Raw genomic sequence first — 55,170 nt, forward strand, 5'->3', positions numbered from 1 at the left:
GCGCCTCGGCCAGCACATACAGCAACCCGGCCGCCACACCCAGCACAAAGCCCGCCACCACGGCGCGCTTGGCGCCACGGCGATCGACCAGCGCGCCGGAATACGCCCGCGACAACAAGGCGGCGGCGAACTGCAGGCCCGCCACCACGCCCACCACCAGCGCACTCATGCCCAGCGTGCCATTCACATACAACGGCAATACCGGCATCGGCAGGCCGACCATGAAAAATCCGATGAACACCGCCAGGACCAAGGGCAGCAACTGCGCAAACACGGAGCGCACGGGTCCGTGGGCCGCGGGCAATGCCGCGGCCGTCGAAACGTTCGACATGAAAAATCCTTGAAAGGGTCATGACAATCCGAAACCATCGCGGAGAATTCGTCGATGGCATAATCCGCGCTTGCGGGTGACAAATCGGATTGCCTGCTGCAAATTTTATGAGCCGAAGCTCAGGTTTGATACTCGCCTTTCCACGCATCCATGACCGACATCCCACAGCCCCGAAAATCGCCGCGCCAGCTTAGATCGCAGCACACCGTCGACACGATCCTGCAGGCGACGGCTCGCGTTTTGGCCGCCAACGGCTATGCGGGCACCAACACCAACCTGATCGCCGAAACCGCGGGCGTCAGCGTCGGGTCGCTGTACCAGTACTTTCCGAACAAGAACGCGTTGATCGCCGCGCTGCATCAGCGCCACGACAACGAGATGCTGGATGTCATCGACAACGTGCTGAACAGCAACCCCGCGGCCACGCTCGAAGAGCGCGTGGCTGCCATCGTCCAGGCGATGCTGCACGCGCACCTGCTGGAGCCCGCGCTGCACCGCGTGCTGGAACGCGAGTTCCCGCTGTTCGACACGCCGCGCGAACACAGCCTGGCCGATCAGGACATCCATCGCCGCATGCGGCACTTGCTGGAACTGCACCGCGCAGAAATCGCGCAACAAGACCGCGACCTGGCGACCTATGTGGTGCTGCGCATCATGGAATCGCTGGTGCATGCGGCAGCGCTGGAGCCGCCCGCCGGGTTTTCCCCTGCGCAGCTTGAACGGGCCGTAGTGGATGCGGTGATGGGGTATCTGGCGACGCCGGGCGGCGCCGCGCCGCGCAAGAAGGCAAGTGCTGCCAAGGCCGGCAAACCCGCGGCGGCGGCCAAGAAAGCCACGCGCCGGAAAACCGCGGCGTAAACGGCCGGCCCGCAGTTAGCGGTTAGCGATCAGCGGCTGGCGTCTTCGGCCATGCGGGCCAGGCAATCCGATGCCTTGCCCACCACGATGCGGGCGCTGCACGCCAGCATCAGATTCAGGTTCAGGCCGAAGTCTTCCACGGTGTAGCCCTCGGCATCCACCATGCGCGACACGCCGTCGTCGGCCGCCGCTCCCACCGCCACCTGGTCGACCAGCGAGCCGGCCTGGCTGGTATAGCCCCACACGGGCTTGCCGCAGGCAATGGCGTAGCCCACTTCAAAGGCGGTACCCGAATCGGGTTCGGCGCCGCGGAAGGCATTCAGGTTGGCCATCACCATGTCGGCGCGCCGGATCAGCGCCACGTTCTCGCGGTAGATCCACTGCGCCAGCGCGGGGCCCGACAAGTCCTTGGGCGCCATGTTGTCCAACGGAAACAGGCCGTCGAAACCGTAAGTGGCGCAAAGCGCCTTGAGCCGCTGGCCATGCGCCACGGCATCGGGCAGGAATACGTCGAAACCCGCGAGATACACGCTGCGCATAAGGGCTTACTCCGGTTCTGAAACGTTGAAGGCTTCGCCGGTGGCGAAAAACGAGCCGCCGGCCAGGTAGTGGACCGAACGCCGGTCGTCGTGCGGGAAGTGCCAGCGGTTGTCCGAAAATACGTCCGGCGCCGCCCACGCGGCGACGACCTCGCCGATGAACAGATCATAAGCCTGTTGGTTGTGCGGTTCGGGCACGACCTTGCATTCCAGCCAGCCCAGGCAGCCGGCCACCAGCGGCGCGCCGATCTTGCTGGCGGGAAACGTCGACAGGCCGCTTGCCTGGAACTTGTCTTCACCGCGCCCCGATTCCGAGCCCACCTTCAACGTGGCGGCCGCCTGCGCGCGCGACGGGATGCACAGCGCGAATTCCCCCGACGCTTCGATCAATTCTCGCGTGTAGGTGTTCTTGTCCACCACCACCAGCATCTTGGCCGGGTTGAAGTCCAAGGGCATCGCCCAGGCGGCCGCCATGACGTTGCGCGCCTCGCCGTGGGCGCTGGTCACCAGCACCGTGGGCCCGTGGTTCAGCAACAGGTAAGAGCGGGGCAGGTCGACGGCTTGGATGTTGGACATGGCAGGGGGGCTTAAAACATGCCGTTCTGATTGGCGGGGTTTTCGGGGATTTCCTGGCTGACGTCCCAGTGCTCGACGATCTTGCCCTTATCCACACGGAAGATATCCACAACCGCCTGGCCGCGGTCTTCCGGCGAATCGCGCCACTGGTTGTGGATCACCACCAGGTCGCCCTCGGCGATCACGCGCTTGATCTCGACGATGGCTTGCGGATGCTGGTCGAAATAGGGCGGGAAGAAATCCACCATCGGCCCGACGCCGTCGCGCATGTAGGGGTTGTGCTGCACGTAGTTGGGGCTGACGTACAGGCGTACCGCCTCGTCGATCTCGCGGTCCTGGAACATCATCCGGAAGAACGCCGTGACGATCTCCTTGTTCGACTGGGGCGCAGCCGCAAGCGCTGGCGCGGCTGCCAGGCAGTGGGAGGCGACCAGCGCACAGGCGGCCAACGATTTCAACTTCATACGCATACAGGACAACTCAGGATGACGCCGGCTGGCGGCCTGCCAGTTTACAAATAAAAACGCAGGTTCCGACCCTGCCGCACAATGAAAAAAGGAGCCCTTGACGGGCTCCTTTTTCCTTGCCTGGCGGGCGGATCAGTATCCGACGGTGAAGCGGCGGCGCGAATGCTTGGGCGTCTCGATCTCGTCGGCCAGCGCAATCGCATAGTCTTCCATCGAGATCCAGCTCTTGCCGTCGTCGTCGGCCAGCAGATAGTCGTCGCCGACGCGGAACGTGCCCGTGCGCTCGCCCGGCTCGAACAGCGCGGAGGGCGACAGGAAGGTCCAGTTCAGCACCTTTTCCTGGCGCAGCGTATCCAGGAACACGACGCCGGCGCGGGCCTCAGGCTTGTAGGCGTCGGGGAATTCCGGGGTGTCGATCAACAGCTTGCCGGGCGCCACCAACAGGCTGCCCGCGCCGCCCACGACCAGCAGGCGCGGCACGCCGGCGTTCTTCACGGCGGCCAGCAAGGGGCGCGCGTCGGTCGACACGAAACGCGTGGCACTGACGACGGCGTCGTGGCCGGTCAACAACGGCGTCAGGGTTTCGGGATCAGTGGCGTCGCCCTGCTGGATAGTCAGGCCGGGCTGCGCGTTCACGTCGGCCGGATTGCGGGCAATGCCCGTCACCTGGTGGCCGCGTTTGATCAATTCGTCGGCCACGCGGGAACCCACGCGGCCGGTAATTCCGATCAATGCGATTTTCATGGTCTTGCTCCTTGGGAGGGAAGCCGGAGCGGGCGGCGCACGATGCGCCGCAACACGCTCCGGTTCAGGCGAATCCATACTATTCGGTCAAATCCGAACAAAAAACCCAATAAACTGGAAGAGTTTTTTGCAATTCATGCATCAATCGGCCGAATTCAACCTGCGTTGCGCTGCGCCTGATAGACCTGCAAGTGCGAATACGCCACCCGCAGATAAGTCGCGTCCACGCCCAGCGTGCGGGCGCGCCGCACCATGTCGCCCACGATGTGGTCGGCCTCGACCGGCAGGCCCTGGCGCAGGTCGCGGAACATGGACGCCGTCATGGGTTGCGTGCGGTCGCTCATCAGCTTTTGCGCGAAGGCATCGGCTTCGGGGCGGACCGCATGGCCGGAAGCGGCCGCCACGGCTTGCGATTCCTGCAGCAGGTTCTTCAGGATGTCGATGCCGTCGTCGGTGGACGCGATCTGTCCGATCGCGCCGCGCATCAGGCAGGTGCCGGCGGCCAGCGTCGTCAGCATGACGTACTTTTCCCAGATGTCCTGGTGGATGTCTTCGCTCAGGCGGCTGACGTATTCGCCGCCGGCCAGCGCTTGCTCCAGCGCCACGCAGCGTTCGCTGCGGGCCGGGCCCGCGCGTTCGCCGAAGACGATGCTGGCATGCTTGCCCAGGTGCACCACTTCGCCCTCCGGGCCGAGCGTGGCGTTGATCTGGCACAGCCCGCCCAAGACGCGGTGCGGCTCGAATTCGCGGTCCAGCACGTCGTATTGCAGCACGCCGTTCATGATGGGCAGCACCGCCGTATCCGGGCCGACCGCGGGGCGGATGGCGTCGATGGCGCTGGCCAGGTCATAGGCCTTGCAGCTGAGCACGACCACGTCGTACTGGCCTTGCAGGGTCTGCTGCGTGGCAAGCTTGGGGTGCAGCGTGGCGTCGCCGAACGGGCTCTGGATGCGCAAGCCCTGTTCGCGGATCCGGGCCGCGCGCGGTTCGCGCACCAGGAAGGTCACGTCCGCGCCCGCCTGGGCGGCGCGTCCGCCGAAATAACCGCCGGTGCCGCCGGCACCCAAGAACAACAACCGCATTTGTCTCTCCTGTAGCTGCCCGCCTGTTTCGCGGGCTGATACGGAATTATGCGCTTGGCACGGCGGCCGGCGCATCCTGCAAGCGCCCGCTGCCCACACGCCGGACAGGCGCTTTCGGGAGGCGGCCGGCTCAGACTGCGTGGTTGTGTTCCGCCCAGGCTTCGTAGCCGCCGCGCAGCGCCCAGGTCTTGGGATAGCCGGCCGCGCGCAGGCGCGAGGCCAGCAGCGCAGCCGACACTTCGTTGGGGCAGGCGCAATACACCACGATGTCGGACTCCAGCGCGCCCGGGTCCAGCGCCGGCAGCGGCGCCTTCAGGTCCACGGCGATGGCGCCCGGAATGCGTTCGGCATCGCGCTGCGCTTCGGGACGCACGTCGAAGACCACCGTGTTGCGGCCGTCCTGGCGCCATTGCATCAGTTCGTCGACGGACACGCGGGGGATGACGCGCAGGCTGCGCAGCAGGATCCGGCGGCGCAGGAAACGCGTGAGGATGTACAGCGCCAGCACCGCCGCCAGCACGCCCAGGCCCATGGCGCCGTAGGTGCCCAGGATTTCCAGCACGTCGTTGACCACGCTGTGGAACAGGCCGCCCAGCAGCAAGGCCGAACCCGCCCAGATCATGGCGCCCACCAGGTCATAGAGCAGGAAGCGCCGGTAGGCGGTGCCCGTCAGGCCCGCCATGACGGTCGACAGCGCGCCCGCGCCAGGCAGGAACTTGCACACCAGCAGCGCCCGCACGCCAATGCGCAGGTACAGGCGCTGCGTCTGGCGGATGCAGGAATCCTGCGACAGCGACATCTTGCAGATCACGCCCAGCAGGCGCGCGCCGTAACGGCGGCCGGCAACATACCAGAGGGAGTCGGCCAAGAGGCAGGCCACGGTGGCCGCCAGCCAGGGGGTCAGCCATCCCGCCGCGCCGCCCAAGGCGCCCGCCGCGATCAGCATGGGATAGGCGGGCACGGGCAGGCCCGCCTGTTCGACCAGGACGTTCGCGAACACCAGCCACCCGCCGTACTGCTCGAGCAGCAATTGAATGTCTTGCATGGACCTTCCAGCTTGCCGCGCGGAGCGCAGCTTATCTCTCGATTTTAGGCGCGCCGCGGCCCGTCAGGCGCGTTGCCGGCGCTTCATGCACCGCAACACGGCGTTTCACGCGCGGCACGTCCATCCCGTGGGACACGGCGCACCATCTTGGTGCCACGTTTCCCCGCCGAGGTGCCTATAATCCTGCCCGTTCATCAGGTTTCCCCGACTTGTCGCAGGAATGCCTCATGGCATACAACTTGCTTCGCCTGGACTGGCTGCGCACCGACCATTCGGATGGGACGCGCCCCCGGCGCCCCCATCCCCATGACTGATCCCACGCCTACGTTTTCGTCCGCTTGCGCCGACCCTGCCTGCCGGCGGCCGCAGCCAGGCATCCGCATCGTCGCCCCATCGGTTCCCCCTTTCCATCCCCGCGAAGGAGTCTCCCGCATGAAATCCCTGTCCACCCCGTCCGTCGGCGGCATCGCCCGCCGCGGCCTGCTCAAGCTGGCGGCCGCTGCCGCCGCTGGCGCCTTGCTGTTCTCGGGCGCGGCGCAAGCCCAGGCCCCGGCCAAGACGAAAGTCGCCGCCATCTACACGGTGCCGGTCGAGCAGCAATGGGTGTCGCGCATCCACAAGGCGCTGACGGCCGCCCGCGACCGTGGCGAGATCGAATACACCTTCTCGGAAAACGTCACCAACGCCGACTACGAGCGCGTCATGCGCCAGTACGCCGAGCAGGGCAACAAGCTGGTGGTGGGCGAAGCCTTCGCGGTGGAAGCCGCCGCCCGTAAGGTGGCCAAGGACTATCCGCAGACCGCCTTCCTGATGGGGTCCTCGGGCAAGCCGCAGCAACCCAACTTCTCGGTGTTCGACAACTACATCCAGGAACCCGCCTACCTGACCGGCATGATTGCCGGCGGCATGAGCAAGACCGGCAAGATCGGCCTGGTCGGCGGCTACCCCATCCCGGAAGTGAACCGCCTGATGCAAGCCTTCATCGAAGGCGCCAAGGAAGTGAACCCGAAGGCGGAGTTCACCGTGACCTTCATCGGTTCCTGGTTCGATCCCCCGAAGGCCAAGGAAGCGGCCTTCGCCATGATCGACAAGGGTGCGGACGTGCTGTACGCCGAACGTTTCGGCGTGTCGGACGCGGCAAAGGAACGCGGCAAGCTGGCCATCGGCAACGTGATCGACACGCAGCCGCAGTACCCGGAGACGGTGGTGGCATCGGCGTTGTGGAGCATGGAGCCCACGATCGACGAAGCGCTCAAGCAAGTGAAGGCCGGCACGTTCAAGGCGGCCGACTTCGGCCAATACTCGCTGATGAAGCACAACGGTTCGTCGCTGGCGCCGCTGGGCACCTTTGCGTCGAAGATCCCGGCCGAGCTGATCGCCCGCGTGCAGGCCAAGCAAAAGGCCATCCTGGACGGCAGCTTCACGGTGCAAGTCGTCGACAAAGAACCCAAGTCCTCGGCACGATGAACCAAGCGCCTCTCGCCCTGCAACTGACGGGGATCACCAAGCGCTTCGGCAGCCTGACGGCCAATGACGATATCTCGCTGACGCTTCGGCAAGGCGAAGTCTTGGCCCTGCTGGGCGAGAACGGCGCCGGCAAATCGACCCTGGTGTCGATCCTGTTCGGCCACTATGTGGCCGACGCCGGCAGTATCGACGTCTTCGGCAAGCCCTTGCCGCCCGGCCGGCCCGACGCCGCGCTGGCGGCGGGCGTGGGGATGGTGCATCAGCACTTCACCCTGGCCGACAACCTGACCGTGCTGGACAACATCATGGTCGGCACCGAGTCGCTGTGGAAGCTGGCCTCCGGCCGCGGCGCGGCGCGCCGCCGGCTGGTCGAGCTGGGCCAGCGCTTCGGCCTGGGCGTGGACCCCGACGCGCGCGTGGGCGGGCTTTCCGTCGGCGAAAAGCAGCGCGTCGAGATCCTGAAAGCGCTGTACCGCGGCGCCCGCGTGCTGATCCTGGATGAACCCACCGCGGTGCTCACGCCGCAGGAAGTGCAAGACCTGTTCGCGACGCTGCGCGGCTTTGTCGACGAAGGCTTGGCCGTCATCTTCATTTCGCACAAGCTGGACGAAGTGATGGCCGTGTCGCGCCGCGTGGCGGTGCTGCGCCAGGGCAAACTGGTGGCCGAACGCGACACCGCCGGCACCAGCCCCGCCGAACTGGCGGAATTGATGGTGGGCCGCAAGGTCGTCATGCCGCGCGCCGAAGCGGTCGCCGCCGCTGAACAAGCCGCGCCGGTCGTGACCTTGTCGCAGGTCACCGTGCGCGACGGCCGGGATGGCGCGCCGCGCCTGGACAGCCTGGACCTGGTGGTCCACAAGCACGAGATCGTCGCGATCGCGGGAGTGGCCGGCAACGGCCAGCAGGCGCTGGTGTCGGTCCTGACCGGCCTGCGCCAGCCGTCCGACGGCACGATCCGGCTGGGCGCCGAACACGCAGCCGCGCCGACCACACCGGCCGGCTGGACCGCGGCCCGCGTCGGCCGCATTCCGGAAGACCGCCACGGCGAAGGCATGATCGGCGACAGCCCGCTCTGGGAAAACGCCATCGTCGAAGACCTGAAGGACAAGCGCTTCGCGCGCTACGGCCTGATCCGCGCCCGCGCCGGCAAGGCGTATGCGGCCTCGCTGGCCAAGCAGTTCGACGTGCGCGCGGCCTCGCTGGACGTGCGCACGCGCAGCCTGTCCGGCGGCAATATGCAAAAGCTGATCCTGGGCCGCACCTTGGCGCGCGAACCGCGCTTCATCGTGGCCGACCAGCCCACCTGGGGCCTGGACATCGGCGCCGTCGCCTACGTGCGTGAGCAGTTGCTGGCCGCCCGCGCGCGCGGCGCCGGCGTGCTGCTGGTGTCCGAAGACCTGGAAGAAATCTTTGCCCTGGCCGACCGCATCGCCGTGCTGTGCGGCGGCAAGCTGGTGGCCGTCAAGCCGGTGGCCGACTGGACGCCCGCCACCGTCGGCCTGGCCATGACGGGCACCCGCGCATGACGGCCCAGTCTGCCGCTTGCCGACGCCCCCTCTATTGAGCATCACTCGCATGAAACTGATCCTGGAACGCCGCCCCGAGCCCAGCCGCATGGCGCTGGCCTTGGCCCCCATCGCGGCCATCCTCTTTACGCTGGCGGTCTGCACCTTGCTGGTGGCCTGGGCCGGCGCCCCCGTGGGCCGCACCTACGCGCTGCTGTTCGAAGGCGCGTTCGGGTCGCGCTTCGCCCTGTCCGAAACGCTGACCCGCGCCACCCCGCTGATGTTGACGGGCCTGGCCTGTGCCGTGGCGTTCCGCGCCCGCTTCTACAACATCGGCGCCGAAGGCCAGCTGTATCTTGGGGCGCTGGCGGCAGTCGCCATCGGCGGCCTGCATGACGGCACCGGCTTCGACCTGCCGGTCCCGGTGCTGTTCGGCGGCATGATGCTGGCGGCGGCCCTGGCGGGCGCCTTGCTGCTGCTGATCCCGGCCTTGCTGAAGACCCGGCTGGGCGTGGACGAAGTCGTGACCACGCTGCTGGGCAACTTCATTGTGCTGCTGTTCGTGTCCATGATGCTGGACGGCCCGATGAAGGACCCGATGGCGATGGGCTGGCCGCAATCCGTAGCGCTCAACGGCGATCTGGAACTGGGCAAGCTGATCGAACGCACGCGCGCCCACACCGGCCTCTTGTGGGCGGGGGGCCTGGCGCTAGGCCTGTGGCTCTTGAACCGCTACACCGTGTTCGGCTTCCAGATGCGCGCCGTTGGCGCCAACGCGCATGCCTCGCGCTTCCTGGGCCTGCCGGTGAACCGCGTGATGCTGGGCACCGCCATGCTGTCGGGCGCGCTGGCGGGTCTTGCCGGCGCCATCGAAGTGGCGGGCCGCACGGGCTACGTCACGCTGGACATGTCGCCGGGCTACGGCTACACGGGCGTCGTCGTCGCCATGCTGGCCGGCCTGCACCCGCTGGGCGTGATCCTGGCCAGCATCTTCGTGGCCGGCATGCTGGTCGGAGCGGACAGCATGAGCCGCGCCATCGCGGTGCCGAACTACATCGCCGACGTCATCGTCGCCACCTCGTTGCTTGCCATGCTGGTCGCGACGCTATTTGCGCAGTACCGCCTGCGCCGCAACCGGGCTTGAGGAGCACGACATGGAATGGATGGATCTGATCAGTTCCTCGGCCTTCTGGGTTGCCGTACTGCGCCTGGCCACGCCGCTGATTCTAGGCACCTTGGGCGTGTTGCTGTGCGAACGCGCCGGCGTCTTGAACCTGGGCATCGAAGGCATCATGGCCGCCGGGGCCTTCACGGGCTGGCTCGTCGTCTACCTGGGCGCGCCGCTGTACGTGGGCGTGCTGGCGGCGGCGTTGGCCGGCGCGGTCTTCGGCCTGCTGCATGCGGTGCTGACCGTGCCGCTGGGCTTGTCGCAACACGTCTCGGGCCTGGGGGTGACCTTGCTGGCCACCAGCCTCAGCTACTTCGCCTACCGGGTGACCTTCCCCAGCGTGAACACGCCGCCCACCATCACGCCGTTTGCCGAAATGAAATTCCTGGACGGCATTCCGCTGATCGGGCCGGTGCTGGCGGGCCAGACGCCCATGACGCTGATCGCGCTGGCCGCGGTGCCGATCCTTGCCTGGGTGCTGAACCGCACACCCGTGGGCCTGGCGATCCGCATGGTGGGCGAGAACCCGGCGGCAGCCGAAGGGCAGGGCCTGTCCGTCACGCGCCTGCGCATGGGCGCCATCGTGGCGGGCTCCGCGCTGATGGGCGTGGCCGGCAGCTTCCTGACGCTGGCGGCGTTCAACGCGTTCTTCTTCAACATGGTCAACGGCCGTGGCTGGGTGTGCGTGGCGCTGGTGGTGTTCGCCTCGTGGCGGCCCGGCAAGGCGCTGCTGGGCGCGCTGATCTTCGCCTTTTTCGACGCGCTGCAACTGCGCCTGCAACAGGGTGGGGCCGCCTTGCCAGGCCTGCCGGAGCTGCCATACCAGGTCTACCTGATGCTGCCCTACATCCTGTCCATCCTGGCCCTGGTGGTGATGGCGCGCCGCGCCGCCTACCCGCAGGCCTTGATGAAGCCCTATCGCAAAGGCGAAAGGTAAAAGGGGTGACCCACCCCCGAAGCGCTGCGCGCTCCCCCCTCAAGGGGGCGTCGCTACGGACCGGCAAAGCCGGATCCGTGCGACCCGGATTGGGGGCGCTTGCTTCATGCGGCGACGGGGCGCGCAGTACCATGGATAACTGAAATCTTCCGCAAGGAAATCGTATGCTCGATTTGATTCTTAGACACTGCACGCTGCCCGATGGCCGCAAGGACATCGACATCGGCATCGCCGGCGGCCGCATCGTGGCGCTGGAGCCGGGCCTGAAGGCCGAGGCCGCGCAGACCGTGGACGCGGCCGGCCAGCTGGTGTCCTCGCCGTTCGTGGACGCGCACTTCCACATGGACTCGACGCTGTCGTTCGGCCTGCCGCGCGTGAACCAGTCGGGCACGCTGCTGGAAGGCATCGCGCTGTGGGGCGAACTCAAGCCGCTCTTGACGCAGGAAGCGCTGGTGGAACGCGCGCTGGCGTATTGCGACTGGGCGGTGGCGCGCGGCCTGCTGGCCATTCGCTCACATGTGGACGTCTGCGACCCGCGCCTGTTGGCGACCGAAGCGCTGCTGCACGTGCGCGAAAAGGTCAAACCCTATCTGGACCTGCAGCTGGTGGCCTTCCCGCAGGACGGCGTGCTGCGCGCGCCGGGCGCGCTGGACAACCTGAAGCGCGCGCTCGACATGGGCGTGGACGTGGTGGGCGGCATTCCGCACTTTGAACGCACCATGCAGGACGGCGCGGAATCCGTGCGCATCCTGTGCGAACTCGCGGCCGAACGCGGCTTGCGCGTGGACATGCACTGCGACGAGAGCGACGACCCGCTGTCGCGCCATATCGAAACGCTGGCCTATCACACGCAACGCCTGGGCTTGCAAGGCCGCGTCACGGGTTCGCACCTGACGTCCATGCACTCCATGGACAACTACTACGTGTCCAAGCTGATCCCGCTGATGCGCGAAGCTGGCGTTGCCGCCATCGCCAACCCGCTGATCAACATCACCCTGCAGGGCCGCCACGACACGTACCCGAAGCGCCGCGGCATGACGCGCGTGCCGGAACTGCTGGCCGCTGGCGTGCCGGTGGCCTTCGGCCATGACTGCGTGATGGACCCCTGGTACAGCCTGGGCTCCGGCGACATGCTGGAAGTGGCGCACATGGGCCTGCACGTGGCCCAGATGACGGGCCAGGACGCCATGCGCGCCTGTTTCGAAGCCGTGACGACCACGCCCGCGAAGATCCTGGGGCTGGACGACACGGGCATCGCGGTCGGCAAGCGCGCCGACCTGGTGCTGCTGCAGGCGCGCGATGCGGTCGAAGCACTACGCTTGCGCGCCACCCGCCTGATGGTGCTGCGCGGCGGCAACGTGATCGCGACCACGCCGCCCGCCACCGCCACCTTGAACCTGCCGGGCCGCCCGGGCCAGGTCAGCTTTCAGACACCGGCCCGCTGACGTACCCCGACCACCGCTTCGCGGCCGTCACGATGATCTCCACCAGCAACTCGGGCGCGGCCAGCTTGGCCTCGCAGGTGGCGCGGGTGGGCATCGCATCCGGCAGCGCCCATTCTGCCCACACGCCGTTCATGCCGGCGAAGTCGCGGTCGATGTCTGCCAGCCAGATCTGCACGGTCAACAGCCGCGACTTGTCCGTGCCCGCCTGGGCCAGATAGCCGTCGATCTTCGCCAACGCGTCGCGGGTCTGCGCGGCGATGCCGCCGGCCGCCGATGACGTCACGCCCGCCACGTACACTGTGTCTCCGTGAATCACGATGCGGCTCAAGCGCTGGTTGGTTTCCTTGCGCACGATATCGTCGTTCATTCGTCTTGCTCCTTTTTCGATGGGGGGGACGCCAGTGCGGCGTCCGAAAAACGCTCAATCCGGAACGGCGCGATCGGCATGTCCGTCGCGCCGGTGGTGATCAGGTCGGCCATGATGCGGCCGACGATCGGCCCCAGCTCGAAGCCGTGCGCCGAAAAGCCGAATGCGTGAAAAGCGGTCTCGTGGCGGCTGCTGCGCCCGATCACCGGGATCTCGTCCGGCATGGCCGCTTCGATGCCCGCCCATCCCCGGTTCACCACGGCGTCCCGCATGTGCGGGAACAGGTCGCATACCGTGCGGGCGCCTTCGGCCAACGAACGGAAATCCAGTTCGGTCCATTCCGCGTCGCGGTCGACCCAGGCGCGGCGCCCGCCGCCGATCAGCACCGTGCCGTTCGTGCGCTGCTTGAACGATAGCGCGCGCCCGGTGCCCAGCACCACGGGATCCAGGAAATGGTCCATGCGCAACGTCACCAGCATCATGGGGCTGATCGCGGTCAGCGGCACAGGCTCGCCCCATTGCGCGGCGATGCGGTCGGCCCACGCGCCCGCGCAGTTCAGCACCTGCGGCGCGGTGTACGTGCCGGCATCGGTGTCCACGCGCCATTGGCCATCTGCGCGTGTGACGCCGTCCACCCGGACGCCCTCCAGGAAACGCGCGCCCAGGCTGGCAGCCTTCAGGCGGAACGCCAACGTCGTGCGATACGGGTCGGCGGCCGCATCCTCGCGCGCAATCAAGCCGCCCTGGATGGTGGGCGCCAGCGCCGGGATCATGTCCAGCAAGTCCTCGGGGCTGATCCACTGCTCGTGCGTGTAGCCGTGGCCGGTCATCGTCTGCAGGCGCTGTTGCAGGGTCTGGGCATCCGCGGCGTTCTCCGCCACCCGTACCTGCCCATGCTGTTCGAAGCCGCAATCGTCATCTACCAGGTCGCCGATGCGGTACCAGAGTTCGCGCGAGGCCAAGGCCAGCGGCACCTCGGCCAGATGCCGTGCCAGGGTGCGCACGCCGCCCGCATTCACGCCGGAGGCGTGCCGCCCCACGTAGTTCTTTTCGATCACCAGGGCGCGCACGCCCGCGCGCGCCAGATGCAGCGCCGCCGAACTGCCGTGCAGGCCCCCGCCGATGATGATGACCTCTGCCGACCGCGTTGCACCGGTCATGGCGTCACTTTTTCAGTCGGACGACGGCTTGACGGGAATCGTCGGTCTGCGGCAGCGACGCAAGCTCTCCCAAGGTCAGCGGCTTGGTCGGGAAGCGCAGCCGGTAATAGCCCACCTCCTGCGTCGGCACGCCGCGCTCTTCAGCGATGATCTCGGCCACGGTCAGCCCGCAGAAGCGGCCCTGGCAGGGCCCCATGCCGCAACGCAGGAAAGCCTTCATCTGGTTCGGCCCGCTGCAGCCCAGCTTGACGGTCTCGCGCACCTGCGCGGCCGTGACTTCCTCGCAGCGGCAGACGATGGTGTCACCGACGGGGCGCCGGAAGGCGTCAGGCGCCTTGTAGAGCGCGTCGAAGAACTCGCGGCCCCTCACGGCACGGGCCAAGGCGTCGCGCGGCGCCACGGCCTCGCTGTCGCGTTTACGGGCATCGATGCGGCCCAGCAGATGCGCCGCCTGCAACGCGGCCAGACGCCCGCGGTGCTCGGCCGCCAATGCGCCCGCGATGCCGGCGCCATCGCCCGCCATGCCGATGCCGTCGACCGAGGTCAGCCCCCATTCGTCGACCTGCGGCTCCCAACAGTCCAGCGCGTCGTTCCAGCGGTGCTCCACGCCCACCGCGCGCGACAGGTTCACGTTGGGGACCACGCCCTGGTGCAGCATCAGCTGATCGGCAGGCAGCGTCTTCGTGACCCCGCCGGCGGTGTAGCGCACGCTAAGCAGCTTGTCTTCGCCCAGCGCTTCCAGCGACGTCACGCCCTTGACGATGGGCACGGCGGCCTTGACGGCGCGCAGCAGCTTCAGCCCTTTACCCAGATAGGGCGACCGCAGGAAACCCCAGACCTTGGACAGCGCCTGGCCCATGCGTCCGGGCGGCGTGGTTTCCAGCAGCGCGTCGATCTTCACGCCGGCGTTCAGGTATTGCCAGGCCACCAGATACAGCAGCGGGCCGCTGCCGGCCAGCACAGTGCGGTCGGCCGGCACCACGCCCGCGGATTTCAGCAGGATCTGCGCCGCGCCCGCCGTAATGACGCCGGGCAGCGTCCAGCCCGGGATGGGAAAGGGACGCTCCTGGGCGCCCGTGGCCAGCAGCAGCCGGCGCGCGTGCACGATGCGCGCCTCGCCCGCCACCGAATACGCCACCTCGAAGCCTTTCTCCGGATGCGGGGCCGTATGTTCCGCCACGGCCCAGACAGTGGCGCCCGGCACATAGCGCGCGCCGGACTGCTGGAAGGGAGCGACCAGCGACGCCCCATGCCAATAGTCTTCGCCCAGGATGCTGCGGTCGGTCACGGGCGTGGTGGTGATGGCCCGATAGATCTGTCCGCCCGGCGCCGGCTGTTCATCCAGCAGCACCGTGTCCACTCCCAGGCCGGCGGCCAGCGTCGCCGCCGCCAGTCCCGCCGGGCCTGCACCCACCACCAGCAAATCGCATTGCGTCGTATCGATCATGCCTGCACCTTGCGCGCGCCCAGTTGGCGCTCGATCTTCATGCCTTCGCGCACGGCCGTCATGCAGCCCTGCTGGTTCGCCTGCCCGTCGATGGTGACCAGGCAGTCGTAGCACACGCCCATCATGCAATACGGCCCGCGCGGCACCTCGTTCACGGCCGTATCGCGACAGGCCGACACGCCGCCGGCGAAGAGGGCCGCCGCTACGCTGTCACCCTGCCGGCATTGCAGTTCGGCCCCGTTGACCGTCACGCGCACCGGCGCGCCTTGCGTCTGGCGCTGCGCCTCGTCAAGCCTCTTGAACATGGAACCTCCGGGTCGAGAAGGGCGCCATGTCGTCGGCAAGCTTGCCGGCCACGATCATGGGCGCCAGATTGAGGGCGTGCGCGGCGGCCAGCGTCACGCCGCTGTGACAGGTGGCGACGAAGGCGCCGGGGCACGTTTCGGATTGCTGATAGATCGGGAAGCCGTCCTTGGACATCACGCGCAGCGCCGCCCAACTGCGCACCACGCGGACGTCCCGCAAGGCGGGCAGGGTGCGCACGGCGCGATCGGCCAGCGTGCCCAGGATCGGCAGGCCCACCAGGTTGTCCACATAGCCCGCTTCCTCTTGCGAGTCGCCGATCAGCCACGTGCCCTCGTCGGTTTGGCGCAGGGTGGACAGCGGCGTCTCCAGCATGCGGCGCGTGCGTTCCAGCACCACGATCTGGCCGCGCTGCGGGCGCACCGGCACATCCAGGCCCACCTGCACGCCCAGGTCCTTGTTCGACAGGCCCGAGGCCAGCACGACCTTGCGCGCACGCACGGTGCCGGCAGGCGTGTCGATCTCGAACACGCCGTCGCGCTGCTTGATGCTGCGCGCCGGACGGCGCGGCAGGTAATCCACAACCCGCTGTGCAAAACTCATGTGCAGCGCGCGCAGCAGCTTCAGCGGATTGGCGATGCCATCCACCGGCGTCCACGTCGCGCCCCGCACCTCGGGGCCGATGCCGGGCACCAGGTCCGCGACCTCCGCGCGGTCCAGCAGCTTCCAGTCGTATTGCGCCATGCCGGGCTGCGCCAGCAGGGTCTGCATGAACTTGGCGCGGGCCTCCATCTCTTCATCGCTCAAGAGCGCATGCAGGCCGCCGCGCTGCTCAAGATGCACGTCCACGCCGGTTTCCTCCAGCAGCTGCGCGGCAAGCCGCGGCCAGCCCGAGGCCGACGTCATCGTCCACACGCCGTAGCGCGGCAGGCCCATGCCCTTGCTCTGCACCCACACCAGCCCGAAGTTGCCGCGCGACGCGCGATACGCCACATCGCCCTCGTCCAGCACCGCCACATGCTCCAGCTCGCGCCGCAAGCCGTAGGCGATCGCGGAGCCCACCAGCCCGCCGCCGATCACCGCGGCGTCGTAGATGCCGCGATGCACGGGCGCGCGGGGCGCCAATTCTTTCTCGTCCGTCATTAGCGTCCCTTTCCTACAAACAGCTTTTCCAGGCCGACCACGCGGTCCAGAATGAATATGGCGATGATCGTGACATAGATCAGCACAGCCGACACGGCGGTCACCAGCGGGTCGATGGTGTCTTCGATATGCAGGAAGATGCGTACCGGCAGCGTGGTCGTGGAGGGCGATGCGATGAAGATCGACATCGTCAGCTCATCGAAACTGGTGATGAAGGCGATGACCCAGCCGCTGACCACCCCGGGCAGCAGCAAGGGCAGCACCACGCGGCGAAAGGCCGTCCAGTTCGAGGCGCCCAGCGACTGCGCCGCACGCTCCAGCGCCGGGTCGATGCCGGTGGCCGACGCCAGCACCAGGCGCAGTGCATACGGCATGACCAGGATGACGTGCGCGATCACGAGGCCCACGTAGGTACCTGCCAGGTCCACCGTCGTGAAGAACTTCAGAAAGGCCAGGCCCAGCACCACGTGCGGGATCATCAGCGGCGACAGGAAGAAGGCCACCAGCGCCTCACGGCCACGGAAGCGATTGCGGGCCAGCGCCAGCGCGCTGGGCACCGCCAGTGCGATCGCCAGCGTGGCCGACAAGGTGCCCAACCCCAAGCTGAACCAGAACGCCTCGATAAAGCGCGGGTTGTCCAGGATGGCTCGGAACCAGCGCAGTGACAGCCCCCCCGTGGGCAGCGAGATGAAGCCCTCGGAGGTGAACGCCACCGCGCACACCATGACGATGGGCGCCAGGATGAACAGGATGAATACCGCATGGAAGATCAGGCCGATGGGGCCGTTTCGAAATTGCATCTCAGGCTCCCGACTGGTTGAAGACGGCGCCGTACCTGCGCTCGATGATCCGATTGGCCGATAGCAGCACAACCACCGTCGCCAACAGCAGCACCACCGCCAACGCCGCGCCCAACGGCCAGTTCAGCGTGTTCAGGAATTCGTCGTAGGCAGCCGTGGCCACGTTCTTCAACCGGCGTCCGCCAATGATGGCCGGCGTGGCAAAGGAGCTGGCCGCCATCGCGAACACCATGATCGCGCCCGACAGAATGCCCGGCATGACTTGCGGCACGATGACGCGGCGGATCACGGTGAACTGGGTCGCGCCCAAGGACAACGCGGCCGCTTCCGTCGCCGGGTTGATCCGCTGCAGCGACGCCCACACCGAGATCACCATGAACGGCACCAGCACGTGCGTCAGCGCAATGGCCACGCCCAGGTTGCTGTACATCAGGTCCACGGGCGTCGAGATCAGCCCGATACCCATCAAGGCCTTGTTGATCAGGCCGGTGGAACCGAACAGCAGCGCCCAGCCTAGAGTGCGCACCACCACCGAAATCAAGAGCGGCCCAAGCACCACCATCAGGAACAGCCCCTTCCACGGGTTGGCCATGCGCGACAACACGTAGGCCTCGGCCGTGCCCAGCACCAGACAGGCCAGCGTGACGGCGGCCGCCACGCCGAAGGTGCGCGCGTAGATCTCGTAGTAGTAGCCGTCGGTCAGAATCTCGATGTAGTTCTTCCACGTGAACGTGGCCTGCATGCCGCCGTAGAACTGGAAGTCGAAGAAGCTGATCAGGAACACCAGCGCCATCGGCACCACCAGGAAGGTGGCGTACACCACCAGCGCCGGCGCGCTCAGCACCCAGGGGTTGGCGCGCGCGCTCATGACGGGCGGCCTTGCGGCGCAGACGCCACCGTGCACATGTCCTGCGCGCGCCAGCGCAGGTGCACGGTCTCGCCTTCTGCGGGCACCGGCACGCCGTCGTTCTGCCGGATCACCATCACTTCGCCCACCGACGTCTCTACCTGGCACAACCAATGGTTGCCCTGGAACACGCGCGTCTTCATGCGGCCGGGCAACGCACAGGCGGCCGGTTCGGAAAACAGGATCTTCTCGGGCCGCACGATCACCGCGCCCTGCGGCACCGGCGCGCCGGCCATCGGAATGTGCGCCTCGCCCACGCGGGCGCGCGTCTCGTCGCCATACTGCTCGGACAGCGGCGTGAACACATTGGCCTTGCCCAGGAAGCCGCCCACGAAATGGCTGGCCGGCCCTTCATACGCCTGGAAGGGGTCCGCCACCTGTTCCACGCGGCCCTGGTTCATCACCACGATGCGGTCCGACAGCGCCAGCGCTTCGGACTGGTCGTGCGTCACCAGAATGGTGGTGGTGCCGATCGTGCGCTGGATGCTGCGCAGTTCCAGCTGCATTTCCTCGCGCAGCTTGGCATCCAGGTTGGACAGCGGTTCGTCCAGCAATAGCACGCTGGGCCGGATGACCAGCGCGCGCGCCAGCGCCACGCGTTGCTGCTGCCCACCGGACATGCGCGCCGGATGGCGGTCCGCCAGATGCGACAGGCCCACCAGCTTCAGCGCGTCAGCCACGCGCGACTCGCGTTCGTCTTTCTTCACCCGCTGCATCTCCAGGCCGAACGACACGTTCTCGGCGGCGGTCATGTGCGGGAACAGCGCGTAGTTCTGGAACACCAGGCCCAGGCCGCGCTTGTTCGCCGGCACGCGGCTGACGTCGCGGCCATCCAGCAAGATGCTGCCACCGGAGGGTTCGACAAAACCCGCGATCATCTGCAGGGTGGTCGTCTTGCCGCAGCCCGACGGCCCTAGCAAGGAAATGAACTCGCCCCGGTTCACCGACAGGCTCAGCGCTTCGACGGCGGTCGTGTCGCCGTAGCGTTTGGAGAGGCGGTCCAACACTAGATAGGTCATGAAAGCTCCCGTGGGCGGCGCGCGGCGCCGCCCCGTATTCACTGCCGGCTGCGCGTCAGCGCTCGATTTCCCGCGTCCAGCGCTTGTTCCAGTCGTCGCGGTTCTGGTTGACCGTGTCCCAATCGATCACGATCAGGTCAGCGGCGCGCTTGCCGATCGGCAGCGGCACGCGGGGGTCGTCTTCCACCTTGGCCTTTTTGTTGACGGGGCCGTAGCCGTAGGCGGACGCCAGCTTTTCCTGCACCTCGGGCGTGACCAGGTACTGCACGAAGGCCTGGGCCAGGGGGTTGGTAGCAGACTTGGCCACCGGGCAGACGGACGACAGCAGGGCATAGGCGCCTTCCTGCGGATAGACGAAGCCCACCGGGAAGCCGGTGTCGGCAAACGACTTGGCGCGGCCGCTGCCCCAGACCGAGATCACGGCCTGGCCGCTGGAGAAAAGTTCCGTCATCTTGCCGGGAGACGGCTCGTAGACCAGGACGTTGGGGCCGACCTCGTTCTTGAACGTGGTGAAGCCGGCGTCGATCTTCTTTTCGCTGCCGCCACCTTCGCGCGCGTATTCCACCAGCGCGTGCAGGCCGTAGGTATTGTTCAGCGGCGGGATGACCAGCTGCTTCTTGTATTTGGGGTCCTTCAAGTCCTTCCACGACGTGGGCGGCGCCCACTTCTTTTCGTCGAAGACCTTCTTGTTGTACATGATGCCGGTAGCCACGATACCGATGGCGACGGCCTTGTCGTCCTTGTAGCGGGCAGTGCCGTAGATGTCGTCGGCGGGCAGGCCCTTGATGGGCTCGCAGAACCCCAGCGCGATGGCCTGGTACATGGGGCCGTCGTCGATGATGGCCACGTCGATCTGCTGGTTGCTTTTCTGCGCCTGCAGCCGCGCCACCGTGTTGGTGGAATTACCGGCCACATAGTCCAGCTCCACGCCGTGCTGCTTGGCAAACGGCGGAAAGATGTCCTTGCGCATGATGTCTTCGAATGAACCGCCGTAACCGGCCACCACCAACTTCTGCTGCGCCGCCACGTTGGCGCTGAGCCCGGCGGCCACCGTTGCCGCCGCGATCACTGCAAGTACCTTGCCCATGAGAACCCCCGATTGTTGGTACACTTTGTCCGTACATGAATGTCCGGACAAATAATGGATCCGACTAGACATCGTTGTCAATCGGTTATTGTCCGTACAAACCCCATATAACAATGCAAGGAGCCCTCCCCATGACCCGATCTTCCGAGCGCGCGGCCGGCCCTGGCGGAGCACGGCAAGCACGCGGCAAACCGGAATCGCAGGCGCCGGACGCCGACGCGGGCGGCCCTCGTTACAAGAGCATCTTTCAAACGCTTTCTCAGGACATCAGCACGGGCCGCTACCCTGTCATGACGCTGCTGCCCACCGAACACGAGCTCTGCGACCAGTTCAACGCCAGCCGCCACACCATCCGCGAAGCCATCCGCATGCTGACGGTGGCCGGCATGGTCTCGCGCCGGCCCGGCGTCGGCACCCGCGTCGAAACCGCCCGCGCCAGCACCCGGTTCACGCAGCGCATCTCGCAATTCCCCGACCTGCTGCAGTACGCGCGCAATGCGGCGCTGCTGGTGCAGGACGTGCGCACCCTCAAGCTGCCCAAGCGGCTGGCGGAAGCGCTGGGCTGCGCGGCCGACAAATCCTGGCTGCATATCAACTCCATCAAGACCCTGGACGACCAGGACACCGCCGCGGCCAGCACGCTGATCTACGCCGACCCCGAACACTCGGACGTGCGCGTCGAGGTCAAGTCGCGCATCTCGCTGCTGCGCCTGATCGAAGACCACTTCGGCGACCGCATTACCGAGGTCAACCAGGAGTTCTCGGCCACGCCCATCAACGCCACGATCGCCAAGCAGCTCAAGGTCGAACCCAAGACGGCGGGCTTCGTCATCACCCGCCGCTACTACGGCGACGGTGGCCTGCTGCTGCTGGCCACCATCACCACCTTCCCGCACGACAAGATGAAGTATTCGATGACGCTCAACGTGGGGTAGCGGGCGCGAAACCGTAGGCGGCAAGCGCGGCCTCCCCGCTGACCTTGCCGTCCGCCAGGTCCCGCTCGATGCGCGCCCGGCTCCGCTCGGCGGGCGCGCCATACCCGCCACCACCCGGCGTTTCGATGCGCACGCTGTCGCCTGGCGCCAGGGCGATATTGGCCGTCTTGGAAAACAGTTCTTCCGCCTGCGGCGTGCCGAAGTTGCGGATGAGCCGCGCACGGCGTCCGTCGCCACCGCCATCCACGCCCGCCGCCACCCCCACCGTGTGGCTGTCCGACCGCGCCGAAAACACGATGCCCGGTCCCACCGCGCGGATCTGTTTCGCAATCGCCAGGCCGCCGCGCGTGCGCCCCACGCCGCCCGAATCCGGAATCATCGCGTACTCGTCCATCAGCAGCGGATACTCGTTCTCCAGCGCTTCGACGGGAAGGTTGGACGTGTTGGTCATGTGCACATGCACCGCGTCCATGCCATCTGTGTCAAAGCGTGCGCCTGCGCCGCCGCCCAGCGTTTCCAGGTACACGAAATGCCCGGCGCGTTCGCGCCAGCGTCCCGAAAACACGATGGCGGGGCAGCAATCGTTGCTGGACGCCATGGTCTTTTCCGGCGGCAGCAAGCCGCGGAACGCGCCGAAGATCGCGCCGGCCACCTTCTGCGCCGTGATGGACCGCGCCCCGACCGCCGCCGGGTGTTCCGGGTTGGTGATGGTGCCTATCGGCGCCGACACGGTGATGGGGTCGAACAGCCCCGCGTTGGGCGCCAGGTCCGGATCCAGCATGGCTTTCACGGCGTAATACACGCAGGCGCGCAGGGCGTTGAACGGCAGGTTCATCGCGCCGCGCGCCTGTTTGCCCGAGCCGTCGAAATCGAAATGCAGGTTGTCGCGGCGCACGGTCAGCGTCACTTGTATCGGCACCGGATCGCCGCCCATGCCGTCGTCGTCCAGATCGCTGCGGAACGTATAGCTGCCTTGCTGCAGCTCCGCGATGCGGTTGAGCAGGCGGCGGCGCGTGTAGGCGATCACGTCGTCCACCGAGCGCAGCACCGCCTCCAGCCCCATCTGCCGGATCAAGCCTTGCACCGCCGCCGCGCCGCGGCGGTTGGTGGCCATCTGCACGCGCAGGTCCAGCACGCGCTCCTCAGGGTCGCGGGTGTTGGCGCAGATCAGGCGCAGCATGTCCTCGTCCGTTTCGCCGCGGCGGGCGATGCGGCACGCAGGAATGCGGATGCCTTCCTCAAAAATGGATTTCAGCCCGCCCGCGATCGATCCCGGCACCGCGCCGCCCACATCGGAATGGTGCGCGATATTGGCCGCGAAAAAGCGCAGCACGCCTTCCCAGAACACGGGCGTGACGATGTTGATGTCCGGCAGATGGCTGCCGTCGGCCAGATAGGGGTCATTGCAGATGAAGACGTCGCCGTCGCGGATGTCATCGGTCTTGAACGTGCGCAGGATCGCGCCCATCGCGCCGTCCAGCGAACCCAGATGCAGCGGGATCTGCGTGCCCTGCGCCACCAGCCGGCCGGCCGCGTCGAACAGGGCCACCGAGCAGTCCTTGCGCTCTTTGATATTGGTCGAGAACGAGGCGCGCACCAGCGTGTTGTTCATGTCCTCGGTGATGGACAGCAGGCGGTTGCAGAACACCTCCATGCCGATCGGGTCGGCCAGCGCGATGCTGGAGCCGGAATGGTCGGGCGTAGTCATGCGTCGCCTCCTTGCAAACGGATGATCAGGTTGCCGTAGTCGTCCACGCTTGCGTGCTGGCCGACGCCGACAACGGTCGTGGAACTCATTTCCTCAAGCAGGGCAGGGCCAGTAAACCGCGCGCCCGTGGGCACGCGGTCGCGGTCGTACACGGGCGTCTCCCGCCAGCCGTGCACCGGACCGAAGTAGGCCTTGCGCTGGCCCAGCCGGGCGTCTTCCAGCGCGCCGCCGATATGGCGGGGCGCAAGCGGCGCCTTCACCACCTGGCCCACGGCCTGCATGCGGCAGTTGATGATCTGCACCTTGCGGTCATCCACCGTGTAGCCGTATTCGCGTTCGTGCGCGTCGGCGAAGCGGCGCGCGAATTCCGCGTGGCCGCCGGCGCCGGTGTCGTCCAGGCTGACCTGCACTTCAAAGTTCTGGCCTTCGTAACGCGCGTCGATGGCGCTATGGCACACGCGCAGCGCGGGGTCCACGCGCTCCTCGGCCAGCCAGCTTTCGGCCTGCGCGCGCAGCCCCTCGAAGATGGCCGCGATCGCAGGCCACGTGTCTTCGCCCGCCAGCGAGATCTCGCTACGCACGAAGTCGAACGAGATGTCGCTAAGCAGGATGCCGCGCGCGCACATGGTGCCCGGTTCCTGCGGCACGATCACGATCGGGATGCCGCATTCCTCCGCCACTTCCACCGCGTGCAAGGGCCCTGCGCCGCCGTAGGCATACAGCGCGAAGTTCGACAGGTCGTAGCCGCGCTCGGTGGACACCGCACGAATCGCGCGGCTCATGTTCGCCGCCGCGATGCGCAATATTCCTTCGGCCGCGGATTCCAGATCCAGGCCCAGCGGCTTGGCCACGCGCTGCTCGATCACCTGCCGCGCCGCCTCCGCATGCACCGGCATGCGACCGTTCAGCAGCGCCACCGGGTTCAGCCGCTGCAAGGCAATCTCGGCGTCGGTGATGGTTGGCTCCTGGCCGCCGCGGCCATAGCCCACTGGCCCCGGAACCGCGCCCGCGCTGTGCGGGCCCACTTTCAGCGCGCCGGCATCGTCCAGCCACGCAATGCTGCCGCCGCCCGCGCCGATCACATGGATGTCCACCATCGGCGTCTTCACGGGATAGCCCGCCACGTGGCGATGCGAGGTGAACAGCGGGCGGCCATCACACACCAGCGACACGTCCGTGCTGGTGCCGCCTACGTCGAAAGTAACCAGATTCAGGCTGCCGATGGCGCGCCCCACAGCCGCCGCGCCCACCACGCCCGCAGCCGGCCCGGACAGGCAGGTCCGTACCGGATACTGGCGCACGGTGGCGATCGACATCAGGCCGCCGTTGGAGTGAATGGTGTGCGGTTCGTGGCCGATGTCCAGATCGCGCACCCGCTGCAGGAAGCGTTCCAGATAACGCGCCATCTTCGGTCCCACCGCGGCGTTTAGCACCGTGGTGGACAGGCGCTCGTATTCGCGGAATTCGGGCAGCACGTCGGATGACTGGCTGATGTAGACGCCGGGCATGGCGTCGGCCACGATCTGCGCAGCGCGACGCTCGTGTGTAGGATTACGGTATGCATGCAGGAAGCAGATCGTCACGGCCTCGATGCCGGCCGCAGCGAACTGGCGCGCCGCCGCCAGCACCTGCGCATCGTCCAGTGGCGTAAGCACTTCCCCCGCCGCGTTGACTCGCTCGTCGACTTCGATGCGGAATTCGCGCGGCACGGCCACGGGCGGCTTGCCCACGCTGTAGTCGTACAAATGCGGCCGGGTCTGACGGCCGATCTCCAGCACGTCGCGAAAGCCACGCGTGGTGATCAGCCCGACGCGTGCGCCCTTGCGTTCGATGATGAGGTTGGTGGCAACCGTCGTGCCGTGCCCCACGTGCGACACCTGCGACGGCGGCACGCCGTGTTCGGCGAGCATCTGCCCGATGCCCGTGGCGATGGCTTCCGAGGGATCGTGCGGCGTGGACGGCACCTTGTGAAAGTGCACCACGCCAGCGTCCTCGTCGATCATCGTGAAATCGGTAAACGTGCCTCCGACGTCTATCCCTATGCGATACATATCGTTCATTCCAAAAAGAGTCTTGCCATGCCACCCGGACAAACCGTGCGGCAAGAGAAGTCCCGACCGCCGCGCGTGCCAGCGGGTCTGATGCCCCGGCGCGTGTTGACTACCGGCGGCGCAAACGGGTCGGGAAGGGTCAGTCCAGGCGGATGTCAGCCTTCTTCACCACCTGGCACCACTTGCTGATTTCGTCCTTGATCATCGTGCCGAAAGCCGGTCCCGCCACGTCCGAGACCTGGGCGCCTTGCTGCTCCAGATAAGTCTTCATGGCGGGCGCGTGCAGGGTCTGCACCAGGCCGTCGGTAAGCTTTGCGCGCAGCGGTTCGGGCAGGCCGGCTGGCGCCAGCATGCCGAACCACACCATGGCCTCGTAGCCCGGATAGCCGGATTCCGCCACGGTCGGCACATCGGGCAACATCGGCGAACGCTGCGGCGAGGTCACCGCCAGCGCCTTGATCTTGCCGTCCTTGATGTACGGGTAGGACGTCATCACCACGTCCACCATCATGTTGATCTGGCCGCCGACCAGATCGATCAGCGCCGGACCCGAACCGCGGTAGGGCACGTGCACCATGGACACGCCGGCGGTGGTCTTGAAGAGTTCGGCCGCAAGGTGGTTGGACGTGCCCTGGCCGTTGGACGCGAAGGAGTACTTCTCGGGGTCCTTCTTCAACAGCGCCACGAACTCCGGCAAGGTGTTGGCAGGCACCGACTGGTTGACCGACATCACGTTGGGAATCGTGGCCACCACGGTCAGCGGCGTGAAGTCCTTCACCGCGTCGTAAGGCAGCTTGGAATACACGCACGGCGCGCTGCCGTGCGTGCTGACCGAGCCCATCAGGATGGTGTAGCCGTCGGCCGGCTGCCGGGCGACGTACTCGGTGCCCACGGTGCCGCCTGCGCCGGGTCGGTTTTCGACGATGACGTTGGCGGACAGGCGCTGGCCCAGTCCTTCGGCCACCTTGCGCGCGATCAGGTCGGTGGACCCGCCGGCCGCGAACGGCACCACGATGCGAATCACTTTATCCGGCCAGGCGGCGCTGGCCGATCCGGCTGCCGCAAACAACGCGACCCCGGCGGCAATGCGACAGCAACTGCGTATCAGCCCTTGGTTCATGGCTTGGTTTCCCCTTGTTGATAGAACTTCCTTGTGGCCGGATCATGCGTGTCCGGCCTTGGTTCGCTGCAACAACAAGGCCATGCTAGGCCTGCGGGTTCAATGACAGCAGCCCTACAGGTTTATATTTGTATAACTGCCATTTATAGGTGTGCGGCCGTGAAGAATCCGGACTTGAATCTGCTTCTGCATTTCGATGCCCTGATGGCGTGCCGCAACGTGTCACGGGCGGCCGAGCAACTGAACATCAGCCAGCCGGCGATGAGCGCGGCGATGAACCGGCTGCGCCAGCTGTTCGGCGACCCCTTGCTGGTGCGCGAGGGCGGCGCGTGGCAGCCCACGTTGCGGGCGATGGAGCTGCATCAGAATTTCAAGCCGTTCCTGGAAAGCTGGCACCGCGCCACGCGCACCCGCGAGGCTTTCGACCCGGCGCATTCGTCGCGCACGCTGACGTTCTATGCCACGGACTATGTGCAGTTCACGCTGTTGCCCAAGCTGATCCCGCGGCTGTCGGTGGACGCACCGCACTTCCAGTTGCAGATCGTGCCGGCGCGCCCGCAGCACGGCCTGAGCATGCTGGACACGAATCACGTGGAATTGATCGCAGGCTATTTTCCGGATCCGGCCCCGGATCTGCGCACGCGTTTCCTGTACCAGGAGCCGGCGGTCTGCATCGTGCGCGAAGGGCATCCGTGCCTGCGAAAGCGTTGGAACCTGGATGCTTATCTGCGCTATGGCCACCTGGACCTGGCGGCGCACACGCGCTATTTCAGTACCGCGATCGACCGCATCCTGATGGGACAGAACCGCAGCCGCAAGATCGTGGCGACGTTGTCCAGCTATCTGGTCTGCCCGTTCATCGTGGAAGGTTCGGACCTGATTGCGACGATGCCGGTCAGCATCGCGCGTGCGATGACGGGCGCGGCACGCATCGTCACGTTGAAGGTACCGCTGACACTGCCGCCGATCGCCGTGTCGCTGTACTGGCACGAGCGCTATCAGGACGATCCCGCGCACGCCTGGCTCAGGCAGTACCTGGCCGGCGTGCTGGGGTAGGCGCGGCGCTTATTTCAGCGGCAGGCAGATGCGCGTCTGCAACTGCGCGGGCGGGGTGGTACGGGGGTCGTTCATGTATTGCTCGAACATGGGGAAGTCGGCCGGCACCATGCCGCTGGCGGGCAGCCATTCCGAGAACAGCCAGTTATAGGGCTTGCCCATTTCGTTGTAGGGGCCGGTGTAGGTAAGAATCGCGCAGCGGCCGGCCGGGATCTCGAAGCGTTCCAGCTCACTGCCCAATTCCGCATCGGGTGCGACCGGCATGCCGGCCAGCGAACGCAGCTGGCTTTCCGGCACTTGTTCGGGGTCGTCGAAGTACACGCCGAAGCCGACGGTCGCCGGGTTGGCGATGCCCCGGCCGATGGCCAGCATGAAGGCGCGGCTGAAGACGGTACCAATTTCTTGATAGCTGCCGCGGTGCGGCAGCGCGGCCAGCGTGACGCCGGGGAAGTGTTCGATGGCAACGGGGTACATGGCAAGCTCCTGGGAGTCGAGGGGTTGGGAGCGCGCCGCCCGGTACCGGCCCGGCGAAATGCCGAATACGGCGCCGAACGCCCGGTTGAACGCGGCGTCGGATTCGTAGCCGGCGCGTTGCGCAACGTCCCTCAACGGTGCCTGGGACCCCGCCAGCGCAACCGCGGCGCGATGCATGCGGATGCGCTGGACGGTGGCGTTGACGGTTTCCCCCATCATAGCGCGGTAGACGCGATGGAAGTGATAGGGGGACAGGCAGGCCAGGTCAGCCAGACGGTGCAGGTCAGGGTCGGCGTCCGGGTGAGAGGCCAGCCAGCGCAGGACGGGGTCGAGGCGTTGGGAGTAGAGGGTTCGGGTTTCGGGCTTCATGCTTGCTCCTTGGAGGGCAATGTAGCTTTGGGGGGTTTGCAGATTTTGCGGTTTTTCTTGGGGGAATTGTTGTAGTTGTCGGGGAGGGGCGTGTTCTTTTGACGCCTGGTGTGGCAATAGCAATCTCGCGTCAGCTGGGGCGGATTTCTTGCTTGGGGTTCTCACCACGAACGGGGGATGGTGGAGGATCTTGCGGTGCCCGCCCCAGGCCGGCCGCGCAGGCGGCTTTTTGGGGCTTACGCGGTGTCTTGCGTCGGAGGGATGCGGGTACGTGCCCTCGAAGGCCGTTGGGTGTCTTGGGTCGTTGAGTTGTTGGACCGTTGAATCGTTGATTCGTCGCTGCGTTGAGCCGTTGACCTGCCGCTGCGTTGATCCGTTGACCCATCGCGGCGACGATCCGTTGCTCGGTCGATCCGTTCACCCGTAGGATGGGTGGAGCGCGTTCCGGTCGGGTTATTGCGACGATGCGGAACGCGCGTAACCCATCATGCTTGCGGGATCAATATCCGCCGCGCAATCAATACCCGCGCTGCGGGTCGTAGATGTTCGGCAATGCTTCGCCGCGTTCGTTGGCCTCGATCAGCAATGCAGTGTGTCTCGCGCGTTCCTTGCGGTCGGGGATCGCGGCGCAATGCGGCGTGATGATGATGCCGGGGTGGGTCCACAACGGGGAGTCTTCGGCCAGCGGTTCTTGTTCGAAGACGTCGAGCACGGCTTGGTGCAGTTGGCCGCTGTCCAGGGCGTCGATGACGTCTTGGGTGACCATGTGCGATCCGCGGCCGGCGTTGATCAGGCTGGCGCCGCGGGGCAATTGCGATAGCGTGGCGGTGTTGAGGATGCCCTTGGTGGCGTCCGTGGCGGGCAGCAGGCAGACGAGGAGGTCGGTGCCTGCCAGGAATTCTCCGAACTGCTCCTGGCCGGCGTAGGAGGGCAGGCCTTCCAGCGTGCTGGCCCCGCGTGACCAGCCGGTGACGGGGAAGCCGACGCGGGTCAGGAGTTGGGCGGCGGCGACGCCCAGGTGGCCCAGGCCCATGATGCCCACGCGCATGTCGGCTGCAACGCGCAGGGAGTCGAACAGCTCCCAGTGGCGGCGCGCCTGGTTGTCCACAACCCGCTTGATGTCGCGCGTCAGCATCAGCGCGGAGGTCAGCACGAACTCGGCCATTTCGGTGCGGGTGCGGGCCGTGACCATGCGGGCGATGGACAGGTGGCGCGGCAGGTGCGGGTCGGCCAGGATGTGGTCGACGCCAGCGCCGGCGCTGATGATGAGTTTCAGGCGCGTGAAGGTGGCCAGACGGCCGGCGTCGGGGGCCCAGACCAGCGCGTAGTCGACGGTGGCGGGGTCGATGTCTTCATGCCAGCCCACCACGTCCAGGTCGGGTGCAAACGCGCGGAACTGCTCGCGCCACGCGTCGATCGCGGATGGGCCGCCGGAATTGATGATGAGCCGCATGCGGATCTTTCCCCTGTCTGCGGGCGCGCCAGGCGCCCAGGCTGTGCGCGGTGCGCGCCTGCGGTTTATCCACAGGCGGCGCGCCGCAAGATCTTATCAACGTTCGACAGTGCGGTTCCAGCGCGCGTTGAATGCGGGCCGAGTCGTGTTGATCTGATCCCAGTCCAGGATCTTGGCATTTTCCATGTAGCCCTGGAAGCGCTTGAGCGCGTCGGCGTTATCCGCCTGCGCCTGGACGTTCTTATTGGACGGGAAGTGTCCGCCCATTTCCAGCGCCTTCGCCTGGGCGCTGGCCGACAACAGGTACAGCGCCAGTTTCTGCGACAGTTCGGGCTCGCTGTTCTTGGCGATGACGCATTCGCCCACCATCAGGATCACCGAGCCTTCCTTGGGCTGCGCGTATTCCACCGGGATGTCGCGCTTCTTCAAGCGGGCGATCGCCGTGGGCGTCAGCGGGAAGATGGCGGCTTCGTTGGACTGGATCATCTCGGCCAGCTTGGCCGAATTGGGGATGTATTCCAGCACGTTGGGGCCGATGGTCTCGGGCCACTTCTTGAAGCCCGGCTCGTAGTTCTTGTCGTCGCCGCCCTGGATGCGGTTGAACATCAGGAAGCCGTGCAGGCCGAAAGTGCTGCCGGAGGCGGACTGGAACACGACCTTGCCCTTGTACTTCGGGTCAGCCAGGTCCATCCACGACGTGGGCGGCGCCCAGCCGCGGTCGGCGAACATCTTGGTGTTGTAGCCCAGGCCCGTCATGCCGATGTCGATGCCGGCCGCCATGCGATCCTTCATCACGGCGGTGGGGTACAGCTCTTTCAGCACGGGGTCGTCGTTCAGCTGTTCGCACAGGCCCATCGAGATCGCGCGCGCCATGATGCCGTCATCCAGGAACATGACGTGCATCTGCGGCTTGTCCTTGTAGGCCTGCGCTTTCGCCAGCACGTCCGTCGAGGTGCCCGGCACCACGACGATCTTCACGTTGTTGGCTTTCTCGAAATCCGGGAACACGTACTGCGTGAAGGCGCGCTCCATGTCGCCGCCGTTCATGCCGACGTACAGCGTCTTCTGCTGCGCCATGGCGCCCGCGGACAGCAACGTCATCATCGCCGCGCCCAGCAGCCACTTCCCCTTGCTCAGGCGCGATGCGCCCTGTTTCTTATCCATCATGGTGACTCCAGCGTTTGCTCACGAACACTCTCAGGCCGGCCCGCGGCGCCGTGAGCGGCGGCCGTGTACCGTTCAATGCGGAAGGCATCGATAGGAATGGAGGACTGGCCGCGCACGACCAGTTCGGACAGCACTTCGCCCACGGCGGGGCCGATCTGGAAACCCGCCCCCGACAGCCCGAAGGCATGGAACAGGCCGGGCACGGTGGCGCTCGGCCCCAGCACCGGGTTGTGGTCGGGCATGTTTCCCTCCACGCCCGTCCAGAATCGGATGACTTGCGCACCGCGCAACACCGGCAGCAGCTTCGTGGCGTTGGCCATCAGCGTGCCCAGCCCGGCGCGGCCCGGCCGCGCGAAATCGGGATCGGACGACACGCCGCGGCCCCCGCCGATGACGCAGTTGCCGCGCGCTACCTGGCGCGCATAGATGCCGCCGCCCTGTATGCCCAGGCTGACGCTCATGAACACCGGCAACGGTTCGGTCACCATCATCAGCGGATGAATGGAGGTTTCGGGCACGGGCTCGCCGAAGCCTTCGGCAAAGCGTCCGGCCCACGCCCCCGCGCAATTGAGCAAGTAGCGCGACCGCACTTCCAGCCCGTCGTCCGTGCGCAGGATGAAACGTGCGCCATCATGTTCCGCGGACGCTACGCGTACGCCTTCGCGCACGTCCGCACCCAAGGCCCCGGCCGCGCGCCCGAAGGCGGGCGACACCAGACGCGGATTCGCATGACCGTCGTCGGGGCAGAACGACCCGCCCGCAACATGCTCGCCCAGCCAGCCGAAGCGGCGCGCCAGGGCGCGGCGGTCCAGCATTTCCAGATGCATGCCAAAGCCCCGCGTGCGTTCGCGGTAGGCCTCCAGCAATGCCATGTCGGCCTCCGACGCCGCAAGCTTCAAATGGCCCGAACGCACGTACTCGCCGTCGATGCCGATCAGCGCCGGCAACTGGCCCCAGAGTTCGTGCGCGCGCTGCGTCAGCGGCATCTGCTCGATCCCGCGGCCCTGGCGGCGCACGCCGCCGTAGTTCACGCCGCTGGCGCGTGCGCCGCACAGCCCGGCTTCCAGCAGCACGACGGGCACGCCCTGACGGCGCAGGAACAGCGCCGCGCTGCCGCCGACGATGCCCCCGCCGATGATGGCGACTTCGGTGTCGATACGCTGCGTCATGACGGCACCTTTTCCCGGCGTTCCAGGCACACCACGCGCACCGGCACGGGTTTGACGGGCGGCTGGTTGCGCAGGCGCCCGACCTCGGCAGGCGAGCGGCCGCATGCATGGGCCAGCACCTCGGCCGCGGCCGCGCCACACATGCGGCCCTGGCAGCGGCCCATGCCCACGCGCGTCAGCGCCTTCAAGCGGTTCAGTTCCTGCGCGGCCGTGTCGTTGACGGCCTGGCGCAACGTGCCGGCTGTGACTTCCTCGCAGCGGCAAACGACGGTGTCGTCGGCGATGCCTTGGGCCCAATCTTCGGGAAAGGGGAACGCGCGCTCCAGCGCCGTGCGCAGGCGGCTGTTGGCAGCCAGTTGCGCTTCCAGAGTACGGGCGCGCTGCGCATCATGCGGGCGATCGATATCTTCCAGCAGCGCCAGCGCGGCGCGTTCGCCCGCCAGTTCCGCGGCATCCGCCCCGGCGATCGCGGCGCCGTCGCCCGCCACGTACACGCCCGGCACGCTGCTGCGACCGGCGGCGTCGCGGCGCGGTGTCCAGTTCCGGTCACGCGTATTGAATTCGAATTCGCAGCCGGCAAGGCTGGCCAGCTGGGTTTCGGAACGCAATGCCAGCCCATAGGCCAGGGCATCGCATTCGACCGTGTGCGTGCGTGCGCCCTGGCGATAGGTCAGCCCCGTCACGCGTTCCTTGCCTTGCACCGCTACCGGCCGCACGCCGCTACGCAACGGCACGCCATGCGCACGCAGCCACGCCATGTAATACAGCCCCTTGGCCAGCAGGCCGGGTGCGCGCAGCATGCCCGGCACGGCCGCACGGCGGCCGGCCGCGCGCGACGTGTCCAGCACCGCGGCCACCTGCGCACCGGCCTTGGCATATTGATACGCCACCAGATACAGCAAAGGGCCCGTGCCAAGGAAGACGACTCGCGCGCCGATGGCGCAGCCCTGGTACTTCAAGGCTACCTGCGATCCGCCCAGGGTGTAGACGCCTGGGGTCAGCCAACCGGGAAAGGGCAGCACGCGGTCGGTGGCGCCCGTGGCCAGGATCAGGTGCGTGTACGGCACGGCCGTGCTGACCCCGTCCTGCAGGACGTCCAGCGTCTTGCCGTCCACGTTCCACACCAGGCTGCCGGGGCGGTAGTCCACCTGCGGCAGCAAGGCGGCCATGGCGCGGTGCACGGCGTCGGCCTTGCGGTGCTCGAAACCGTACAGTTCCTGCTTGGAGCGTTGGAATCCCTGGGGCGGCTGCCGGTAGATCTGGCCGCCTGCGCGCGGCGCTTCGTCCAGGACCACGGGCCGCAGGCCCTGCGCAACCAGCGCTTCGGCCGCACGCACGCCTGCCGGTCCGGCGCCGACGATAACGGGCATCACCATGCTCATGGCGCGTCATCCTCCGGCCACGCTGCGGCGGCCAGCGTGCCGGGCGCCGCAGCGGGCGCGAGCGGCGTGGTCTGCAAGCGCATGCCCGGCTCGATCAGCGTGGAACACGCGCGCACGCGCGACCCGTCTTCCAGCTGCATCCAGCAGTCCTGGCAGGCGCCCATCATGCAGAAGCCCGCGCGCGGGGCACCGCCAAATTCCGAGTGGCGTACGCGGTCGGCTTGCGTCAGCACGGCGGTCAGCACCGTGTCACCGGCCAGGGCCGTACAGGCCTGGCCGTCCAGCGTGAACGGAACGGGGGGCCGGGCTGTTTCGGCCAGGCGTTTCAGTATTGCCATGATGCCGGCGCCTCTCTCTTCGCCGTAAGCGCACGCTTCATTTCTGCCCCACCAGCACACGGTCCAGGCCATACACGCGGTCCAGCAGCAGCATGGTGACCGCGGTCAGCCCGATGACCAGCGCGGATACGGCCGCCATCATCGGGTCGATGGATTCGGTGGCGTACATGTACATGCGCACGGGCAGCGTGATGGTCGACGGCGCGGTAATGAACACCGACATCGTCAGTTCATCGAAACTGTTGATGAAGGCCAGCAGCCAGCCGCCCGACACGCCCGGAATGATCAGCGGCAGCGTCACCTGGAAGAACACCGTGGCGCGGCTGGCGCCCAGCGACAGCGCGGCGTGTTCGATGGACCGGTCAAAGCCCACCAGCGCGCCGATCACCAGCCGCATGACGTACGGCGTGATGACCACCACGTGCGCGGCCACCAGCCACGGGAAGCTGCCCGCCATGCCCATCAGCGCAAAAAAGCGCAGCAGGGCTACGCCCAGCACCAGGTGAGGAATCATCAACGGCGACAGGAACAGGCCGTTCAGCACGTCGCGCCCCGGAAAGCGGTAGCGCGTGATGGCAATCGCCGCGGGCACCGCCAGGCACACCGCGATGGTGGCCGACAGGAACGCCAGCCACAGGCTGTTCTGGAAGGCCTGCATGAAATTGGGGTGGTCGAACACCGCGCGGAACCAGCGCAGCGAAAAGCTCGTGGTCGGCACCGTGAGCGTGGTGTCCGGCGTGAACGCCACCAGGCACACGATGACGAGCGGCGCCAGCACGAACGCCACCACCAGGAAGTTGAACGCCAGCGCGATAGGACCGTTCTTCTGCATGTCGATTCCTTTGCGTTAGCCCAGGCTGCGGCGGTAGGAGCGTTCCACGACGCGGTTGTACGCCATCATGATGATCACGTTCACCACCAGCAGCACGATCGCGATGGCCGCGCCCAGCGGCCAGTTCAGCTCGGTCAGGAATTCGTCGTACACGACGGTTGCCACCATCTTCAGGCGGCGTCCGCCCAGCAACGCAGGAATCGCGAATGAGCTTGCCGACAGGCCGAACACGATCAGGCTGCCCGACAGGATGCCCGGCATCGCCTGGGGCAGCACGATGCGCGTCAGCGTCTGGAAGCGCGACGCGTTCAGCGACAGCGCGGCGTGTTCCACCGTGGGGTCCAACTTCTGCAGGGACGTCCAGATGGGGATGACCATGAAGGGCAGCATCACGTGCACCAGGCCGATGATGACGGCGGTGGGCGTGTACAGCAGCGGCCCCAGCCCCAACGCGGCGGCCGCGCGGCCGATGGCCCCGCTCGGGCCCAGCAGCATGCTCCAGCCGAAGGCGCGCACCACCAGCGAAATCAACAGCGGCGACAGCACCACCAACAGGAAGATTGAGCGCCAGGGCTTGCCCATGCGCGACAGGATGTAGGCCTCGGGTGCACCGATCAGCACGCAGATCAGCGTGGTGACGCCCGCGATCCAAAACGTGCGCCAGAAGATTTCCAGGAAATAGCTGTCGGTGACGACCGCCAGATAGTGTTCGATGGTCAGGCCGGGCAGAACGCCCGCGCCATAATCGAACGGGCGGAAAGACAGCACGAAGGTCAGCGCCAGCGGCGTCAGCACCAGCGTCAAAAAGACGATGGCCAGCGGGATGGAGCCCAGGATGGCAAGCAGCCCTTCATTGCGCGGCTTGGGCCCGGTGGCGGCGCCCGGTTGCGTCAGCGTCGCCATGTCAGGCCTCTTTCTGCGCGGGCGCGCGCAGCACGCGCAAGACGCCTTCGGCCCAGTCCAGGCCGATGGCCTCGCCGTCGTCGTGCGGACGGCGGCCGTCGTTAGGCGTGAGCACGGTCAGTGCGCCCACCGGCGAATCCAGGTCGTACATCCACTGGCTGCCCAGGAAATAGCGCGTGTTGACGACACAGGACAGCTTGCCTTGGCCCGCCGGCACCGGCACCAGCTTTTCGGGGCGCAGCGACAGCTGCACGTTATCCCCATGGCGCAGGCCTTCGCCGTCCACCACGACGCTCAGGGCGCCGGTCTCGATTTCGGCCTGCGCGCCGCAGCGCGTGACACGGCCAGCCAGCAGATTGGTCTTGCCCACGAAACGCGAAATGAATTCGGTCTGCGGATGCTCGTACATGCGGAAGGGCGCATCCACCTGGGTCGCGCGGCCGTCCTGCATGACCACGACGCGGTCGCTGATCGACAGCGCTTCGGCCTGGTCGTGCGTGACCATCACCGTCGTCGTGCCGATCTTCTTCTGGATGCTGCGCAGTTCGAACTGCATCTCTTCGCGCAGCTTGGCGTCCAGGTTGGACAACGGTTCGTCCAGCAGCAGCACGGGCGGCCGGATGACCAGCGCGCGCGCCAGCGCCACGCGTTGGCGCTGCCCGCCGGAGAGCTCGCGCGGAAAGCGGTCGGCATGCTTGTCCAGCTTCACCAGCGCCAGCGCCTCGCGCACGCGCGCCTGGCGCTCGCTGCGTTCGACGTTGCGCATCTTCAGGCCAAAGGCCACGTTGTCGGTGACGGTCAGGTGCGGGAACAGCGCGTAGCTCTGGAACACGATCCCCAGGCCGCGCGTGTTCGGCTTGGCGTGGGTGATGTCGCGCCCGTCCAGCGTGATGGTGCCCCGGGTCACGTCGGCAAAGCCGGCGATCATCTGCAACGTCGTCGTCTTGCCGCAACCGGAGGGCCCCAGCAGCGAGACGAACTCGCCTTGTTCAACCGCCAGGCTCAAGTCGGAAACGACGCGCAGGTCGCCATAGTTCTTGGAGACGTTGTCCAGCCGCAGAAATGACATATTCCAAACCCCGTAGCCCGTCGCAGGCCGTGCGCCCCAGCGTGGCCCCTTCACAGGCGCCCTGGCGGCTTATTCGATGAGGCAGTCTAGGTTTGGCCAAAACCCGGGGTCAATTAGGGTTTTCCGAAGAATCGAATTTTTTATCTAACAATTCCATTCAATCGAATTTTTTGATAAAAACATGTCTAGTAATTTTGATTATCGGAACCCAAGAATGAAGAAATCAGAAACCAGCGACGAATCTGCCGCCCAGGGCGTCTTGCAGCGGGCCTTTGCCGTCTTGCGCGTGCTGGCCGACGCCAAAGGGGAAAAGCTGCGCCTGACCGACATCGCCGCCCGCACCGGCCAGGCGCAGGCAACGGTGCATCGCGTGCTGCAAGGGTTGATGCAGGAGGGCGTGGTGGAGCAGCCCGCCCAAAGCAAGGGTTACCAGCTCAGCGTGGCGTTCTTCTCGCTGGCGGCAGCTGCCGGCACGCACCAGTCCAGCCTGCGCTCGTTGTACCGGCCTGCCTTGCTGCGCTTGTCGGGCATGCTGAACGACACGATCTTCCTGTTGGTGCGCAGCGGTTTCGACGCGGTCTGCGTGGACCGCGTCGACGGCGCCTTCCCGGTGCGCTCGCACACGGGCGACATCGGTGGTCGCGTGCCGCTGGGCATGGGCCAGGGCGGCCTGGTGCTGCTGGCCGGCCTGCCGGAAGCCGAACGCGAAGAGGTCATCCGCTTCAACATCCCGCGGCTGCACCACCTGGGTTTCGTGGACGAGATCTCGATGCGCGTGCGCATCCGCGAATGCCTGGAGCTTCGATACGCGCGCAGCCAGGGGCAGGGCGTGTTCCCCAACATCGCCGGGCTGGCGGTGCCGGTCTACGACGCCAATGGCGTGACCGTGGCGGCGCTGAGCGTGGCCGCCCCCATCGAACGCATCAATGACGAACGCCTGCCGCTGATCGTGGAAATGCTGCGCCGCGAGGCCGACGCCATCGGCGCGCAGATCAACCCGTTCGACCCGGCGCTACGGCGCCCGAGCCAGTTCCTGGGTGCGGGAAACGCCGGGTGAGGGGGGTGGTCGCGAAGGCCCCAACGCTGGCCGGTAGGATGGGTGAAGCGCGAGACTCTTTAAGCAAGAATACCGCTGCCCCGCGCGCGTAACCCATCATGCGGAATCCGGAATCCGGCACGCCGCGCGCAGGCCCCCGGTTCAGGTCGGATACGTGCCCGGCAACAGGATGCTGCGGTCGCCCGGTGCAATATTGCGACGGCCGCACAGCGCCATCGTCGTATCCATTTCCTTGTACAGCAGCTCCAGCACGCGGGTCACGCCCGCCTGGCCGTAAGCGCCCAGGCCGTACAGGAAGGCCCGGCCGATCATTGCGCCACGCGCGCCCAGCGCCACGGCCTTCAGGATGTCCTGGCCAGAACGGATGCCGCCGTCCATCCAGACTTCGATCTTCGAGCCCACCGCGTCGGCAATCGAGGGCAGCGCCGCGATCGACGACATCGCGCCGTCAAGCTGGCGCCCGCCGTGATTGCTGACGATCAGCGCGTCGGCGCCGCTATTGGCCGCCATCTGCGCATCTTCCACATCCAGGATGCCCTTGATGATCAGCTTGCCACCCCAGCGCTGCTTGATCCATTCCACGTCGTCCCAGCTCAGGCGCGGGTCGAATTGTTCGGCCGTCCACGCCGACAGCGACGACAGGTCGCTCACGCCCTTGGCATGGCCCACGATGTTGCCGAAGGTGCGGCGCTTGGTGCCCAGCATGCCCATGCACCAGCGCGGCTTGGTCGCCAGGTTGATCAGGTTGCGTAGCGTGGGCTTGGGCGGCGTCGACAGGCCGTTCTTGATGTCCTTGTGGCGCTGGCCCAGGATCTGCAGGTCCAGCGTCAGCACCAGCGCGGTGCAGCCTGCGGCCTTGGCGCGGTCGATCAGGTTGGCCACGAATTCGCGGTCGCGCATCACGTAGAGCTGGAACCAGAACGGCTTTTTGGTGGCTTCGGCCACGTCTTCCAGCGAGCAGATGCTCATCGTGGACAAGGTGAAGGGCACGCCGAAGTCGGCGGCGGCCTTGGCCGCCAGGATCTCTCCGTCAGCATGCTGCATGCCGGTCAGGCCGGTGGGCGAAATCGCCAGCGGCATCACGACGTCATGGCCCACCAGGTTGGTGCGCAGCGACCGGCCTTCCATGTTCACCGCCACGCGCTGGCGCAGCTTGATCTTCTGGAAGTCGCTTTCATTGGCGCGGTACGTGCCTTCGGTCCAGGCGCCGGAATCGGCGTAGTCGTAGAACATGCGCGGCACGCGCTTTTGCGCAATGGCGCGCAAATCTTCGATGCAGGTGATCGTAGAAAGGTTAGCGGTCATGGGAGGTCTGAGGAGTGATAGAGGTGCGCCAGCTGCGTTTCGTTTTTCTAGAGTCTGGTGCCGCCGGCTGCGGCGGCTTCGCCACTGCGCAGGGGCGGCTTCGCCCCGCGGCGCCGCCCAGTATACGCGCCGAGGCCGGCAAGCGTCGCTTGCCGGCCCCGTTCGCCCCCCTCGGACCGGAGCTCTGCGGCCCCTGTCCACCCAAGCTATCTCGGCCAGACCTTGCTGACCGCCCGGATCGTCGCCCACGCCACCCAGCGCGGGCTGGTCAGCCGCGCGCCCGGCAGGCGCCGCATCACATCCACGGCCAGCCCGCCGCGCTTATGCCATTGCTTCTTGCGGGTCTGGCTGTCGGTCCAGCGGCCTTCCAGCCACGGGAATTCGCGCCGTCCCGGCTTGTAGACGGGCGGGGTGTTGTAGATGAGGATGTACGCCAGCCGCGGCGACGGCGACGTATTCGGGCCGGTGAAATGCAACGTGCGGGCGTCGTGCACGGTGATGCCGCCGGGGTCCAGCGGTTCCGCCACGGCCTGGTCGCGCGCAAAGTCGCCGCAGCACTCCAGCGGATGCAGCGTCTTGTCGCCGCCGGGCGAACGGTGCTCCAGCACGTCCCATTTGTTCGAGCCCGGGATGAACTGCATGCACCCGTTCTCGATCGTCGCCGGCTGCAGGGCCAGCCAGATGCTCAGCTCGTTGTAGATGAAGTCCGGCGACCGGAACGCCTCATCCTGGTGCCAGGGCGTTTCCGGGCCGTGCGGGCCAGGCTTGAGCAGCGCGTGTTCGCCGTACAGCGCGGCGTCCTCGCCCAGCAGCTGGCGCGCCAGGTCCAGCGTGCGTTCGTGATAGGCCGTCTTCAGCAGACCAGGGGCATAATGGCGCGGATCGTGCAGGCTGGGAAACTTGGCCGGCTTGGACGGATCGTCCCGGCTGACGAAGTCGTACTGCGCCCCTTCGTTGTATCCGGTCTTGTTCGCAAACAGGTCCAGCAGTGTCCGGCGGATGTACCCGACCTCGTCCTGCGGGCACATATCCTTCAGGGCCAGGTAGCCCTGATCCCTGTAACGCGCTGTCTCTGCTTCCGACAACAAACTGGTCTCTTCCATAATGGCTTCTCCAAGCTCTGGTAGCGGGTGTTCCCGTTGGCACGTTTTGACATGAGCTCTAACGTATCGCTTCGGTGCCCACCGGGCCTATAGACCATCTGCCGTAGCCACAACCGCCTACGTTCATTGCGTCGGCGGCGCATCATCCGAAGGAAATATCCATGCAAGACCCTCGATCCGACACCCATATCGAAACCGTCCTCGTCACCGTCAGCGGCACGGTGCAAGGCGTGGGCTACCGCCACGCGACCGTGCGCCGCGCCCACATGCTGGGCGTGACGGGATGGGTACAGAATCTGCTGGACGGCACGGTCGAAGCCCTGGTGCAGGGCTCGCCCGACCAGGTGGACCACATGCTGGAATGGTTGCGGCGCGGCCCGCCGGGCGCTTCCGTGCAGGAAATCACGACGCGCCGGGAGTACACCGACAAGCGTTACATCCGTTTCGAGCAGGTGTAAGCCCAGGGGCAAACGCCTATCGCCGCCTAGGAGCGATGGCGTAATCCGATCAGCCGAGGGCCAACCGGAAGGTCAGCGGGTGCGCATCCAGCGCCCGCCCACCTGATTGATGACCAGGCCGGCCAGCACGCAGCCCGCCCCGACCCATTGCAGCGGCTGCAGCCGTTCGCCAAAGGCCATGGACGCCGCCCACAGGCCCACCACCGGCACCAGCAGGGAAAACGGGGCGATCTTGGCGGCCGGATGGCGCGTCAGCAACTGCGTCCACAAGGTGTAGGCCACCAGCGTCGCCAGCACCGCCAGGTACAGCACGGACAGCGCCTCGCCCCAGCCCATGCCCGTCACCATGCCCACTACGGGGTCCCAGCCGTCGATCAGCACGGCCAGCCCCAGGAAGGGCAGCACCGGCGCGGCGCTGCTCCAGGCGATGAAAGCGAAGGGGTCGTAACCGGGCGCCTTGCGGCTGGCCAGGCGCACGATCAGGTTGGAGACCGCCCACATGAACGCGCCGCCCAGCGTCAGCGCAAAGCCCAGCATCGTCATCTGGCCGGGGCCTTCGCCGCGGCCGCCGGCAATCACCGCCAGCCCCACCGCGGCAACACCCAGTCCGATCCAGTGATGGCGGCGGGCGCGTTCGCCCAACACGGGCGCGGCCAGCAGCAAGGTGAAGAACGCCTGGGTCTGGATGACCAGCGAGGCCATCCCTGCCGGCATGCCGAATTTCAGCGCGGTGAACAACAGGCCGAATTGCCCCAGCCCCTGCACCAGCCCGTAGGCCGCGATCCAGTACCACGGCAGCTGCGGCCGGCGCACGAAGAGGATCAGGGGAAAGGCCGCCAGCGCAAACCGCAGCGCGCCGAGCATCATGGGGGACAAGCCCCGCATGCCGACCTTCATGACAACAAAATTCAGCCCCCAGATGACCACGACCGCCAATGCGCAGAAATAGTCTTTTCGGGTTAGGTGAGTCGTGGACATCCCTGCATTATCGCATCGCCGGCCCCCTCGGCGGCCCGATCTCAGTGCTTTTTCAACACCGCCGCAAAGGCCTGCACGGCGATGTCGATGTCCTCGTCGTCGATGTGGCGGTGGGTCACGCAGCGCAGGCGCGTGCGGCCCCATGGCCGGGTCAGCAGGCCTTGCGCCTGCAGCGCGGCGACCCATTCGGCGTTCGTCATGCCGGTACCGGCGGTCTCGACCTGCACGATGTTGGTCTGCGGCACGGTGGCCGACAGCGCGGGCGCCAGGCCGTTGATGCCGTCGCTCAGCCGGCGGGCACGGACATGGTCCTCGACCAGCCGTTCGGTCATCGACTGCACGCCTTCCAGGCCGGCCGCCGCCATGATGCCCGACTGGCGCTGCGTGCCGCCCAGCATGCGGCGCAAGGTGCGCGCGCGCGACATCACCGCCTTGCTGCCCGCCAGCACCGCGCCCACGGGTGCGCTCAGCCCCTTGGACAGGCACAGCGACACCGTGTCGGCGTACTGCGTGATCTCGGCCGCCGGCACGCCCAGCGCCACGGCGGCATTGAAGAGGCGCGCGCCGTCCAGGTGCACCGGGATGCCGGCGGCATTCGCCATGCCATACACCGCCTGCATGTGGTCCAGCGGCAGCACCGCGCCCCCGGCGTTGTTGTGCGAGGTCTCCATCGCCACCAGCGAGGTCTTCAGCCGATGGCCGCCGGACAGCAACGCGTCGTCCAGCCGGTTCAGGTCCATGGCGCCGTCGGTGCCGGACACGCCCTGGTAGAACAGGCCCGTGAAGGTGGCGGCGCCGCGCTCGGACGTGTACATGTGGGCGGACGACTCCAGCACGACCTGCTCGTTGCGCTGCGTCTGCGCCAGCACGGCCAACAGGTTGGCCATGGTGCAACTGGGCACGAACAGGCCGGCTTCCTTGCCCAGGCGGGCCGCCACATGCGCTTCCAGCGCACGCACGGACGGGTCGCCGTCCAGGCCGTCATCGCCGATCGGCGCGGTGCGCATGCGTTCGTACATGGCCGCGGTGGGGTGGGTGACCGTATCGCTGCGCAGGTCGACAGGGGCGCTGGGAAGGTCGGCGGGGGTCCGCTGGGTCATGGCTTTCAGTGCTGCAGAATTTTGGAAAGAAACTGGCGCGTGCGCGGGGCACGCTCCTCCACATTGCCGAAGAACGCGTCTTTCACGCAGTCTTCGACGATCTTGCCGCCGTCCATGAAAATCACACGGTCGGCGACGCGGCGGGCGAATCCCATTTCATGGGTCACCACCATCATCGTCATGCCTTCGCTGGCCAGGTCGGTCATCACGTCCAGCACCTCGTTGACCATCTCGGGGTCAAGCGCCGAGGTCGGCTCGTCAAACAGCATCACCACCGGGTCCATCGACAGCGCGCGCGCGATCGCCACACGCTGCTGCTGGCCGCCCGACAGTTCGCCGGGATGCTTGTCCTTGTGCGCCGACAGGCCCACGCGCTCAAGCAGCGACAGCGCCCGAACGCGGGCCTCGTCCTTGCTCCGGCGCAGCACCTTGACCTGGCCCAGGCACAGGTTCTCGGTCACCGACAGGTGCGGGAACAGTTCGAAGTGCTGGAACACCATGCCCGCCACGGACCGCAGCTTGGGCAGGTTGGTGCGGGGATCGCCCACGGAAATGCCGTTGACCACGATGTCGCCCTTCTGGAAAGGCTCCAGCGCGTTCACGGTCTTGATCAGGGTCGACTTGCCGGAGCCCGACGGCCCGCAGACCACCACGACCTCGCCTTTGCCGACCTTCGTCGTGCATTCATCCAGCACCTGGAAGGTGCCGTACCACTTGCTGACCTGGTTGATCTCGATCATCGGAGGCGTCGAAGAGAGTTGCATCGTAGAACCTGTGGATAACGGGTAGGAGCGGGGCCGGGGCGCTTAGCGCAACACCCGGGTGCGCTTTTCCAGCAGCTTGACCAGACGGGATGCCGTGAAGCAGATCACGAAATACACCACCGCCACGAAGAGATAAAGTTCCACCAGCCGGCCGTCGCGCTGGCCGATCTTGGAGGCCGCTCCCAGGAAGTCCGTCAACGACAGCACGTAGACCAGCGACGTGTCCTGGAACAGGATGATCACGCGCGTCAGCAGCGCCGGCACCATGTTGCGGAAGGCCTGCGGCAGCACCACGTAGCGCATGCCCTGCCAGGGCGACAGGCCGATCGCCATGCTGGCCGACACCTGGCCACGCGCAATCGACTGGATGCCCGCGCGCATGATTTCGCAGAAGTACGCGGCCTCGAACATGGTGAAGGTGATCACCGCCGAATTGAACGCCCCCACGCGCAACGGCGTGGGCGACCCGACCACCCAGGCGGCGATGTACGGCACCAGGAAGTAGAACCAGAAGATCACCAGCAACAGCGGGATCGACCGCATCACGTTCACGTAGATGCCTGCCGGCACCGACAGGATCTTGAAGCGCGACAGCCGCATCATGGCCAGCAGCGTGCCCAGCGCCAGCCCCATCACCGCGGCCAGCACGGTCAACGTCAGGGTGAACGTCATGCCCGTCTGGAACAGATAGGGCAGGGCGGTCCAGATCACATCGAAATCGAATTTACCCATGGCGATCCCCTAGCGACTCTTGCCGGCCGAACCGATCAGCCCGGGAACCGCGACATGGCGTTCAAGCAGGCGCATGCCCAGCACGACAATGCCGTTGATGATCAGGTAGATCACCGTCGCGGCGGAGAACGCCTCGAAGATGTGGAAGCTGAATTCCTGCATGGAGCGCGCCTGGCCGGTCAGCTCCAGCAAGCCGATGGTCAGCGCCACCGACGAATACTTGATGGTGCCCATGAACTCCGACGTCAGAGGCGGCAGCACGATGCGGAACGCCTCGGGTAGGATGATGTAGCGGTACACCTGCACCTCGGTCAGCCCCAACGCGGTGCCCGCCTGGAACTGGCCGCGCGGCAACGACTGGATGCCCGCACGCAATTGTTCGGCCACGCGTGCCGACCCGTAGAAACCCAGGCACAGCACCGCGGGCACGAACTGCCCCCAGGGCTGCGGCATCTGCTTCATCGCCAGGCCCCACGCATGCGGCAGCAATTCGGGCAGCACGAAATACCAGAGAAACATCTGCACCAGCAGCGGCACGTTGCGGAAGATCTCCACGTACGTCGCGCCCAGCACGTTCATCAGCCGGGACTGCGCCGTGCGCATCACGCCCAGCCAAGATCCCAGCACCAGCGAAAAGACCCATGCCGTCAGCGCCAGCGCCAGCGTCCAGCCCACGCCGATCAGGATCGTTTCCAGGAAGGTATGCACGCCGTCAGGCGACATCTCCAGGAAAACGCTCCAACTCCAGTTGTAATTCATGCCTGTGCCCTAGATCGGCGCCGGCCGCGGCGCCTTGCCCCAAAACCGCCGCGGGACGCGCCTGGCGTCCCGCGGACAACCTGCTTACTCGTATGCCTTGGGGTCGCCCGAATCCGTCGGGTTGGCCAGCGCACGCTTCAAGGCGTCGCTCATCGGATACTTCAGGTTGATCTGCTTGGGCGGGATCGGCGAATTGAAGTACTTGTCATAGATCGCGGCGACTTTGCCGGTCTTGATCAGGTCCAGCACGGCGTCGTCCACCACCTTCTTGAAGGCGGGGTCGTCCTTGGGCTCCATGATGCCGTAGGGCGCCATTTCCAGGCCCTTCTTGCCGATCACGAACGCGTCCGGGTTCTTCGACGAGGCCACGGCGCCGTAGGCGATGCCGTCATCGTTGGCCGAACCCGCGGCGCGGCCAGATTCCACCATCAGGATGGTCTCGGCGGTGTCCTTCGTGGGCGCCATGGTGATGCCCAGGTTGCCCTTGGCGTTCAGGCCGGAAATCAGGCGGAAGGTCTGGCCGCCCGCCTGGGCCGCAATGGTCTTGCCGCGGAACGATTCCAGGTTGTTGGGATCCACGCCGCCGTCCTTGCGCGCCACCAGCACCACCTGCGCCACGAAGGTCGTGGGCGCGAACGACACCAGCTTGTGGCGGTCCAGGTTATTGGTGGTGTTGCCGCATTCCAGGTCGATGGTGCCGTTGGCCAGCAGCGGGATACGCGTGGCGGAAGTCGTCGGGTTGTAGCGCACGTCCAGCTTGGGCAGCTTCAGCGCGGCTTTCACGTACTGGGCGACTTCCTGGCAGATCTCCACCGTGTAACCGACCGGCTTCTGGTTGCCGTCGAGGTAGGCGAAGGGGACCGAGGTTTCAGGATGGCCGATGGTGATCACGCCGGTTTCCCGGATCTTGTCCAGGCGGCTGGGGCCCTCGGCGTGAACGGTGGCGGCGCTGCCCAGCAGGGCGGCGGCGACGGAGATCGCGGCAAATGCTTTCATCTGATTCCCTTGGCGCCGTGCGTGCGGCGCGTGTTTGTATTCACGATCGGCGGCGCCAGACTGTTTGGCGGCCGCCGCGTCCCGCGATGAGCCCCGCGGCTGGCAAAAAGTATCAACTAGCAGTATGGTTTTATCCAGTTCCAATCAGGTATTCCTCTATACGGATTTGATATGGCCATTCCACGGATGGGCTTAAGACACATCGAGGCCTTCCGAGCCGTCATGATGACCGGTTCGATGACGGCCGCCGCGCGGCGCGTGCATACCTCGCAGCCGCACGTTAGCCGCTTAATAGCGCAATTGGAAGCGATCACCCAGTTTCCCTTGTTCGACCGCAACGGCAGCCGCCTGAGCCCCACGCAGGACGGGTCGCGCTTCTTCCAGGAGGTCGAAAAGACCTTCATCGGCCTGGCTGGCCTGGAGTCGGCGGCGGCCAGCATCCGCTCGTTCAGCGCCAGCCGGCTGAGCGTGGCCGCCATGCCCCGGCTGGCCGGCGGCATCCTGGCGCGCATCGTCGCGGCCTTCAAGACGGAATACCCGGACGTGATGGTCTCCATCCATTCCGGCAACGCCAGCGCGGTGCACAACTGGATCAGTTCAGGCTTCTGCGACACGGGGCTGGCCATGCTGTCGGGCGACAGCCCCGGCATCCAGGTCGAACCGGTGCTCACGATGAGCTGCGTGGCGGTCCTGCCGAAAGGGCACCGGCTGACCAAGCTGAAAAAACTGAAGCCCGCCGACTTCGCGGGCGAGCCCTTCATCTCGTTTCCCAGCGCCACCCCGCTGCGCGAGAAGATCGACGCCGTCTTCAAGGCCGCCAAGGTGGAACGGCAGACGGTGGCCGAGGCCGGGCTGGGTTCGTCGGTGTGCGCGCTGGTGGGCGCCGGGCTGGGCGTGGCCCTGATCAACCCGCTGGCCGCCCGCGAGGAGTACGAGGCCAACGGCGTCGAGGTCCGGCCTTTCAGCCCGTCGGTGCCGGTCACGGTGGCGTTGCTGTATCCGCCGTATCACACCCGCACGCGGCTGGTCAGCGTGTTCTCGCGCTACGCCCATCAACTGATGAACGAGGAAATGGCCGACCTGAAGACGCGGCCGGCACGCTGACGGGACCGGAGCGCGCCGCCTTTCTTATATCAGCGACTGCTCCAGATAGCGGTCCGCTTCGCCGGACTGCTTCAGCGCCTCCCACTGGGCCAGGCTCAGTTGCGGCATCTGGAAGGCGGGCTGCGGGCGGCTGTACCAGCCCGGGTTGTGCAGGCGGGCCAGCAGGTCCATCTTCGGGCCGTCCAGGTACAGGTGTTCCCGGTCCGCCACCAGGTCATCCTGCACGTGCATGGCCACCACGTCGGCCACGACAAGGCTGCGCCCGTCGATGCGCAGCAATTCATGCACCCGGCACTCGAACGCCACGGGCGACTGCATCACCCGTGGCACGCCGATGCGCTCGGATGGCGACAGCACCAGGCCAGCTTCCACCGATTCGTCCACGCCGGCCGGGAAATCCACCGCCGTGACGTTCATCCGGGCCGCCAGCCGTACCGACACCAGGTTGACGGTGAACTCGCCGCGCTCGGCGATGTTGCGGGCAGTGTCCTTGGGCGCGCCGTCGCGCATCCCGATGCCCACGCAGATCAGCGGCGGGTCGCCCGACATCAGGTTGAAGAACGAGAAGGGCGCCACGTTCGTCGCCCCCCGTGCGTCGCGCGACACGATCCAGGCGATGGGGCGCGGCACGATCGCCGCGGTCAGCAGCTTGTAGCGGGCCGGGCCCGCCAGCGCATTCAAATCGATGAACATGGCTTGTCCCCGGCCGCCTCAGTCTTGCCCGGCCGCTTGGGTCGGCGCCGCGCCGGCCGCCGCCTTCTGGTCGGCGAACAGGCGGTCGCTACGCTTGCAGCGGCAGCGGCCGATCTGGTGCAGTTCGATCAGGTTGCCCACCGGGTCGCGCAGGAACAGCTGCATCAGCTCGGGCGCCGCCACGTTGTCCAGCTTCCAGTAGTCCACGCCCTGCCGCTGCAGCTCGGCTTCGGCCTCGGCGATATCGCGAACCGCCAGCGCCACGTGGTTTTCCACCGGGTCGCAGCCGGGCCCTTGGGAATAGGGCGAGGGGCCGTCGCTGCCCAGCAGATGGATCTGGCAATCGTTGCCCAGGTCCAGGAAGTACCCCGCAATGCCCGGGATTTCCCAGCGGCCCTTATCCGTGTCCAGGCCCAGCACGTCTCCATAGAACGCGCCCATGGCCGCCACCTTGCCCAGCGGCATGCGCACCGCGTGATGATGCAGCTCCAGTACGTCCAGCGCCATTTGTCTCTCCTTGGTTTGTCCGGCTGGCGCCCATGCACCGCCAGGTGCGCCATGGTGGCGTCCGCTCCCGTCACGGGGAATGCCGGCACAGGCAATCCACGATTGCGTTTTGCGCAACCCTGGGCGCGCCGCCGTACCGCGCGTGCACGCTATGCTTGGCGGCATGAATACGCCAGACCTCAACCTGCTGCTGACCCTGGACGTCTTGATCCAGGAAGGCAGCGTCGCCGGCGCCGCGCGCCGGCTCAACCTGAGCACGCCGGCCATGAGCCGCACCCTGGCCCGCATCCGCGAAGCGGTGGGAGATCCGGTGCTGGTACGGTCAGGCCGGGGCCTGGCGCCCACGCCGCGCGCGCTTGAACTGCGCGACCAGGTGCGCAGCGTGGTCGAACAGGCGCAAACCGTGTTCTCCGCCTTCAGCCAGGACGTCAACCTGGGCACGTTGACGCGCGTCTTCACCCTGCGCGCCAATGACGTGTTCGTGGGAGCCTTCGGCGGCCGCCTGCGCGAGCACCTGCGCCGTTACGCGCCGCACAGCGTGTTGCGCTTCCTTTCCGAAGCTGAAGACGACAGCGACGCGTTGAGCGGCGACGCCGACCTCTACATTGGTTCGTCCCAGAAGTTCGGCGCGGACATCAAGGTGCAGACGCTCTTCACCACATCGTTCTGCGGCCTGGCGCGCGCCGAGCACGCCATCTTCAAAGGCGCCATCACCCCGCAGCGCCTGACGGCCTACGACCACATCAGCGTGTCGCGCCGCGGCCGGGCGCAAGGGCCCATCGACCTGGCGCTGGCCGATCTGAGCCTGACCCGCCGCGTCGCGCTGATCACCCCCACCTTCCACGCCGCCATCTTCGCCCTGGCCGATTCCGACCTGATCCTGCCGTCCATGCCGCAGCATCTGATGCCGGGGATTGAACGGCTGGGATTGGCACTGCGCAGCTTTCCCGTGCCGTTGCCGACGCCGCCCGTGCGGGTCGTGCAGGCCTGGCCGCCGCGTCTGGACAGCGACCCGGCGCACCGGTGGTTGCGGCAGACCATCAAGCAGGTGTGCGACGTGGCGATGTAGCGCCCGGCAATACGCCTAGGAGCGCACCGTCCGGCCATCCGGATGCAACCACTCCAACACGCCCGTATCGGCCCGTGCCGCCTGCACGGCCAGCCCCTGGCTCCACTGCCGCGCAATCTCAGGTGGCCCGCCATCGATGCCGTCAGCCGTCCGCAACGAGGCCGGCGCGCCGATCCAGGCGTAGACCGGCTCATGCAGCCAGGCGCCATCCGCCGCCGCAATACCCACATGCAAACCGTCCGGGCTGTGGGAGGAGGGCGTCTCGGGCGCCGCCGCGCACAGCCACCCGTAGGCCACGCCCCAGTTCAAGCCGAACACCATCTGGTGCGCACACGGCACCACCTCGCGGCCTTCCCGCATGTCATAGACGCCCTGGAACCACGCGTCCCACTCCGCATGCTCCACGCACTGCAACACGCGCACGTAGCGGCCTGGCTGCCCGGCAGGCGCGGGGGTGATTTCGGCAGGATCCTCAGACGGCAGCCACACGATGTCGCCCAGATCCGTATACGCCACCGGCACCCGCACGTTGCCCTGGCCGTCGACGATCCCGCGCCGGTTATCGCCGGTCAGGACACGAATCCGCATCTGGCCGCGCGCGCACTGCTCGGCCGCCTCCGTCTCGGTATCCACCGGTCCCATCGCCTCGTACACGGCGTCCAGCAGCTGGCGTCCCTGGGTATCGATCAACCCCTGCAATCCGCCGCGCCGGGTCACATACGCATGCAGCGCGTCTTCCCAGTTGATGTCGTCCCACTGCGGCGGCACGCGCCACGCGCCGCGCTGGTCGATCAAGCCCCATTGCCCGGCCTCGCAGGCAGGCGCCAAGCCCCCCGGCGAGAAATCGCCTGCGAATTCGAAACGCGGCGGGATGGCCCACGCCCCCAGCTTATCCACAAAGCCGATGTTCTCCCCGACGCGCGCCATCACCAGACCCTGTGCATAACTCCACACCTCATCCAGCACGCACGGCATCAGCGCGTGGCCGCCGGTGTCGATCAAGCCCAGCTTGTCGTCCTTCAATACCGTGGCGACGCCGTCCTCAAATGCCCAGATCGCGTCGAACTGCGGCGCCAGCACCACCTGTCCGCCATCGGCCGGGCCGACGCGCACGCCCCACAAGTTGTCCACAACAAAGCGGTGCAATCCTTCGCCCAGGTGCGTGTCGTCGTGATCTTCGTCGCCCCCTTCCCCAACATCAGCCACGAAGTCTTCATACCGAACGGCACGCGCGGGCTCTTGCTCGGCGAAGTAGGGGTGATCCAGGCCGCCCAATCCGAAGCGCCACGCCCACCCCGAGGCATCATCCACATCGCGCACCTCCAGCAAGCGCAGGACGCCCGCCACGTCTTGCGCCGCCATCCCCTCGCGCAGCGCCTGCCAGCGCTGGCTGCACAGCTCTCGCACATGACCGACATACGCCGCCGCGCCGCCGCCGTGCATCCACGCCAGTTCGTCCAGATTCACGCTTATCCACAAGTCGGCGTCTTCGGGTTCCCCGTCGATCCGTTCGGCAAGATAGGTGGCCGCGGCATCCAGCTGCAAGCAGTAGGGCGCATCGTCGCGTGCCGCATGCGACAGCAAGAACGCCGCGACCTCGCACAAACGGTCATGCGCCGCGTGCGCGGGCACGGCCAGCCCGGCGGTGCCGGCGTCGCCGAACACCCGCTGCGACGCGTCCGCTTGCGACAACTCACCATCGGCCAACAACACCTGCCACAAGGTCGGCAGATTGCCGTTGGCGCTGGCGATTTCCGCGGACACCACCTGGCCATCCTGTTCCGACTGCAAACCCAACCACGCCCGATTACCCATCACAGCATCCTTGCAACAAAAAAACAAAGGCCAGCCCGTCAAGGCTGGCCTTCGCTACGACACAGCGGCCGCGATCAAGCGTCGATATTGCCCGCCGACAGCGCGTTCCTTTCGATGAAGGCGCGGCGCGGTTCCACGTCGTCGCCCATCAGCGTCGTGAAGACCTCGTCGGCCGCGATGGCGTCTTCGATCTGCACGCGCAACAGACGACGCACCTTCGGGTCCATCGTGGTTTCCCACAGCTGTTCCGGGTTCATTTCACCCAGACCCTTGTAGCGCTGCTTCGAGATGCTGCGGTCGGCTTCGCTGCGCAGCCACTGCATGGCTTCGCGGAAGTCGGACACAGTCTGTTCCTTGCGCTTGTCGCCTTCGCCGCGGGCGGCCAGCGACCGCGAACCGACCTTGCCCAGGAAGCTCTTGGCAGCCTTGGACAGGATGCCGTAGTCCGAACCGTTGACGAAGTCGGCGTCGATGATGCTGACGCGCACGTTGCCGTGGTGCATGCGCTGCACCGACAAACGATGGCGCTCGGTGGCTTCATCAAACTGCGGCACCACTTCCACGCCGTTGCCGCTGACCGGATCACGCATGGCGTCAGCCAGGCGCTTGGCGGAATCGGCGGTGGACTCGGCCGTTTCCAGATTGATCTCGACGCCTTCGGCCATGGCCGACAGGGCGCCCACGTCGAACACCTTCGCCAAACGCGCGATGACGCCGTCGGCGGCCACGTACTGGCTGGCCAGGTCGGTGAGCTCTTCGCCGCGGATGATGTTGCCACCCGAGATGATCTCCGCATCCTTCAGCGCCAGTTGCAGCATGAACTGCGCTTCTTCCTGGTCGTCCTTCAGATAGCGTTCTTCGCGGCCAACCTTCACCTTGTACAGCGGCGGCTGCGCGATATACACGTAGCCACGCTGCACCAGTTCAGGCATCTGGCGGTACAGCAGCGTCAGCAACAAGGTGCGGATGTGCGCGCCGTCCACGTCCGCGTCAGTCATGATGATCAGGCGGTGGTAGCGCAGCTTGTCCACGTTGAAATCGGGGCCGATGCTCGTGCCCAGCGCCGTGATCAGCGTGGCGATCTGTTCGCTGGCGATCAGGCGGTCAAAGCGGGCCTTTTCCACGTTCAGCACCTTGCCGCGCAGCGGCAGGATGGCCTGGAACTTGCGGTCACGGCCTTGCTTGGCCGAGCCGCCTGCGGAGTCACCCTCGACGATGTACAGCTCGCACAGCGCCGGATCCTTTTCCTGGCAGTCAGCCAGCTTGCCGGGCAGGCCGGCGCCTTCCAGCACGCTCTTGCGGCGCGTCATCTCGCGCGCCTTGCGGGCGGCTTCGCGGGCACGGGCGGCTTCGACGATCTTGTTGCACAACGCCTTGGCGTCGTTCGGGTTCTCAAGCAGCCAGGTTTCCAGCGTGCGGGCCACGGCTTCTTCAACGGCCGGACGCACTTCGCTGGAGACCAGTTTGTCCTTGGTCTGGCTGCTGAACTTGGGCTCGGGCACCTTCACCGACAGCACGCAGGCCAGGCCTTCGCGCATGTCGTCGCCGGACGTCTCGACCTTGGCTTTCTTGGCCAGTTCGTTGTCGGCGATGTACTTGTTCAGGATGCGGGTCATGGCCGCGCGCAGGCCGGTCAAGTGCGAACCGCCGTCGCGCTGCGGGATGTTGTTGGTGAAGCACAGCACGCTTTCGCTGTAGCTGTCGTTCCACTGCATCGCCACTTCAACGCCCACCGACACGCCGCCGGCGGCGGACTCGGTGGTGACCGAGAACACGTTCGGGTGCAGCACGGTCTTGGTGCGGTTGATGTATTCGACGAAGCCCTTCACGCCGCCCGAGAACGCGAAGTTCTCTTCCTTGCCCTGGCGCTGGTCAACCAGGCGGATCTTCACGCCGTTGTTCAGGAACGAGAGCTCGCGCAAGCGCTTGGAGAGGATCTCGTAGTGGTATTCGATGTTGTTGAAGATGATCGGGTCGGCCAGGAAGCGCACTTCCGTGCCGCGCATGTCCGTCGTGCCCGTCACCGCCAGGGGCGCAACACGCGCGCCTTGGCGGAATTCCATCTGGTGGACCTGGCCGTTGCGGCGGATGGTCAGGCGCAACCATTCAGACAGCGCGTTCACGCAAGACACGCCCACGCCGTGCAGGCCGCCAGACACCTTGTACGAGTTCTGGTCGAACTTGCCGCCGGCGTGCAGTTCGGTCATAACGATTTCCGCCGCGCTGCGGTGGAATTCGTCTTCCTTGTGGATATCGGTCGGGATACCGCGGCCGTTATCGGTGACCGAGATCGAGTTGTCGGTGTGGATCGTGACGACGATATCGTCGCAATGGCCGGCCAGGGCTTCGTCGATGGCGTTATCCACGACTTCGAACACCATGTGGTGCAAGCCGGTGCCGTCGGACGTGTCGCCGATGTACATGCCGGGGCGCTTGCGCACGGCCTCCAGCCCCTTGAGCATCTTGATCGAGTCAGCGCCGTAGCCGCTGTTCTCGGGAGTGGTGTTCTGCTGATCTGACATGTCTGTATCGATAACGCTTTAAAGAACGGCCTGGCGGCCGGACCGCCCGCAGGCCTAGGCCCGCAAGCGGCACAAACCCACAAATGGGGCGCGGATCAGATCCGCATGGGCATGACGACGTACTTGAACTGGTCGTCTTCGGGCAAGGTGATGAGCGCCGACGCGTTCGCATCGGGCATGACCGACCACTGGATGTTGTCGACCTTCACGTTGGCCAGCACGTCGAGCAGGTAGCCCACGTTGAAGCCCACGTCCAGGGCTTCATGGCCGTAATCGATGTCAATTTCTTCCTGCGCCTCTTCCTGCTCGGCGTTGGAGGACGAGATCTTCATCTGGTTCTGCGCCAGTTGCAGGCGCACGCCCTTGAACTTGTCGGTGGTCAGGATGGCGGCGCGCTGCAGGCTGCCCTGAAGCGCTTCGCGGCCCACCATGAAGTGGCGCGTGTAGTTCGTGGGAATCACACGCGTGAAATCGGGGAACTTGCCTTCAACCAGCTTGGACACCAGTTCCACGTCGCCGAAACGGAAACGGATCTGGCCGGGCGCCACATCGATGGAGACCACCTCGTCGGAGTCTTCCAGCAGGCGCTGCATTTCCAGCACGGTCTTGCGCGGCACGATCACTTCGTGGCGTTCGGCAATGCCGTCGGCCTCGGTCGAGCAATGCGCCAGGCGGTGGCCATCGGTGGCGACGGCGCGCACACGACCCGGTTCAAACACCAGCAGCATGCCGTTCAGGTAATAGCGGATGTCCTGTTGCGCCATGGCGAAGTGCACCATGTTGAACAGGTGGCGCAGCGTGCGTTGCGGCATGGTGAGCGAGACGTCCCACTGCTCGGGCTGAGCGACGGTGGGGAACTCGCTGGCAGCCAGCGTCTGCAACGCGAAGCGGCTCTTGGCCGACTGCACCGACAGCTTGTTGCTGGCCAGCGCCAGGCGCACGTCGCCGGTGTCCGGCAACGCCTTCAGGATGTCCAGCAGCTTGCGCGCCGCAACCGTAGTGGACTCGTTGTCCTGGCCCACGCCGAAGTCGGCGTGCGTGGTGATCTGTACTTCGAGGTCGGTCGCAATGAAAGCAACTTTGTTGCCTTCCTTGCGCATCAGGATGTTCGCCAGGATGGGCAGGGTATGGCGTCTTTCGACGATGCCCGCCACGGTCGACAGCGGTTTCAGCAATGCATCGCGTGTGGTTTGTACGAGTTGCATGTTCATCCTTTTAGAGTTTGTTCCAACACGTGCAGGGTATGGTTGAGCTCCGCTTGCTTTGCGCGGGCGTCGGAAATTTTGCGGACGGCGTGCAGGACGGTGGTGTGATCACGGCCACCGAACAGATCGCCGATTTCCGGCAGGCTTTTCTGGGTCAGCTCCTTGGCCAGGTACATCGCAACCTGGCGCGGCAACGCGATATTGGCGGGCCGGCGTTTCGAGTACATGTCGGCGACCTTGATCTTGTAGAAATCCGCAACCGTCTTCTGGATGTTTTCCACAGTGATCTGGCCGTTGGACACGGACAGCAGGTCCTTCAGGGCTTCCTTGCAGACATCCACCGTCAGCACGTCGCGGCCGTGGAAGCGGGCGTAGGCCAGGACCTTGCGCAGCGCGCCTTCCAGTTCGCGCACGTTGCTGCGCAGATGCTTGGCGATGAAGAAGGCCACTTCCTCGGGCATGGGCACGCCTTCGGATTCCGCCTTGCGCAGCAGAATCGCCACGCGCATCTCCAGCTCCGGCGGCTCGATCGCCACCGTCAGGCCGGAATCAAAGCGCGAGATCAGGCGGCTGTCGATGC

Annotated in this window: 54 protein-coding genes (2 of these 54 cut by a window edge); 12 read left to right on the forward strand and 42 right to left on the reverse strand. The window is 66.5% G+C overall.

Annotation, left to right across the window (positions count from 1 at the left end; all coding sequences use genetic code 11):
• On the reverse strand, positions 1-331 hold the start of the coding sequence (locus tag CEY09_RS18955; protein WP_088589848.1) for an MFS transporter. Its footprint begins 875 nt before the window's first position; only the first 331 of its 1,206 coding nucleotides appear in the window; it begins with the start codon at positions 329-331; the stop codon falls past the left edge of the window.
• 150 nt (positions 332-481) lie between these two features.
• Here CEY09_RS18955 and CEY09_RS18960 point away from each other — a divergent pair, with 150 nt between their 5' ends.
• Positions 482-1,189, forward strand: coding sequence for a TetR/AcrR family transcriptional regulator (locus CEY09_RS18960; protein WP_088589849.1), 708 nt, complete (start codon positions 482-484; stop codon positions 1,187-1,189).
• A gap of 29 nt (positions 1,190-1,218) precedes the next feature.
• Here CEY09_RS18960 and CEY09_RS18965 read toward each other — a convergent pair whose 3' ends face one another.
• The 6 genes from CEY09_RS18965 to CEY09_RS18990 form a co-directional block, all read right to left on the reverse strand.
• Complete coding sequence (locus CEY09_RS18965) at positions 1,219-1,728, reverse strand: nucleoside 2-deoxyribosyltransferase (RefSeq protein ID WP_088589850.1); 510 nt, start codon at positions 1,726-1,728, stop codon at positions 1,219-1,221.
• Between the two features lie 6 nt (positions 1,729-1,734).
• Entirely contained in the window at positions 1,735-2,304 is a 570-nt protein-coding gene (locus tag CEY09_RS18970; protein WP_088589851.1) for a flavin reductase family protein, read from the reverse strand.
• 11 nt (positions 2,305-2,315) lie between these two features.
• Positions 2,316-2,774 (reverse strand): nuclear transport factor 2 family protein, encoded by a 459-nt coding sequence (locus CEY09_RS18975; RefSeq protein ID WP_052017960.1) that lies wholly within the window; start codon positions 2,772-2,774, stop codon positions 2,316-2,318.
• Between the two features lie 129 nt (positions 2,775-2,903).
• On the reverse strand, positions 2,904-3,515 hold the full coding sequence (locus CEY09_RS18980) for an NAD(P)-dependent oxidoreductase (protein WP_088589852.1): 612 nt from the start codon (positions 3,513-3,515) through the stop codon (positions 2,904-2,906).
• A 155-nt stretch (positions 3,516-3,670) separates the two neighbouring features.
• A complete protein-coding gene (panE, locus tag CEY09_RS18985; RefSeq protein ID WP_088589853.1) occupies positions 3,671-4,597 on the reverse strand; it encodes a 2-dehydropantoate 2-reductase in 927 nt (308 codons plus the stop codon).
• A 130-nt stretch (positions 4,598-4,727) separates the two neighbouring features.
• On the reverse strand, positions 4,728-5,642 hold the full coding sequence (locus CEY09_RS18990) for a DedA family protein/thiosulfate sulfurtransferase GlpE (protein ID WP_088589854.1): 915 nt from the start codon (positions 5,640-5,642) through the stop codon (positions 4,728-4,730).
• A 432-nt stretch (positions 5,643-6,074) separates the two neighbouring features.
• Here CEY09_RS18990 and CEY09_RS18995 point away from each other — a divergent pair, with 432 nt between their 5' ends.
• From CEY09_RS18995 to CEY09_RS19015, 5 genes are all read left to right on the forward strand, one after another.
• Positions 6,075-7,109 (forward strand): BMP family protein, encoded by a 1,035-nt coding sequence (locus CEY09_RS18995; protein WP_088589855.1) that lies wholly within the window; start codon positions 6,075-6,077, stop codon positions 7,107-7,109.
• A complete protein-coding gene (locus CEY09_RS19000; RefSeq protein WP_006227757.1) occupies positions 7,106-8,635 on the forward strand; it encodes an ABC transporter ATP-binding protein in 1,530 nt (509 codons plus the stop codon). The genes CEY09_RS18995 and CEY09_RS19000 overlap by 4 nt, the downstream gene beginning before the upstream one ends.
• Positions 8,636-8,684: 49 nt before the next feature.
• Positions 8,685-9,758, forward strand: coding sequence for an ABC transporter permease (locus CEY09_RS19005; RefSeq protein WP_006227756.1), 1,074 nt, complete (start codon positions 8,685-8,687; stop codon positions 9,756-9,758).
• A 10-nt stretch (positions 9,759-9,768) separates the two neighbouring features.
• Positions 9,769-10,719: an ABC transporter permease gene (locus CEY09_RS19010; RefSeq protein ID WP_088589856.1), complete on the forward strand. Its 951-nt coding sequence runs from the start codon at positions 9,769-9,771 to the stop codon at positions 10,717-10,719.
• A gap of 164 nt (positions 10,720-10,883) precedes the next feature.
• Positions 10,884-12,164, forward strand: coding sequence for an amidohydrolase family protein (locus CEY09_RS19015; protein WP_088589857.1), 1,281 nt, complete (start codon positions 10,884-10,886; stop codon positions 12,162-12,164).
• Here CEY09_RS19015 and CEY09_RS19020 read toward each other — a convergent pair.
• From CEY09_RS19020 to CEY09_RS19060, 9 genes are read right to left on the reverse strand one after another with little or no spacing between them, the layout of a single operon-like run.
• Positions 12,139-12,531 carry a RidA family protein gene (locus tag CEY09_RS19020; RefSeq protein ID WP_088589858.1) on the reverse strand — a complete coding sequence of 131 codons (393 nt, stop codon included), beginning with the start codon at positions 12,529-12,531 and terminating at the stop codon, positions 12,139-12,141. The two genes, CEY09_RS19015 and CEY09_RS19020, sit on opposite strands and share 26 nt — an antisense overlap.
• Positions 12,528-13,691, reverse strand: a complete 1,164-nt coding sequence (locus tag CEY09_RS19025; protein WP_088589859.1) for an NAD(P)/FAD-dependent oxidoreductase — start codon at positions 13,689-13,691, stop codon at positions 12,528-12,530. The genes CEY09_RS19020 and CEY09_RS19025 overlap by 4 nt, the downstream gene beginning before the upstream one ends.
• A gap of 4 nt (positions 13,692-13,695) precedes the next feature.
• A complete protein-coding gene (locus CEY09_RS19030; protein ID WP_088589860.1) occupies positions 13,696-15,138 on the reverse strand; it encodes an FAD/NAD(P)-dependent oxidoreductase in 1,443 nt (480 codons plus the stop codon).
• Positions 15,135-15,443: a (2Fe-2S)-binding protein gene (locus CEY09_RS19035; RefSeq protein WP_006227750.1), complete on the reverse strand. Its 309-nt coding sequence runs from the start codon at positions 15,441-15,443 to the stop codon at positions 15,135-15,137. Before CEY09_RS19035 ends, CEY09_RS19030 begins: the two co-directional genes overlap by 4 nt.
• Positions 15,427-16,584 carry an NAD(P)/FAD-dependent oxidoreductase gene (locus CEY09_RS19040; protein ID WP_167390116.1) on the reverse strand — a complete coding sequence of 386 codons (1,158 nt, stop codon included), beginning with the start codon at positions 16,582-16,584 and terminating at the stop codon, positions 15,427-15,429. The genes CEY09_RS19035 and CEY09_RS19040 overlap by 17 nt, the downstream gene beginning before the upstream one ends.
• Complete coding sequence (locus tag CEY09_RS19045; RefSeq protein ID WP_006227748.1) at positions 16,584-17,384, reverse strand: ABC transporter permease; 801 nt, start codon at positions 17,382-17,384, stop codon at positions 16,584-16,586. The genes CEY09_RS19040 and CEY09_RS19045 overlap by 1 nt, the downstream gene beginning before the upstream one ends.
• A 1-nt stretch (position 17,385) precedes the next feature.
• The gene (locus CEY09_RS19050) at positions 17,386-18,252 is read right to left on the reverse strand and encodes an ABC transporter permease (RefSeq protein ID WP_088589861.1); all 867 of its coding nucleotides are present in this window, start codon (positions 18,250-18,252) and stop codon (positions 17,386-17,388) included.
• Complete coding sequence (locus tag CEY09_RS19055) at positions 18,249-19,310, reverse strand: ABC transporter ATP-binding protein (protein WP_088589862.1); 1,062 nt, start codon at positions 19,308-19,310, stop codon at positions 18,249-18,251. Before CEY09_RS19055 ends, CEY09_RS19050 begins: the two co-directional genes overlap by 4 nt.
• Before the next feature lie 55 nt (positions 19,311-19,365).
• A complete protein-coding gene (locus tag CEY09_RS19060) occupies positions 19,366-20,397 on the reverse strand; it encodes an ABC transporter substrate-binding protein (RefSeq protein WP_088589863.1) in 1,032 nt (343 codons plus the stop codon).
• Positions 20,398-20,528: 131 nt separating this feature from the next.
• On the opposite strand from CEY09_RS19060, the gene CEY09_RS19065 reads away from it, so the two are divergent.
• A complete protein-coding gene (locus CEY09_RS19065; RefSeq protein WP_088589864.1) occupies positions 20,529-21,332 on the forward strand; it encodes a GntR family transcriptional regulator in 804 nt (267 codons plus the stop codon).
• Here CEY09_RS19065 and CEY09_RS19070 read toward each other — a convergent pair.
• From CEY09_RS19070 to CEY09_RS19080, 3 genes are all read right to left on the reverse strand, one after another.
• Positions 21,319-23,040, reverse strand: coding sequence for a hydantoinase B/oxoprolinase family protein (locus CEY09_RS19070; protein ID WP_088589865.1), 1,722 nt, complete (start codon positions 23,038-23,040; stop codon positions 21,319-21,321). The two genes, CEY09_RS19065 and CEY09_RS19070, sit on opposite strands and share 14 nt — an antisense overlap.
• Positions 23,037-25,091, reverse strand: coding sequence for a hydantoinase/oxoprolinase family protein (locus tag CEY09_RS19075; RefSeq protein WP_088589866.1), 2,055 nt, complete (start codon positions 25,089-25,091; stop codon positions 23,037-23,039). The genes CEY09_RS19070 and CEY09_RS19075 overlap by 4 nt, the downstream gene beginning before the upstream one ends.
• Before the next feature lie 139 nt (positions 25,092-25,230).
• Positions 25,231-26,211 carry a Bug family tripartite tricarboxylate transporter substrate binding protein gene (locus tag CEY09_RS19080; RefSeq protein WP_006227741.1) on the reverse strand — a complete coding sequence of 327 codons (981 nt, stop codon included), beginning with the start codon at positions 26,209-26,211 and terminating at the stop codon, positions 25,231-25,233.
• 174 nt (positions 26,212-26,385) lie between these two features.
• Between CEY09_RS19080 and CEY09_RS19085 the strand changes: the two genes are divergently transcribed.
• Positions 26,386-27,267: a LysR family transcriptional regulator gene (locus CEY09_RS19085; protein ID WP_088589867.1), complete on the forward strand. Its 882-nt coding sequence runs from the start codon at positions 26,386-26,388 to the stop codon at positions 27,265-27,267.
• 9 nt (positions 27,268-27,276) lie between these two features.
• Here the strand turns inward: CEY09_RS19085 and CEY09_RS19090 are convergent, their stop codons facing one another.
• The 9 genes from CEY09_RS19090 to CEY09_RS19130 all read right to left on the reverse strand — a co-directional run bounded on the left by CEY09_RS19090 (position 27,277) and on the right by CEY09_RS19130 (position 36,423).
• Positions 27,277-28,110, reverse strand: a complete 834-nt coding sequence (locus tag CEY09_RS19090; RefSeq protein WP_088589868.1) for an AraC family transcriptional regulator — start codon at positions 28,108-28,110, stop codon at positions 27,277-27,279.
• Between the two features lie 517 nt (positions 28,111-28,627).
• A complete protein-coding gene (locus CEY09_RS19095; RefSeq protein WP_088589869.1) occupies positions 28,628-29,563 on the reverse strand; it encodes a 2-hydroxyacid dehydrogenase in 936 nt (311 codons plus the stop codon).
• A gap of 96 nt (positions 29,564-29,659) precedes the next feature.
• Positions 29,660-30,730: an ABC transporter substrate-binding protein gene (locus CEY09_RS19100; RefSeq protein WP_035214210.1), complete on the reverse strand. Its 1,071-nt coding sequence runs from the start codon at positions 30,728-30,730 to the stop codon at positions 29,660-29,662.
• Positions 30,727-31,899: an NAD(P)/FAD-dependent oxidoreductase gene (locus CEY09_RS19105; protein WP_088589870.1), complete on the reverse strand. Its 1,173-nt coding sequence runs from the start codon at positions 31,897-31,899 to the stop codon at positions 30,727-30,729. The genes CEY09_RS19100 and CEY09_RS19105 overlap by 4 nt, the downstream gene beginning before the upstream one ends.
• Complete coding sequence (locus tag CEY09_RS19110; RefSeq protein ID WP_088589871.1) at positions 31,896-33,281, reverse strand: FAD/NAD(P)-dependent oxidoreductase; 1,386 nt, start codon at positions 33,279-33,281, stop codon at positions 31,896-31,898. The genes CEY09_RS19105 and CEY09_RS19110 overlap by 4 nt, the downstream gene beginning before the upstream one ends.
• Complete coding sequence (locus CEY09_RS19115) at positions 33,278-33,619, reverse strand: (2Fe-2S)-binding protein (protein ID WP_088589872.1); 342 nt, start codon at positions 33,617-33,619, stop codon at positions 33,278-33,280. The genes CEY09_RS19110 and CEY09_RS19115 overlap by 4 nt, the downstream gene beginning before the upstream one ends.
• Before the next feature lie 37 nt (positions 33,620-33,656).
• Entirely contained in the window at positions 33,657-34,451 is a 795-nt protein-coding gene (locus CEY09_RS19120) for an ABC transporter permease (protein WP_006227733.1), read from the reverse strand.
• A 15-nt stretch (positions 34,452-34,466) separates the two neighbouring features.
• On the reverse strand, positions 34,467-35,354 hold the full coding sequence (locus CEY09_RS19125) for an ABC transporter permease (RefSeq protein WP_088589873.1): 888 nt from the start codon (positions 35,352-35,354) through the stop codon (positions 34,467-34,469).
• 1 nt (position 35,355) lies between these two features.
• Positions 35,356-36,423, reverse strand: a complete 1,068-nt coding sequence (locus CEY09_RS19130; RefSeq protein WP_088589874.1) for an ABC transporter ATP-binding protein — start codon at positions 36,421-36,423, stop codon at positions 35,356-35,358.
• Between the two features lie 214 nt (positions 36,424-36,637).
• Here CEY09_RS19130 and CEY09_RS19135 point away from each other — a divergent pair, with 214 nt between their 5' ends.
• Positions 36,638-37,480: an IclR family transcriptional regulator gene (locus tag CEY09_RS19135; protein WP_088589875.1), complete on the forward strand. Its 843-nt coding sequence runs from the start codon at positions 36,638-36,640 to the stop codon at positions 37,478-37,480.
• Positions 37,481-37,621: 141 nt separating this feature from the next.
• Here the strand turns inward: CEY09_RS19135 and CEY09_RS19140 are convergent, their stop codons facing one another.
• Together CEY09_RS19140 and CEY09_RS19145 are read right to left on the reverse strand one after the other, a co-directional pair.
• The gene (locus tag CEY09_RS19140) at positions 37,622-38,785 is read right to left on the reverse strand and encodes an alpha-hydroxy acid oxidase (RefSeq protein ID WP_088589876.1); all 1,164 of its coding nucleotides are present in this window, start codon (positions 38,783-38,785) and stop codon (positions 37,622-37,624) included.
• 206 nt (positions 38,786-38,991) lie between these two features.
• Positions 38,992-39,888, reverse strand: coding sequence for a phytanoyl-CoA dioxygenase family protein (locus CEY09_RS19145; RefSeq protein ID WP_088589877.1), 897 nt, complete (start codon positions 39,886-39,888; stop codon positions 38,992-38,994).
• A gap of 161 nt (positions 39,889-40,049) precedes the next feature.
• Here CEY09_RS19145 and CEY09_RS19150 point away from each other — a divergent pair, with 161 nt between their 5' ends.
• Complete coding sequence (locus CEY09_RS19150) at positions 40,050-40,346, forward strand: acylphosphatase (protein WP_006227726.1); 297 nt, start codon at positions 40,050-40,052, stop codon at positions 40,344-40,346.
• 72 nt (positions 40,347-40,418) lie between these two features.
• Here the strand turns inward: CEY09_RS19150 and CEY09_RS19155 are convergent, their stop codons facing one another.
• The 6 genes from CEY09_RS19155 to CEY09_RS19180 form a co-directional block, all read right to left on the reverse strand.
• Positions 40,419-41,324, reverse strand: coding sequence for an EamA family transporter (locus CEY09_RS19155; protein ID WP_088589878.1), 906 nt, complete (start codon positions 41,322-41,324; stop codon positions 40,419-40,421).
• A gap of 41 nt (positions 41,325-41,365) precedes the next feature.
• Positions 41,366-42,424 (reverse strand): threonine aldolase family protein, encoded by a 1,059-nt coding sequence (locus CEY09_RS19160; RefSeq protein WP_088589879.1) that lies wholly within the window; start codon positions 42,422-42,424, stop codon positions 41,366-41,368.
• Positions 42,425-42,429: 5 nt separating this feature from the next.
• Positions 42,430-43,164 carry an amino acid ABC transporter ATP-binding protein gene (locus CEY09_RS19165; RefSeq protein WP_006227723.1) on the reverse strand — a complete coding sequence of 245 codons (735 nt, stop codon included), beginning with the start codon at positions 43,162-43,164 and terminating at the stop codon, positions 42,430-42,432.
• A 66-nt stretch (positions 43,165-43,230) separates the two neighbouring features.
• Entirely contained in the window at positions 43,231-43,920 is a 690-nt protein-coding gene (locus tag CEY09_RS19170) for an amino acid ABC transporter permease (protein WP_006227722.1), read from the reverse strand.
• A 9-nt stretch (positions 43,921-43,929) separates the two neighbouring features.
• Positions 43,930-44,679 (reverse strand): amino acid ABC transporter permease, encoded by a 750-nt coding sequence (locus CEY09_RS19175; protein ID WP_088589880.1) that lies wholly within the window; start codon positions 44,677-44,679, stop codon positions 43,930-43,932.
• A gap of 84 nt (positions 44,680-44,763) precedes the next feature.
• Positions 44,764-45,675, reverse strand: coding sequence for an amino acid ABC transporter substrate-binding protein (locus CEY09_RS19180; protein ID WP_088589881.1), 912 nt, complete (start codon positions 45,673-45,675; stop codon positions 44,764-44,766).
• 171 nt (positions 45,676-45,846) lie between these two features.
• Here CEY09_RS19180 and CEY09_RS19185 point away from each other — a divergent pair, with 171 nt between their 5' ends.
• On the forward strand, positions 45,847-46,779 hold the full coding sequence (locus tag CEY09_RS19185; protein ID WP_052017959.1) for a LysR substrate-binding domain-containing protein: 933 nt from the start codon (positions 45,847-45,849) through the stop codon (positions 46,777-46,779).
• A 24-nt stretch (positions 46,780-46,803) separates the two neighbouring features.
• On the opposite strand, the gene CEY09_RS19190 is transcribed toward CEY09_RS19185, so the two are convergent.
• Positions 46,804-47,472, reverse strand: coding sequence for a flavin reductase family protein (locus tag CEY09_RS19190; protein WP_006227718.1), 669 nt, complete (start codon positions 47,470-47,472; stop codon positions 46,804-46,806).
• A gap of 18 nt (positions 47,473-47,490) precedes the next feature.
• Positions 47,491-47,979, reverse strand: a complete 489-nt coding sequence (locus CEY09_RS19195) for a VOC family protein (protein ID WP_006227717.1) — start codon at positions 47,977-47,979, stop codon at positions 47,491-47,493.
• A 163-nt stretch (positions 47,980-48,142) separates the two neighbouring features.
• Here CEY09_RS19195 and CEY09_RS19200 point away from each other — a divergent pair, with 163 nt between their 5' ends.
• Entirely contained in the window at positions 48,143-49,048 is a 906-nt protein-coding gene (locus CEY09_RS19200) for a LysR family transcriptional regulator (protein ID WP_035214206.1), read from the forward strand.
• A 15-nt stretch (positions 49,049-49,063) separates the two neighbouring features.
• Here the strand turns inward: CEY09_RS19200 and CEY09_RS19205 are convergent, their stop codons facing one another.
• The 4 genes from CEY09_RS19205 to dnaA form a co-directional block, all read right to left on the reverse strand.
• Positions 49,064-50,863 (reverse strand): WG repeat-containing protein, encoded by a 1,800-nt coding sequence (locus CEY09_RS19205; RefSeq protein WP_088589882.1) that lies wholly within the window; start codon positions 50,861-50,863, stop codon positions 49,064-49,066.
• Between the two features lie 74 nt (positions 50,864-50,937).
• Positions 50,938-53,385: a DNA topoisomerase (ATP-hydrolyzing) subunit B gene (gyrB, locus tag CEY09_RS19210; protein ID WP_006227715.1), complete on the reverse strand. Its 2,448-nt coding sequence runs from the start codon at positions 53,383-53,385 to the stop codon at positions 50,938-50,940.
• Between the two features lie 95 nt (positions 53,386-53,480).
• A complete protein-coding gene (gene dnaN, locus CEY09_RS19215) occupies positions 53,481-54,590 on the reverse strand; it encodes a DNA polymerase III subunit beta (protein WP_006227714.1) in 1,110 nt (369 codons plus the stop codon).
• Positions 54,591-54,592: 2 nt separating this feature from the next.
• A protein-coding gene (gene dnaA, locus CEY09_RS19220) for a chromosomal replication initiator protein DnaA (RefSeq protein ID WP_088589883.1) crosses the window boundary here: on the reverse strand, positions 54,593-55,170 show its 3' end. The gene runs 874 nt beyond the window's last position; 578 of the gene's 1,452 nt are visible here — the last part of the coding sequence; its start codon lies beyond the right edge, outside the window — the gene reads right to left on this strand; the stop codon is at positions 54,593-54,595.

It is taken from the genome of Achromobacter marplatensis (genome assembly GCF_002209535.1).
GTDB lineage: Bacteria > Pseudomonadota > Gammaproteobacteria > Burkholderiales > Burkholderiaceae_B > Achromobacter > Achromobacter marplatensis.

What these genes read in the sequence shown, in the direction of transcription:
- CEY09_RS18960 (WP_088589849.1), top strand. Translation starts at nt 482, where the DNA reads ATGACCGACATCCCACAGCCCCGAAAATCGCCGCGCCAGCTTAGATCG.
- CEY09_RS18965 (WP_088589850.1), bottom strand. Translation starts at nt 1,728, where the DNA reads ATGCGCAGCGTGTATCTCGCGGGTTTCGACGTATTCCTGCCCGATGCC.
- CEY09_RS18970 (WP_088589851.1), bottom strand. Translation starts at nt 2,304, where the DNA reads ATGTCCAACATCCAAGCCGTCGACCTGCCCCGCTCTTACCTGTTGCTG.
- CEY09_RS18975 (WP_052017960.1), bottom strand. Translation starts at nt 2,774, where the DNA reads ATGCGTATGAAGTTGAAATCGTTGGCCGCCTGTGCGCTGGTCGCCTCC.
- CEY09_RS18980 (WP_088589852.1), bottom strand. Translation starts at nt 3,515, where the DNA reads ATGAAAATCGCATTGATCGGAATTACCGGCCGCGTGGGTTCCCGCGTG.
- panE (WP_088589853.1), bottom strand. Translation starts at nt 4,597, where the DNA reads ATGCGGTTGTTGTTCTTGGGTGCCGGCGGCACCGGCGGTTATTTCGGC.
- CEY09_RS18990 (WP_088589854.1), bottom strand. Translation starts at nt 5,642, where the DNA reads ATGCAAGACATTCAATTGCTGCTCGAGCAGTACGGCGGGTGGCTGGTG.
- CEY09_RS18995 (WP_088589855.1), top strand. Translation starts at nt 6,075, where the DNA reads ATGAAATCCCTGTCCACCCCGTCCGTCGGCGGCATCGCCCGCCGCGGC.
- CEY09_RS19000 (WP_006227757.1), top strand. Translation starts at nt 7,106, where the DNA reads ATGAACCAAGCGCCTCTCGCCCTGCAACTGACGGGGATCACCAAGCGC.
- CEY09_RS19005 (WP_006227756.1), top strand. Translation starts at nt 8,685, where the DNA reads ATGAAACTGATCCTGGAACGCCGCCCCGAGCCCAGCCGCATGGCGCTG.
- CEY09_RS19010 (WP_088589856.1), top strand. Translation starts at nt 9,769, where the DNA reads ATGGAATGGATGGATCTGATCAGTTCCTCGGCCTTCTGGGTTGCCGTA.
- CEY09_RS19015 (WP_088589857.1), top strand. Translation starts at nt 10,884, where the DNA reads ATGCTCGATTTGATTCTTAGACACTGCACGCTGCCCGATGGCCGCAAG.
- CEY09_RS19020 (WP_088589858.1), bottom strand. Translation starts at nt 12,531, where the DNA reads ATGAACGACGATATCGTGCGCAAGGAAACCAACCAGCGCTTGAGCCGC.
- CEY09_RS19025 (WP_088589859.1), bottom strand. Translation starts at nt 13,691, where the DNA reads ATGACCGGTGCAACGCGGTCGGCAGAGGTCATCATCATCGGCGGGGGC.
- CEY09_RS19030 (WP_088589860.1), bottom strand. Translation starts at nt 15,138, where the DNA reads ATGATCGATACGACGCAATGCGATTTGCTGGTGGTGGGTGCAGGCCCG.
- CEY09_RS19035 (WP_006227750.1), bottom strand. Translation starts at nt 15,443, where the DNA reads ATGTTCAAGAGGCTTGACGAGGCGCAGCGCCAGACGCAAGGCGCGCCG.
- CEY09_RS19040 (WP_167390116.1), bottom strand. Translation starts at nt 16,584, where the DNA reads ATGACGGACGAGAAAGAATTGGCGCCCCGCGCGCCCGTGCATCGCGGC.
- CEY09_RS19045 (WP_006227748.1), bottom strand. Translation starts at nt 17,384, where the DNA reads ATGCAATTTCGAAACGGCCCCATCGGCCTGATCTTCCATGCGGTATTC.
- CEY09_RS19050 (WP_088589861.1), bottom strand. Translation starts at nt 18,252, where the DNA reads ATGAGCGCGCGCGCCAACCCCTGGGTGCTGAGCGCGCCGGCGCTGGTG.
- CEY09_RS19055 (WP_088589862.1), bottom strand. Translation starts at nt 19,310, where the DNA reads ATGACCTATCTAGTGTTGGACCGCCTCTCCAAACGCTACGGCGACACG.
- CEY09_RS19060 (WP_088589863.1), bottom strand. Translation starts at nt 20,397, where the DNA reads ATGGGCAAGGTACTTGCAGTGATCGCGGCGGCAACGGTGGCCGCCGGG.
- CEY09_RS19065 (WP_088589864.1), top strand. Translation starts at nt 20,529, where the DNA reads ATGACCCGATCTTCCGAGCGCGCGGCCGGCCCTGGCGGAGCACGGCAA.
- CEY09_RS19070 (WP_088589865.1), bottom strand. Translation starts at nt 23,040, where the DNA reads ATGACTACGCCCGACCATTCCGGCTCCAGCATCGCGCTGGCCGACCCG.
- CEY09_RS19075 (WP_088589866.1), bottom strand. Translation starts at nt 25,091, where the DNA reads ATGTATCGCATAGGGATAGACGTCGGAGGCACGTTTACCGATTTCACG.
- CEY09_RS19080 (WP_006227741.1), bottom strand. Translation starts at nt 26,211, where the DNA reads ATGAACCAAGGGCTGATACGCAGTTGCTGTCGCATTGCCGCCGGGGTC.
- CEY09_RS19090 (WP_088589868.1), bottom strand. Translation starts at nt 28,110, where the DNA reads ATGAAGCCCGAAACCCGAACCCTCTACTCCCAACGCCTCGACCCCGTC.
- CEY09_RS19095 (WP_088589869.1), bottom strand. Translation starts at nt 29,563, where the DNA reads ATGCGGCTCATCATCAATTCCGGCGGCCCATCCGCGATCGACGCGTGG.
- CEY09_RS19100 (WP_035214210.1), bottom strand. Translation starts at nt 30,730, where the DNA reads ATGATGGATAAGAAACAGGGCGCATCGCGCCTGAGCAAGGGGAAGTGG.
- CEY09_RS19105 (WP_088589870.1), bottom strand. Translation starts at nt 31,899, where the DNA reads ATGACGCAGCGTATCGACACCGAAGTCGCCATCATCGGCGGGGGCATC.
- CEY09_RS19110 (WP_088589871.1), bottom strand. Translation starts at nt 33,281, where the DNA reads ATGAGCATGGTGATGCCCGTTATCGTCGGCGCCGGACCGGCAGGCGTG.
- CEY09_RS19115 (WP_088589872.1), bottom strand. Translation starts at nt 33,619, where the DNA reads ATGGCAATACTGAAACGCCTGGCCGAAACAGCCCGGCCCCCCGTTCCG.
- CEY09_RS19120 (WP_006227733.1), bottom strand. Translation starts at nt 34,451, where the DNA reads ATGCAGAAGAACGGTCCTATCGCGCTGGCGTTCAACTTCCTGGTGGTG.
- CEY09_RS19125 (WP_088589873.1), bottom strand. Translation starts at nt 35,354, where the DNA reads ATGGCGACGCTGACGCAACCGGGCGCCGCCACCGGGCCCAAGCCGCGC.
- CEY09_RS19130 (WP_088589874.1), bottom strand. Translation starts at nt 36,423, where the DNA reads ATGTCATTTCTGCGGCTGGACAACGTCTCCAAGAACTATGGCGACCTG.
- CEY09_RS19135 (WP_088589875.1), top strand. Translation starts at nt 36,638, where the DNA reads ATGAAGAAATCAGAAACCAGCGACGAATCTGCCGCCCAGGGCGTCTTG.
- CEY09_RS19140 (WP_088589876.1), bottom strand. Translation starts at nt 38,785, where the DNA reads ATGACCGCTAACCTTTCTACGATCACCTGCATCGAAGATTTGCGCGCC.
- CEY09_RS19145 (WP_088589877.1), bottom strand. Translation starts at nt 39,888, where the DNA reads ATGGAAGAGACCAGTTTGTTGTCGGAAGCAGAGACAGCGCGTTACAGG.
- CEY09_RS19150 (WP_006227726.1), top strand. Translation starts at nt 40,050, where the DNA reads ATGCAAGACCCTCGATCCGACACCCATATCGAAACCGTCCTCGTCACC.
- CEY09_RS19155 (WP_088589878.1), bottom strand. Translation starts at nt 41,324, where the DNA reads ATGTCCACGACTCACCTAACCCGAAAAGACTATTTCTGCGCATTGGCG.
- CEY09_RS19160 (WP_088589879.1), bottom strand. Translation starts at nt 42,424, where the DNA reads ATGACCCAGCGGACCCCCGCCGACCTTCCCAGCGCCCCTGTCGACCTG.
- CEY09_RS19165 (WP_006227723.1), bottom strand. Translation starts at nt 43,164, where the DNA reads ATGATCGAGATCAACCAGGTCAGCAAGTGGTACGGCACCTTCCAGGTG.
- CEY09_RS19170 (WP_006227722.1), bottom strand. Translation starts at nt 43,920, where the DNA reads ATGGGTAAATTCGATTTCGATGTGATCTGGACCGCCCTGCCCTATCTG.
- CEY09_RS19175 (WP_088589880.1), bottom strand. Translation starts at nt 44,679, where the DNA reads ATGAATTACAACTGGAGTTGGAGCGTTTTCCTGGAGATGTCGCCTGAC.
- CEY09_RS19180 (WP_088589881.1), bottom strand. Translation starts at nt 45,675, where the DNA reads ATGAAAGCATTTGCCGCGATCTCCGTCGCCGCCGCCCTGCTGGGCAGC.
- CEY09_RS19185 (WP_052017959.1), top strand. Translation starts at nt 45,847, where the DNA reads ATGGCCATTCCACGGATGGGCTTAAGACACATCGAGGCCTTCCGAGCC.
- CEY09_RS19190 (WP_006227718.1), bottom strand. Translation starts at nt 47,472, where the DNA reads ATGTTCATCGATTTGAATGCGCTGGCGGGCCCGGCCCGCTACAAGCTG.
- CEY09_RS19195 (WP_006227717.1), bottom strand. Translation starts at nt 47,979, where the DNA reads ATGGCGCTGGACGTACTGGAGCTGCATCATCACGCGGTGCGCATGCCG.
- CEY09_RS19200 (WP_035214206.1), top strand. Translation starts at nt 48,143, where the DNA reads ATGAATACGCCAGACCTCAACCTGCTGCTGACCCTGGACGTCTTGATC.
- CEY09_RS19205 (WP_088589882.1), bottom strand. Translation starts at nt 50,863, where the DNA reads ATGGGTAATCGGGCGTGGTTGGGTTTGCAGTCGGAACAGGATGGCCAG.
- gyrB (WP_006227715.1), bottom strand. Translation starts at nt 53,385, where the DNA reads ATGTCAGATCAGCAGAACACCACTCCCGAGAACAGCGGCTACGGCGCT.
- dnaN (WP_006227714.1), bottom strand. Translation starts at nt 54,590, where the DNA reads ATGCAACTCGTACAAACCACACGCGATGCATTGCTGAAACCGCTGTCG.